Raw genomic sequence first — 57,671 nt, 5'->3', positions numbered from 1 at the left:
AATGCAGCCCATACGGCTTCATTTTATTATTTCCCTTAGTGGCCACTGAGGAGAATCCACAAAAAGTGAAACATACCAAACTTTTTGTCACACACTGATTTTGATGATAGGTACCTGATTCATGGACATTCAGTCATAGTAGATTAGAAGAATAATAACTTTTTTTGAAGGAGGAAAATAATTGGAAATATGGCAACAGGTGATGGAAACATATGCCTCGTTCTTTGATTGGGGGATGTGGGTTGAGGTATTATCCGATCCCGTTTCTTGGGGGTACATAGGTACTTTGGTCATTTTAGAAGGACTGCTATCAGCAGACAATGCCTTAGTTTTAGCCGTAATGGTGAAGCATCTTCCACCGCAGCAGCGTAAAAAGGCATTGACATACGGGCTATTTGGCGCCTATTTCTTCCGGTTTGTTTTTATCGGTCTTGGCATGCTGCTGATAAAATTCTGGTGGATAAAAGTACTTGGTGCCGCCTACTTGGCTTGGTTGGTAGTCAAACATTTTTGGCTGGGCGAAAAAGAGGGAGATGCCGAGGAAGTCAAGAAAGATGGTTGGCTCGTCCGGACTTTCGGAGTGTTTTGGGGTACGGTAATATCCGTTGAGTTAATGGATATTGCCTTCTCGGCAGATAGTATTTTAGCAGCATTTGCGGTTTCCGAGAAGGTTTGGATTCTCCTAATCGGCGGAATGCTGGGCATCCTGATGATGCGGACTGTCGCTAAGTTTTTCTTGGTGTTAATTGACAAAGTTCCTGAGTTGGAAAATACGGCATTCATATTGATTGCCATTATCGCAGTCAAAATGTTTGCCAGTGTATTTGGAATCCATATTGATCATATCGTCTTTTTCGGCCTATTAATTTTGGCGTTCCTTGCTACGTTCGTTGTCCATTATCGTAATGAAAAAAAGAAGCTTCATTCTGAAACAGCAACGGCAAAAGAAAAATAGTTCATTCTATGTAAAAAAGGCCTTATCCGGGTGTTGTAACCGGGTAAGGCTTTTTTGAACGATAAAATAAATGATTGACGTTGAGAATGGTCTAGCTCCAGTGCCTTAGTGCCTAGTGTGTCCGCCGTGCAAAATCGACAAATCGGAATTTATCGGGACGGTGTCGGGATTCGGTGTACTGAAACAGGCTGGCGTCATCCAGATAGACATGGCTTTTGATGACCACCACATTGTGGTAGCCTTCTAGGTCAAGCAAGGACCGGTCTTCGTCTGTCGGCTCCTCGACGACAATTTCTTTTTTAGCAAAGCTGATGGTCAAGTTTAACTCTTTTTCAAGATATTCGTAAATAGAGTTCTCGCTGATTTCCCGTGAGAGGAGCGGAACGTACTTTTTATTTAAAAAGTCTTTATCGAGAATAATTTTTTCCCCGCCAATTTCTCTTGTCCGCACACTTTTCCATACCTGATCTTTGGACGAGAGCTGAAGTTGCTCTTTGATAAAATGGTCGGGTTTCATTAAGGAAAGCTCGTTGACGATTGTACGATGGCGGCTGTTCAACTTATCCGCTAATTCCTTAAAGCTAACCAGCCCGGAAATAGGGAAGTCAAACTTATTGACGTCAATGACAATTGAACCTTTACCGCGGACCTTTTGGATAAAGCCATTCTGCGACAGTAAGTTTAACGCTTTTCGAATGGTTTCCCGTGACGTGTTAAACTGTTCCGCCAATTCATTTTCAGAAGGTAAAAGTGAATGGGGCACTAGTTGTCCGCCTTTAATTTTTTCCACTATGGTATTATAAATGGTTATATACTTATTGGTCATAAAAGGCATCTCCGTTATATACATAATCGATTCATGTGAACACGGCCGGATTAGGGACTGGTTATATCCTTTTAACTTGAGAGTAACATGTTCACTTCTATATCATCAAGAGAAAACTCGAATTGCTGCCTGTTGATGGATCCGAAGTAGAAAAGGAGGGAGACCGGCTCCCTCCTTATTGGAGTTTTTCACTATTTTTTAAAAGGCAGCTTTTTTAATCCTGTTTTTGCAAAAATGAGAGTCAAGATGAATGGGACTACAATGGCAATGGCCATGCAAATCGCAAACATTAACATATGCTGCGGTTGAATGGATAGGATACCAGGCAGACCGCCGACACCAATCGAGTTGGCCATAACGCCGCTGCCGACGGATACAACTGCTGCACACATCGAACCAATCATGGCTGCAAGGAACGGGAATCCATATTTTAAGTTGATACCAAACATCGCTGGTTCGGTTACCCCAAGGTAACAAGAAATGGCAGCAGGGATGGAAACTTGTTTCTCTTCTTCATCTTTGCGGTTGAGATAAATCATCGCAAGAACCGCTGAGCCTTGTGCGATATTTGAAAGAGCAATCATTGGCCAAAGGTTGGTACCATTGAGTTCACTCATCAATTGCAGGTCAATCGCATTGGTCATGTGGTGCAAGCCTGTAATAACCAATGGCGCGTATGCGAATCCAAAGATTGCGGCGAACAACCAGCCAAATGCAGAAGTTAAGCTGGAATAGACGACATGAGAGATCCCAGAACCGATTGCCCAGCCGATAGGGCCTAAAACGGTGTGAGCAATTAAAACAGTTGGAACTAACGCTAAGAACGGCACGACAATCATTGAAATTGAATTGGGAACAACTTTGCGTAATCTTGTTTCTAAAAATGCCAGTACGAGTCCTGCTAAAATCGCAGGAATAACTTGAGCTTGGTAACCGATCATTTCTATTTTAGCAAAACCGAAATCCCAAACCGGAATATCTTTGGCACCGGCAACAGCATAAGCGTTCAGCAATTGCGGTGATACTAGCGTAATACCTAGCACGATACCGAGAATTTGCGATGCACCCATCTTTTTCGCAACCGACCAAGTGATGCCGACTGGAAGGAAGTGGAACACAGCTTCACCTATCAACCATAGGAATGAGTGGACGCCGGCCCAGAATTGTGACACTTCAATAATCGTTTTGGTTCCGTCGTCAAGAAGCTTAATATCACCGATGATATTCCTGAAGCCGAGAATCAAACCTCCGACCACAAGTGCCGGAATCAATGGGGTAAAGATATCGGCGAGGTGGGCCATAACTCGTTGCAGCCAATTCATATTTTGTTTTGCCGCTACTTTGGCACTTTCCTTGGTAGTCCCGTCCACACCTGCAAGTTTGATAAAGTCATTGTAGAAGCTTGCCACTTCATTTCCAATAATCACCTGGAATTGGCCTGCTTGGGTGAATGTCCCTTTTACAAGCTTCATTCCTTCTATTCTTTCAATATTTGCTTTTTTAGGGTCGTTTAGAACAAAGCGCATTCTTGTGGAACAATGCGTTACCGCCGCAATATTATCATTGCCGCCGATATGTTCTAGTAATTCCTTTGCTGGATCTGTGTATTTCGACATGTTTTTTCCCCCTTTAATAGTGCAAGATGCCATTTTTCATTATTTGTTTTTATCTCCACTTTATACAGCGTTTTCATTTATCATACCTGTATATACAAGTTTTGATTACGTTTTCATTCTAACTTGTATATACAGGTATGTCAACAGGATTATTCAATTATATTAAAAGGAAATTTCAGCCAATATTAATGGCATTTTTCCTATTCTTTAAGACTTTGGATGCGTTTTTTCTTTATTGCGTTAAATCGTTGAAAGAATATTTAGAAAATGGTAAAATAATCTTGTTTAAATTCTTCTGAGTTTAGACCTCCTAATTTGAGATTTTGCCAAATTGGTAAAGTCTTGTTTGGGCCCTTGACATGTTGTTCAAGGGCTCCTTTTTTTGTTTTGAGCTTATATGCTATGATATAGGGGAAATTCACATTGTGGGGGATTATAAAGTTGGAGTTCAGAACTTTTGATGGTTGGAACCGAGAAATCTGGGAAAAGGTCAGTCACATTTATCAACAAGCATTTGCCACTAAAGGCGGAAAACCAGAAAAGGTGATCCGTAACATGCTAATGAAGGAACTTTGCACCTTACATATTGTTTATATGGAGGACCGTGCTGTCGGGATGGCTTTAACTGGAAGATTAAAGGGACATTCAGCCTTAATCATTGATTACTTGGCCGTAGACCAAGCTTTACGAAACCAAGGGATTGGGCGTAGGCTGGTCCACTACATAATCAATTGGGCTTCAACGTCAGGACGATTTGACAGGATTATCATCGAGGTCGAGGCTGAAGCATCCGAACAAAATAACGGCCGTAAACACTTTTGGCAGGAATGCGGTTTTACTCCAACAGACTATTTTCACCAATACATATGGGTACCAGAACCTTATCAGGCTATGTACCTGCATTTAGACCCGGATTCTGCGGACCGTGAAGATGGGAAAGAGCTGTTTCGCTATATTGGTAAGTTCCACAAGGAAAGTTTTAAGGGAATGAAATAATGCTTAACAACGCATAAACTAGGAGGAGTATAAATGAGAGGACAAGCAACACCTTACTTCATGTTTACTGGAAATTGCCGGGAGGCTTTGGAGTTTTATCAAAGTATATTTGGCGGGGAAGTTTCCGATTTGCAAACCTATGAGCAAGCGGGATATAAGGTGCCAGGGGCAGAAAATTTACTAATTCATGCCCGCTTCCGTAAAGATGATTTGTTCATTATGGCTTCAGATGCCTCACCAGGTTCCTCCATTGTTGTAGGAAATAATATTTCATTGGCATTGGATTTTGAAAGTGAAGAAGAAATTCAGAGAGTATATGATGCACTCCGTAAAAATGGCACGATTCACATGGAATTACAGGATACTTACTGGGGGGCCAAGTACGGAAAAGTCAAGGATGCCTACGGAATCAGTTGGGACTTGAACTATCAGAAATGACAGTTGCAATGCCATCCAATCCACTGCAACAATCAATATGACCCGATTAACACCCGATCGGGGTTATTTTACCAGAGAACGGTCGTTAATAAGCAGGATTAACGCCGGTTCGCGGTCGTTTTATCAGAGAACGGTCGTTAATAAGCCAGATTAACGCCGGTTCGCGGTCATTTTATTAGAGAACGGTCGTTAATAAAGCAGGATTAACGACCGACCGGAGTTAATTTAACAGACAACGGTCGTTAATATATTAGGGGGATGATTAAAGGTTCTTCAATCCAAGAACCGTGTTTTCCATTCAGGCAGTGGGAGCATGCAGCTTTCATTTTTGCCAAACCATTTATAACGGTTGCGGGCAACAAACTGATAGAATCCGTCCCGAAAGGGTGTAGGAATGACGAATAAGATGGTAAGTAACTTCCAGCCGCCTTTCAATTGGCGGCATACTCTAAGGGCAGCAGTAGATTTCATATATACAGTATCATCTTCTATTAAAATAAAGCTGCCCATGTTAGGGGGGAGGTTGAACTTTCTTATCAGCTCTTGCCCTGCTTTGCCTTGGAGCGAAGCAAAATGATGCAATCCCTTTGGGTCTCTTTGTAAAATAAATTGGACGCTGCGGTTGCAAAGATTACATACCCCGTCGAATAGAATAATCCTCTTCATTTTTTTCACCAACCCACTTTCCGTATAGTATGAGTGTATCATATGTTCTTCTAAGATGGTTGATATCACAAGATTTAGAAGTGTTGTTAATCCAAATGGAGCCTGATATAGCGGAATTAGAGATATGGGATGGGGGAGAGGGAAGTGGATTTTGACCAAGGTTTTCAGCTGTTTAATTTTATGAGAATGTTAGGATAAGTTAACGGGAATCCTCCTTTTTTAAAAAAGGAGATGGTAGTCAGCCCTCCGTCCTTGTACAAAAATTCAGATTATGATGCTCTATCGTTAAGAACATTTGTTCTGTGATAACTGAATCATAAGGGGGATGTGACAAGGAAACAGTTACCACGTAAAATGATTCCTGTACGTGTAGGAATAACCTACAAACTTGGATTTTCTACGGCTGGAACGGCCGGAAGTCACGCTCGTGGAGAGTGAGGCATGAGTCGCTCAATGAAACGAAAAGCTCTTCATTTGAATGAAGAATAGTTCACTCCCAATCATTATATTGATCATATTTGGAAGTATTGTTTTTCATTGTTTCGTAGTATAAAACAGTGGAGCTCAAATAATAAACAACCCGGTTTAAAAGTTTCAGCCGCTGTGGTTTCCAAACGCACCAAAGTAAGGGGAGGGGGACCTAACCAGCGCGCATCCACTAGTTATTTTGTCACTTTTCAATATGAAAGCGGTAACAGAACGGAGTTCAGAATCAATGGACGGGAATACGGACAATTAGCTGAGGGGGATGAGGGTGAACTATCCTTCCAGGGGACAAGATATCTTGGATTTAGGATAAGTTAACGGGAAATCCTCCTTTATTAAAAAAAGGAGATGGTAGTCAGCCCTCCGTCCTTGTACAAAAATTCAGATTATGATACTTTATCATTAAGAACATTCGTTCTGTGATAACTGAATCATAAGGGGGGGTGTGACAAGGAAACAGTTGCCACGTAAAATGATTCCTGTACGTGTAGGAATAACCTACAAACTTGGATTTTCTACAGCTGGAACGGCCGGAAGTCACGCTCGTGGAGAGTGAGGTATGAGTCGTTCAATGAAACGAGAAGCTCTTCATTTGAATGAAGAGTAGTTCACTCGCAGTCAAACCGGGGCATAAAAAGAAGAAACCTAAGAGCCATGCGCTGCTTAGGTTTTCTCTTTTTCATGTCTGAAGGTATTGGGGTTTCGCCATTCCCTCTAACTTAATTCTTCCCCAACATCCTCAAAGCCTTGGGTTTTCTTGAAATTCATTTTGTGCTGAAAGTTGGACAATGAGTCAGATGGGTCCAATTGGGCAAAATTGAGCCGGTTCATCGTAAGACGGTCGTATTTAACAGATAAAATCGTGAGTTTTTCCATGTGACCGGTGGCTGCATTAATCCGGTCCTCGTATGCATGGACAAAAACATTCGTAATCGGAAGCAATGCCAGCATGTCCCTGGCAATTCTTAAGGCGCAGCTGCATACATAATCTTGGTAGATATCATAATAAGCCGTCTTCGTTAGGTTCTTCTCTGATAATTTTCCTGTTTTGGTAAGAGTAAGAGCTTTGTTGGGAATCACGGTTTCTGCATTCACGTCAAACGATACATGAATTTCATATGGGTTATCCGTGCCGAATTCAAAGCCGCTGCCAAACTCGACAAGATCATCGAGGGGAGCCATTTCTTGAATGACTTCATAATAAGCCTCAATATCGCGATATAGCACCCGTTCCGCCAGATCATGCATTTGCTTCCAACCATTTAACAAATCCATATCCTGTACCCTTGCCGTTTCAATGGCTTTTTGGAGCTGCCTTACTTTTGTCTCATCCCGGTTAAACAGCCGATCCATCAAGCCAGGCTGATAAGATTCAAGTTGCTGGCGGGCCGCTAGGGTATTGGGGCCTTCCTGGCCAGGTTGGAAGGGAGGCAGGCGCCGGAGAATTTCCCGCCAATCGATAGAATCGTCACATTCATGGTGGATGGAGCGAATCTGTTCCAGCCGGTTTTCATATAAATCCACCTGAAGCCTTGCGTAATCCATTTCCTCTAGCTTCTGCTGCTCCCTTTGGAGTCTTGCCAGTTCGTTTCGTCTTTGATAGGCAGGGGTTTTATAGGATTTTCCTCCCGTGGTTGTGGAATAAGATAAGCCCGATCCCGGAATCCCCACGGTTGTTGTCCTTCTTCCACTGCTGTGAATCGAATATCTTAACCCCGGTCCACCAAAACTAACGCCAACCCCGGTTTTACCCAAATTCATTCTGATCCCCGGAGCAATTTTAAAGCTCTTGCGAAACCTTAAGCCCATTGTCTTTCCTTCTTTCAAAAAACGTTGTTTATAAAAATTATCACATTGCGATGGGAAAATTACAATACGAAGCACCATCTGGACCCGCTTTGTTAGGACCTTGACCATTTGCAGTTCTGTAGGATGAAGTTACAAAGATAAATATACGACATACAATGAAATGATTAGAATCTGGTTTATTTTTCAATTAACTAAAAGGTGTTTTTATTTTTTTGTGGGAGCGAAAGAGCTGTGACATTGACTAAACAAGAAGAGCTCATACAGCAAATAATGAATATTTATTTTCATATGAAACAGGTCTGCGAACCAACCATTGGGAAGTATCCTTTAAAAGAGGGCGCAGCGAATCGTGATAATTTACTAGCTTACTTAGCCATGCTAGAAAAATTTGATCTATTAATCGAGCAGGAGCTAATGAAAAGCGGATTAGCATCACTTAAACAGTCCCATCGTCACATGGTGTTTAGCTTTATCCAAATTTTAAACCGATTAGGAATTCAGGAACTGCCTCCATCCCAGATTTCCATCGTCACTCCTGCAGAATCAGAAGCCATTTTGCGGAAACGCACCGAGGATTTATTCGGAAAAAGGGAAAGCACACTACCAACATCTGTGATGGTGACATTAGATGAATCTATGATTTACCGGCCGCAAATCATGGAAAATCTATTGATCAATGGCATGCACATTGCACGAATCAATTGTGCCCACCATGATGAGAACATTTGGAGAAAATTCATCATCACGCTCCGTGAAACAGAGCAAAAGTTATGGGAAGAGGGCAAGAATTTTGGCAGATGTAAAGTGTTTATGGATTTAGCAGGTCCTAAGCTGCGCATTGGAAGATTGAAATCCAACGGTATTTTAGTAGTTAAAGGAGATTTACTTCGTTTATACCTAAATCCGGACCGAATTGGCCACCCGGCAACCGAAGCAGAGCCTGCTGGTGTTCCTGTGACCAACGAAAAAGCATTTCGCAATGTCCGGGTAGGGGATCCGGCTTTTATTGATGATGGGAAAATTCAGGGCAAGATTCAAAAAATCACGGCAGAGTATATCCAGTTGGAAATTATTTCACCAGCGGTCCGGCCGCAAAAAGTCAAAGAACAGAAGGGACTTAACTTGCCGGATTCTCTTATCTCCCTGAATGTCCCGGCACTCACTGAAAAAGATCTTCGTGACCTGCCTTTTGTAACAAAGTATGCCGATATAGTGGGCATCTCTTTTGTTCACTCTCCACTTGATTTGAAAAAACTAAGGGATGAAGTAGAACGGCACGGTGCGCCCAACCTGGCAGTAGTGGCCAAAATTGAAACAAAAGATGCCATCCATCATTTAGCGCGCATCATTCTGGAAGGGTTACATTTCGAAAAGTTCGGAATCATGATCGCTCGAGGGGATCTGGCGGTAGAGGTGGGGTTAGAAAACATGTCTTATGTCCAAGAAGAAATTCTAACGATTTGTTCAGCCGCATTCATTCCGGTCATCTGGGCTACAGGGGTGTTGGAAAGAATGACCAAAAAGGGCATTCCGGCCCGCTCTGAAATGACGGATGCTGTTCAAGGTCTGCGGGCAGAATGTATTATGCTGAATAAAGGGCCTTATATTGTGGAGTCAGTCAAGCTGTTGAACAAGCTAATTAGAATAGGAAACCACCCCAACATACGTAAACAAGCACCTAGCAGTAAGCATGTTGACCAATATGGGATCTTTTAAAGTCTCGTGAACTATTACGCATTTCAATAGTTCTAATACCTACCGCAGCGCATTTCCTATTTTGTAATACCTTTCCATCTCGAGCTTTGGAACCATGCTCCCGCCCGTTGCCCAAACAATATGGGTACCCTTGTTTATTTTGTTCAACAAATTGCCGCTTTGTAAGTACCCGCCCTGATCTTGATTTAATAAAATGGGGCCTTTCATTCCGGCTAAGGCAGACGGTTCTAAATAAAAATTTTCAGAGTCTGCAAGGATTTTAAGCAGCTTAAATAGCTCTTCATCGCGAATCGTATAGCACCCGCTTAATATTGGATCCATAACCTTGCTAACAAATCCGGAAGGTCTGCCAACAGCGAGGCCGTCCGCTTCTGTGTGATTATCCAGTCCTATATCTTGTACGGAAATTTGATCATATAGGCCAGTCATTAAACCGAGCAGCATACAGGGGGAATGAGTAGGTTCCGCAAAAAAGCAGTGAACATGTTCCTGAAACATGAGCTTTAAGCCGAACGCAATACCACCTGGTCCACCGCCAACTCCACACGGCAAATATACAAATAGCGGGTGTTCGTCATCAACCTGAATATGTAAACTGTCTAACTGTGTCTTGAAGCGGACTGCAGCGGTGGCATAGCCTAGAAATAAGTCTTGGGAATTCTCATCGTCAACAAAATGGGATAAAGGGTCTGCCTGTGATTGAAGTCTTCCTGATTCAACAGCTTTGCTATAATCGGCTTCATACTCCACCACTTTGACATTCTTGCTTCGGAGCAAGTCTTTTTTCCATTGTTTCGCATCAACTGACATATGGACGGTGACGTTAAAGCCGAGTCTTGCACTGATAATTCCGATACTCAAGCCCAGATTTCCGGTCGAACCCACAGCAATGGAGTACTGGGAGAAAAAGGTGCGAAACCTTTCACTGTCCAAAATGGAATAATCATCATCAAAAGTTAATAAGTTATGTTCGATTGCCAGCTTCTCGGCGTGTTTTAAAACCTCATAAATCCCGCCACGGGCTTTGATTGACCCTGAGATTGGCAGGTGGCTATCGCATTTTAACCATAACTCGCCTTTTATCGCTTGACCGTACACCTGTTCTAATTGTTTCTTCATCTTCGGAATTTTAACTAGCGGAGATTCAATGATTCCGTTTGAAGACTGTGTTTCAGGAAATACCTTGGCAATGTATGGGGCAAATCGAGTTAAGCGTTCGTTTGCTTCGCTTACATCTGAAAAATTAATCGGAGTTTGTTTGATGGCCGCTTCGCCCTTTTTTCGATTCGGATTAAGCCAGAAAACTTCTTCGGCGGACATCAACCTTTCAAGTAACGGGAAGGATTCAGCATTTATTTTCACTTGGTCCGGACCTCCTTTTCGTTCAGTTTATCATAAAAAATCGGCCAATTTTGGAAATTGGCCGATCTTTTTTAGTCGATCATTTTAGACCTATGCCTTAATAATATAAGTAGCTAGTACCTACAATGATCAGAAGAATAAAGAGAACAACAATTAAAGCAAAGCCTGCTCCCATACCTTGACCGCTCATACTTTCACCTCCTAAGTCATAGTTCAATACAGCATATGTAAGAATGGAATTTCACGTATAGACAAACATGCCAATTGTGAACATAATCATTTTTAAAATTTTTCTTACAGTCTAAAATTTGACAGAAAGCGGAGTTCTCCTTTACAATTGTCTCGATTTCGAGATATACGATTCCTTTTTGATTTTGTCTTTCTTAGAGTGTTAATGTTTATTTAAAGTGTCCATTCACGTAAGAAAGGGATGATTTTCTTGTTATCCATCGACCCATCTATCCAAACAGAAAGAGATAATTATAAATTGTTAATCGGAAGTATTATTCCAAGACCGATAGCATTTGTAACTTCCCTGTCAAATGAAGGGATCATTAATGGGGCTCCGTTTAGTTATTTCAACGTGGTTTCATCCAATCCGCCACTGATTTCCTTATCAATTGGCCGTTCCAAGGGCCGACTAAAAGATACAGCCAGAAACATTGTAAACAAGAAAGAATTTGTGATTCATATCGTCGATGAAATCAATGTGGAAAAAGTAAACCAAACGGCTGCAAGCCTTCCGCCTGATGAAAGTGAAGTGGATCTCGCAGGCTTTACTCCGATTCCCAGCCTGAAGATCTCCGTTCCAGGAATAAAAGAAGCCAAATTTCGAATGGAGTGTATCTTAGAAAAATCACTAGAATTGGGCGACAGGGAGTCAACAAGCTGCGATTTTATGATTGGAAGAGTGGTTCAATTTCACATAGACGAGGCGATTTATCAAAGTGGAAGGGTGGACCCTCGGGGGTTGGCTGCAGTTGGACGATTGGCAGGTCATGATTATGCGAAAATCGGAGAAATATTTTCAATAGAAAGGCCAAAATAGGTTTAGGATAGTTAGAAACAGTAACCTTTAAATGGGAAAGGGGATTAATAAATGAAACATATCTTCCAAAAAGGGAAAGATTCGTCACGGCCAACCTTGCTTCTGCTCCACGGAACGGGTGGTAACGAATTGGATTTACTTCCACTCGCGGGAATGATTGATGACCAAGCTTCTGTCTTGAGTGTTCGTGGGAACGTGTTAGAGAATGGCATGCCACGTTTTTTCCGGCGTCTCGCAGAAGGGGTTTTTGATATCGAGGACTTGATTTTTCGAACAAAAGAATTGAATGATTTTCTTGATGAAGCAGCCCAGAAATATGAATTTGATCGGAATGCAATATTGGCCATCGGCTATTCTAATGGGGCCAATATTGCCGCCAGTTTATTATTCCATTACCAAAACGCGTTAAGCGGGGCAATACTCCATCACCCCATGGTGCCAAGAAGAGGAATAGAGCTTCCTGATTTGTCAGGAAAATCGGTGTTTATCTCGGCTGGAACCAATGACCCCATTTGTCCGCAGGAAGAATCGATTGAACTGGAATCGTTAGTAACCAGTGCGAATGCACAGGTGGAAATGCATTGGGAAAACCGTGGCCATCAATTGACCATCGATGAGGTACATGCGGCTGCGGCTTGGTACAAAGAAACCTATTTAGGGGGCAAATAGGATGGAATTATTAGGGCTGCACCATGTCTCCATTTTGACCGGCAAAGCGGAAAGAAATTACGAATTTTATACAAAAGTCCTTGGCATGCGCTTGGTTAAAAAGACTGTTAATCAAGACAACACCGAATCGTATCATCTCTTTTATGCGGATGCGGAAGGAACACCGGGAACGGAAGTCACTTTTTTCGACATTCCCGGATTGGGCCATACGTATCACGGGACTTCCGATATTTCCACCGTTTCATTACGCGTGAAAAACACGGACTCTTTGCAATTCTGGAAAGACCGATTTGACAGTTTTCGTATTGGTCATGGTGACATTGAACAACGGGCCAATCGTGACACCCTGGATTTTCAAGATTTTGAAGGAACTTCTTTAAGATTGGTTGCGGATAATGGTGAACAAGGCGTGCGGGCAGGGGTACCTTGGAAGCGGGACGATATTCCGCCCGAACACGCGATTATTGGTTTAGGGCCGGTTACATTAACTGTCTCTATGAGTGAACCCACCATTGGCGTGTTAACCGAGGTGATGGGTTTTCGCTTTGTGGGGTCCTATCCTTCTGGTACCGGGATTCACCAGGATATTAGGGTTTATGCGACAGGCGAAGGGGGAAGCGGAGCAGAGGTCCATATTGAAACACGGCCGGATCTTCCGAAGGCTCGTTTAGGCCGCGGCGGGGTTCATCATGTCGCCTTCCGAGTCCCAAATGAAGCAGAATACGACCAGTGGGCGGAGCGGTTAAAAGAACACCGTCTCCCGAATTCAGGAAAAGTGGAAAGATATTATTTTAAGGCATTGTATTTTAGGGAGCCGAATGGTATCTTGTTTGAATTGTCTACGGATACACCTGGGTTTGCGACGGATGAGCCAATGGAAACAATGGGCCAGTCACTTGCATTGCCGCCATTTTTAGAACCGCGCCGTAATAAGATTGAAGAGAAATTGCGCCCTTTACATTTGGATTAATATGCACATTTGGTAAAAGGCAGCTTTTTCAGCTGCCTTTTTTAATAACCCTCGTTTAATATCAACATTATTCTAACGTGATATAATGGTATATTGGATAGTCATTTCATTAAGCATTGTTAAGAAAGGTCGTTGTAGAAATGGATTCATCAAACAGCAGAGATTTATTGTTGCAGCAAGGAAAGAATGTATTGACCAGCATGAAGGATTTATTGCATGCCGCTGACAAAAAAGGCAAGGCACGTTCTGACCTATATGAAAAATTTTGTGCCAATTTGCATTCGTTTAATGTTTATACATATATGGATCCTTCCATTGAACAAATGAAAGAAGTCCAAATATGGATACAAAAATTGGAGTCGTTCAGTGCTATCTTTGCGGAGGTAAGTACTGACTTCGAGGTAAAAATAGATGTAAAGTCTGTTGAAACAACCTATCAAGACATTTTGACTGAATTTAACAAGTTGGATAAAGTTCTAGGATTCTAAGAACTCAAGGGAAATGCCTGGCCATGAGTTAAAAAGGGTAAAGTAAATGGTGCCCAAATGGCCCAAGCTGGGCTAAAAAGTGATTAGGGTAAAAAGGGAGCGTTCCAATCGCCCGAGACGAGTCAAAAAGGTTGAAAAGGGTAAAAAGGGAGCGTCCCAAAGTCTTAAGCTGCCTTGTTAGTTTTTCTATGGTTTGTCAGGAATAAATGTCTTGATTTCATCAGCCAGAATTGAGGTATCCCAAGGGTGCCAAAAATAGGTTTGGCCGTCAAACTGTAAATCATATTTATAGGCAATCGGTCCGTCCGTATATAAAACCGTTTCATAGTAGAGGGGATCTCCTTGGCTGGTATCAGGTTGGAAATTGGGGTTCTCTTGACTGTCCTGTAATAGTTGAAGAAATTTTTGCCGCTCTTCTGGTTGAGTGATTTCTGCTATCTTTTGAGTTCCTTGATCTGTATAGGGGTGATAAATTTCAATTCGGGTAACTTTGTCGCTTGGCATATCCTTATAATGCCATTGGTACTCCATTTCATCGTTCGAATAATACACTCGATATCCATTCAAATCGGTTGAAGATTTGATTGCGAGTAAATTCGGATTGTCTTTAATTGAGTAGATTTCTGTCCCTTTAGGGTGAAAGGCCGCGTCTCCGTCTTTAGTTTTATAGCTGGGATTGTCGACATTGTCCGCTACTTGGAACTTGACAGCCCCTATTTTTTCCCCGAGATATTTTTCATCGGATAAAGTCCCTTCATAAATCCCCTGATACTCTTTTCCATTCCATTTGACAAAATCAACCCAATCAATAATCGTACGGCTTTCATAAGGTGTGGAACGGCAGGCGGTAAGAAAGAATAGTCCCACAATCAAAACAAATAGCCCTAGTTTTTTCAATAAGATCCCTCCTTTATTTTAATGGACGAAATGTATGGTTATTTATTTCACTTTCTTTAATGTCAACGGAAGATAGCCATATTTTACCATTAAAATTTAACGGTTGACTAAAAATTAAAAGAGTTTTAAAATTATCTTGAATTAAAGATATATTAAATCGAAATATATTGATATGAAAACAGGGGCAAAATACGGTTATACGTTGTTATGGGAGGGGATTTTATGAGTAAGAAAACGCGAGGCATACACCATATTACAGCTATTGTGGGTCATCCCCAGGAAAATGTAGACTTTTATGCTGGGGTATTGGGTTTGAGATTAGTTAAAACTACCGTCAATTTCGATGATCCCGGGACCTATCATTTTTATTTCGGGAATGAAGAGGGCAAACCGGGCACCATTATCACATTTTTTCCATGGCCGGATGCATATAGGGGAAGGATTGGCGACGGCCAGGTGGGCGTGACCACCTACGTAATTCCAAAAGGATCGATGGATTTCTGGGAAGAAAGGCTGAACAAATTTAACGTACCAATCACAAAATTGGAACGTTTTGATGAACAGTATCTAGAATTTGATGATCCTCACGGGCTTCACTTGGAGCTAGTCGAAAGAGAAGAAGGGGAAGCCAATACTTGGGTGTTTGGCGGAGTCACTCCTGAGGTTGCCATTAAAGGCTTTGGCGGGGCAGTCTTATTATCGTCTCAGCCAGAAAAGACCATGGACCTATTGGAAAAATTGATGGGACTCGACTTTGTTGGAAAAGAAGAAGATTTCGTCCGTTACCGCGCTGCCGGGGAAATAGGCAATATTATTGATGTAAAATTAACTCCGGTTGGCCGTGGATCCATGGGCGTGGGTACAGTTCACCATATTGCCATGCGGGCTGACAATGATGAGGATCAATTGGATTGGAAGAGGTACCTGCAGGCAAATGGGTACGGCGTGACCCCAGTGAAGGACAGAAACTATTTCAATTCCGTTTATTTTAGAGAACATGGGGAAATTTTGTTTGAGATTGCCACCGACCCGCCAGGTTTCGTTATTGATGAACCGAAAGAAAGTTTGGGAGAAAAATTGATGCTGCCGACCCAATTTGAGCCGCATCGGGACCAAATTGATCGTGTGTTGCTTCCTATTGAGGTTAGGGAGCTGGATTAGACCCAGGACTCAGTCCTGGTTTTTTTTTTTGTAACCATTCCAACCGCCGGTAACAGCATTAAATTTGACACCGGAATCCTTTGGAAGACACTCATTATACAACAGATAAAGAGCGCTCCATATAGGAGCGCTCCAGGTTTGATAGGACTTGATGGGATTTTAACCCATAAGATGCACATATCACACAGGTGAGTGCGATACAGCTGCTCTAAACATTGAGCTACAAGTCCTGTTATTAGTATAGAATAAATGGATGGATTTATTCCTGCATCGTCCATTTATCTTAAAAAAATCATTTCTGCTGAAATGTTTTTTCATATGTACTCCGGTTTGTTAACCAATGACAAAACATATACATAAGGGCATAAATGGGAACAGAATAGTAGTATTCCCAGCCGGTCAGCACATAAAAACCGGACCATGAGAAGATTGGTTCACCAACAAAACTGGTTAACAAACCGTGAAAGATCCCTTTTTTCCATGGGGCAATATGAGGTTTTGTTTGTATCAAAAACATAATCGAAACAGGCAGCATACAAAAATTAAACGGCAGCCAGGCGGGGAAAGATGGAGTCAATTTTCCCGAATAGTACCACAACCCAAGCGCGGTGCCCACGTAATCCAAACAAACGGAAATCAAGATGGCAAAAATACCAGCATACAAAAGGCGCTGGGTACTGTCTTTTTTTCGATAAAAGATCCAAAATGCCCATGATCCGGCGGACAATGCAAAGGCAATCCACCAGTCCCAATGAAATAACGTTTCTTCCAGCCACAACCTTCCAAAATCTTGATGAAGTTCATGAAACCTGTAAAAAAGTTCTCCAACCTGTTTGATTTTTTCTTCTTTATTCATCACTGCACCCCATATGGCACAACATTCAAATCTGCAGATAGTTTTCGCTCTTAGTCATCATGTTATTCTGAAAGACATTTTCACCAAATGTTCATCAATTCTATGAAAAATAATCAATTCAAGGTGTAAGCGACAAGCAGGAAATACCTTATAATGAGGTAAATACTATCAGTTTGTTGAAAAAGTGAGGGAGCCAGCGATGAAACACGTGGTCATTACAGGGAGTACGAGGGGAATTGGATACGGACTGGCACAAGAATTTTTAAAAGCGGGATGTAAAGTAACGATTAATGGCAGAAGTGATGCAAGTGTTGACCATGCATTAACTGTACTTGGGGAATCTTATCAAGAATCCGTTTGCGGTTTTGCAGGCAGCTCAGAAGACCGAAATTCAATGGAAAGGCTCTGGAATCAGGCTGAAGACCATTTTGGCAAAATTGATATCTGGATTAATAACGCCGGTATCGACCAGGCAAGAAAGTATTTTTGGGAAATGGACGCATCGGACTATGATCAGGTCCTGCGGACAAATCTATTGGGAGTCATGAATGGATGCCATGTAGCATTCCAACACATGTTGAAACAAGGGGAGGGACAAATTTATAACATGGAGGGTTTCGGCAGCAATGGCATGATGCGGGAAAAGATGACCATCTACGGAACTTCTAAAAGTGCGATTACCTATTTTACACGCTCATTGGCTATAGAAGCAAAGGATACCCATATCAAAGTTGGAAGGCTGAGCCCTGGCATGGTGGCCACAGATTTTTTAAGAAAATCACTGGATGAACACAACCAAAAAATCTTCAACATTTTAGGGGACAAGGTGGAACCGGTTACGAAATTTCTTGTGGCAAAGATTCTCGAGAACCACAAGAACAACGCGAACATTAAATGGCTGACCAACCCAAAAGTCATGTGGCGTTTTACCAAATCCCTCTTTGTAAAAAGAGATATCTTTCATTAAAAAAAGCACAAATAGATTATTAACCAACCTTTTGATAGTATAGAAGATATGGAAAATTAAAAATAGCTAGATAAAGGTGATCAGGAATGAAACAATTATGGCACGGCGGAAAAATCTACACCATGGAGAAGGAACTGGATACCGTAGAGGCAGTTCTCACGGATGATGATAAAATTCTCGCGGTGGGCAGCTATCAGGAACTCAGTCCCCAAGCAGAAGAGGAAATCGACCTGCAGGGTGCTGCGATGTACCCTGGGTTCGTCGATAGTCACCTGCATATCATATATCAAGGCGAAAAGCTGATTAGGCTTGACTTAACGAAGGCCAAGTCAGCGGAGGAAATGCTTCAGATAGTGAAGGATGCAGCAGAGTCCACTCCTCCGGACCAATGGTTGTTTGGTGAAGGGTGGAATGATAACCTATTTCCGGATAAACGCATTCCAACAATGAACGAGCTTGACGCCATTCGAAAACAACCCATTTTGTTAACAAGGGTTTGCCACCATGTTGTGTTAGCCAACTCAGCGGCCCTGGCAGCCGGGGGCATAACCGAAACAAGCCAGCCTCCTGCAGGTGGGGAATTTGGCAGGGATGAACAAGGAAAATTAAATGGCCTTTTATATGACCAGGCGGCCAATGCGGTAACGAATGCGATTCCAAAGGAAGGGGATGCGTATATCGATTACTTAACCGAAACAGTTAATCTAGCGATTGAGGACATGCTTTCTTATGGTTTAACCGGCGGCCATACGGAGGATATGAATTATTTTGGGAGGTTTACCAATCCGCTCACCGCTTTCCGTCGAGTTGTCGGTGAGAAACACCATTTTAGAATCAATTTGCTGCGACATCATGCGGTCTTTAAGGAAATGATGGAAGCGAATGCCCCATATGACGAGCCATTCATCGAACCGGGCGCAATGAAAATTTTTGCGGATGGTGCGTTAGGCGGTGCAACTGCCGCATTATCCAAGCCCTATTCGGACAGACCCAATCAGAAGGGCTTGCTCATTCAAACCGATGAAGAGTTGGAATCTTTGGTGAAGCTGGCGCGTGAATACGATGAAGCGGTTGCTGTGCATATCATTGGTGATTCGGCAGCAGAACAGATTCTGAATGCTATTGAAAAATACCCGCTGACCAACGGTAAACGCGACCGTTTGATCCATTGCTGTGTATTGCGGGAAGACTTGGTGGAAAGAATGGAAAAGCTGCCGGTGGTTCTCGATCTTCAGCCTGCTTTTGTCCCGTCCGATTTTCCGTGGGTGATGGAGCGGCTCGGTACGGACCGGCTGGAATGGGCATATGCGTGGAAGAAATTAACCGACCGTGGATTTATGTGTGCGGCAGGAACGGATGCCCCTATTGAAGACATTAATCCGCTTGTCTCGATTTATGCAGCCGTTGAACGCAAAAAACCGGGTGATTCCCATGATGGTTACCAGCCCGAAGAAAAGCTGTCCCGGTTTCAAGCGATTCAGATGTACACGGTTGGCAGTGCCCAGGCTATTTGCAAAGAACATGAACGGGGTCTAATCAAACCCGGCTATTTGGCCGATTTTTCAATTTTTGACCGAGATTTATTGGATGGAACTTCTGAAGATATGCTTAAAGCAAAAGCTTTGAAAACTGTGGTAGCCGGACGGATCGTATTTGATAGACAAAATTATTAAGAATAATACTAAGTAGAGGCACTATAAGTAGTGTCTCTTTTTTTTTGTGCATGAATAGGGAGGAACACTTTCGGTAAACTATGAAAAGGAAGTATTTAACAAACAAGGAGGAGCTATGGAATTAGACTCTAAACTGGTGGTTTCTTTAAAGAAATATAATGCAAATAAGAAAATCAGAGAGATGCTTACCACCATTAATCCTATGTTGGTCAAGAAAGAAACCAATATTCGTGTTCACTTAGAGGCGCTTATTGACGATTTCATTACACAGGAAGAGTTCAAAGTAATTGAAATGAAAATGAAACTGGGAGAACTATGCTTGGATTTGGAAAAACATATACCGGATAGCTATGTGACGATGTTATTTTATTGCCCAGAGGAAAACAAAATCTATCATGGTGCTGGACCGCAATTTCCTGTAGCATTTTTTGATTTCTTTTTTGAAATTAATAAGTTAAATGCTTTTGACAGCCAGTGCGGTTCTTGTGGTTCCGCTGTCCATCAGCGTAAAGTGGTGATTACCGATATTTTATCCGATCCGCTATGGGGGCCATTCCGTGAGCATTTTTCCCAGCATGGATTTCAAACTGGGTGGTCCATTCCTTTTTTTAGAAATCAAGCGGTTATTGGCACATTTGCCATTTATCATAAGTTCCAGAAGAAGGTCAGCAAAAAGGAAATCCAACTGGTACAACAAAAAGTCTCCGAGTATCAAGATGTTATTTATTTTATGTCTGAACAATATCTGGCTAAAGAGGCATAATGAAACATAAGGATGGTTATGAAAATGTTTGGCGAACGCCTTAAAGAACTAAGACTAGAACAGGGTTTAACGATGGAGGAGGCGGGGAGGAGACTGGGAATAAAAAAGTCCACCTATGCGTCTTATGAATCGGAATACCGGCAGCCTCCCTTAGAAAAATTAAAAGGATTCTCCAAACTATTTGGAGTATCCGTCGATTATATTTTGGGGCTCACAGATGAGCGGAACACGGAGGAGTCACTACAATACAAATTGAAGGATGCGTGCATAAAGAGAGGTTTTCATTGGGATGGCAAGGATCTTCCAGAAGATGTTTTGCTTTTAATCAGTCAAGTGGTAGAAGAACGTTCACAACAACAATGGAAACAATACAAGGAAAGCTAAAATGGTTTTTAAGCGGGTATATAAAAGTCTCCAATTTATGCAGTGCATAGGCTGGAGACTTTTTTTTGTAAAGTAAAACTTCAACTGACCCTTTGCAGTTGTTATTATGAGTTTTCTTCATGTATTTAGGCTAATTTCTGTCTACTTAACGCATACTACCATCAGTGTTTACTTTCCGTGACCCTTAAGGTAAAGGGGGAACTTTTTTTCATAAGCGAATGAATTTTTATGAAAAGAGGATCGATATGAATACTCCGATTGATCGAGTTTTTCGCACCATGTTAGAGGATTCCATGGCTGGTTCCTATATCTGGCAGGATAACAAATTGGTTTACGTTAATCCAATATTAGCGGAAATACTGGGTTTTGAGCCCAAGGAAATATGTGGCCAAGAGGCCATCCTGCACTACGTATTGGCTCCTGCCGAATTAGAAAAAATCCGTAAAAAGGCGGCAAAAACTTTGACCGGGGAACAGGCAGATGACATCTTTCAAATACAAATCAACAACCATCAGGGTAACAGGCTGGTGCTTGACATTTACTCCAAAATGACGACGTATCAAAACAGGCCCGCCATTGTGGGCATTGTGATTGATGTGACCAAACAAAATAGCCTTTATTGTCAAAATGCAGAAAGAGATATGGAAAAAGAATTATTGAAAGCATTAGAACGTCAAGAGTTTTTTCTGCACTATCAGCCAAAAATTAATGCCCGTTCGGGAATGGTGGTGGGAACAGAGGCATTACTTCGGTGGAGAAACCCCTCCTTGGGCTTGGTTCCCCCTGGTGATTTCATCCCCCTTGCCGAAGATCTCGGTGATATTGTCTCCATTGGGGAATGGGTACTAACAGAGGCTTGCCGGCAAAATAAACAATGGCAAAGTGACGGGTTTCGGCCCATCCGTGTAGCGGTTAACGTATCTGCCCATCAATTTTATCAAAGCAATTTTGCGGAAACCATCCACAAGGTGTTACATCAAACCGGACTACAAGCAAGGTGGCTGGAAATTGAATTAACCGAGGGAACCCTGATACAAGATGGGGAAACGGTGATTGAGAGCCTAAAAACCATCAAGGATATGGGAGTATATATCAGTATTGATGATTTTGGAACAGGATACAGTTCCCTTAGTTATCTGAAACGCCTGCCCATTCATTCCTTAAAAATTGACCGTACCTTTATAAAAGAAATTAACAAAAATGAAGATAATAAGAAAATTACCGAAGCGATTATTCGCCTAGCACATAGCTTAAACATGAAGACTGTTTGTGAAGGAGTAGAAACCTTGGGTGAATATCAAACCATAAAGTCCTTACATGCTGATGAAATACAGGGCTATTATATTAGTAAACCAATTTCGGTTAAAGAACATGTTCCGTTTTTTTCGAAAAAGATATTGTGAAATAATCGTTTTGTATTAGAATAAAGGAGGATGAAAAAAGAGAAAGAAGGAGCAACATGTGGATCGCAGCTGCTTTTGTCACCATGTTTTGTTTTGGTGTGAATAATATTGTTTTTAAATGGAGTACCGGGAAAGGCGTTTCTAAAGTACATATTCAGTTTTTCTTTTATCTTGCTGCTTTTCTGCTTTCAATCGGTTATGGAATGTTAGTTGGCATTACACGATTTAGCCTTATTTCCGTTGTACTTGGGGCTATGATTGGGATCCTCAATGCGAATGGGAATATTCAAATGTCCAAAGCGTTTGAAAATGGTCCGGCCAGCCTTACCTCACCGTTAATTGGTATGAACACAATTATTCCGATTATAAGTGCTGCTTTAATTTTTCACGAGCATATTTCGTTAATTCAATGGATGGGCATCATGTTAATGCTTGGTTCAGCTGTCATCATTCAATATTCGCCATCCGTTGCGGCCAATACTCATTATTTGCCTTGGTTAACACGGATTTTGCTGGCGATTTTTTCGTTCGGAATACTGGGAATTCTTATGAAAACAACCTCTTATTTAAACATTAACTCGTTAAATACCTTAATTTCCATGTATGGCGGCGGGTGTGTATACCTGGCTATCAATAGTTTCGTAAGGAGAGAAAAATGGCTTGGATACGAAGCCAAAACTGGGACCATTGTAGGCTTGATAAGCGTAATCGGCTATGCCAGCTACTTTTTTGCGTTAAATACGGGTACCGCCAGCATTGTGTTTCCAATCGTTAGCTTAAATTGTTTAGTCGTCGTCCTCGGCGGGTGCTGGCTTTTTAAAGAAAGGTTAAAAACGTATCAAATGATTGGGGTTCTTTCGGCTTTGTTAGGAATATTATTTACGAAAATATAGATGGGCCTGATGACAAATCCCATCAAACGAACTCTTGAAATTAGAAAAAACAGACGATCATTCTCGTCTGTTTTTATTTTTAGCTTTTTACTCCATTGAAGGTTTTCTGTTGCATCACGCCATTATGGCCTCATAAATTCTTTTTATTTTCTCGTAAAAAAGATCCATGTGAACGATCCGCGCTTCCCGCAATAGTTCTTTTCCTTCAGCAAATAATAATAGGACTGGGACAGTGAATATTTGAAAATAACCTGCTAGTTCGGTTACCTCACCAGCATCTATCATTCCACATTGAATGGCCGGAAAATCCTTTAAAACTTCCTCAACCTGAGGAAGTAGTGCATGGCACACGCTTCAATTTTGTTTTAAAACATACAGAAAACTAAGTTGGTGATGGTTGATAAAATGTTCCACTTGTTCCATTGAACGCAATTCTTTCACTCATTCTCAACTCCAGTAACATGTAAGGTTATTCATATGTTACCTCAAGATACCGGTTTTATTTGGAACATATCGGCTATCTGTTATTTTTAACGTTTTTCAATATAGTTAACAACATCGCCGACTGTTTGAAGTGTCGCGGCCACTTTGTCGCTAATTTCAATAGCAAATTCGTCTTCGATTTCCATTGTCATGTTCACCATATCAAGCGAATCCGCTTCGAAGTCTTCCTTGAATGATGAATCCATTCGGATATTCTCCATTTTGACACCCAATTGGTCTGCAATAATAGGCCTTAACTTTTCGAAAGTAGTCATTGTGTCATCCTCCTAACAATTCATAACTACCATTATAACAACCAGATTAACAAGGTAAAACATAAAAGTATTGCCAATGAATGGTTATAAAGGGAAACTTCTGTTATCTATAAAGGGAAGTAGGAAATAAAGTACAGATTGAAATAGAGAAAATGGCAGCAAGGTACTAGAGGTGGCGTTATATATGATTCTTTCCGTGTTATGTGTTCTCTTCAGGGGAAGATTAATCAAGAAAAAGTCCATTTTGTGAAAGAAGGTGATCCCATGCCGACAAATAAGAAACCCAATAGATTAATCGCTGAAAAATCCCCTTATTTATTACAGCATGCCCATAACCCGGTGGACTGGTTTCCCTGGGGAGAAGAAGCATTTGTAAAAGCGAAACGTGAAAACAAGCCTGTTTTCGTATCTATTGGGTATAGCTAATGTTGGTATAAAGCACATGTCATTGGTGTCATGTCATGGAACGTGAAAGTTTTGAAGATGAAGAAGTGGCTGCCTTAATAAATGAACGGTTCGTATCGATTAAAGTGGACCGGGAGGAACGGCCGGACCTTGATTCTATATATATGACCGTTTGTCAGATGATGACGGGTCACGGCGGCTGGCCGATGAGTGTTTTTATGACTCCGGACAAGGTCCCGTTTTACGCCGGTACCTACTTTCCAAAGGAGCCCCGGTACGGTCAGCCGGGATTTAAACAACTTATCGCAGGATTATCTGCCAAATATCAACAGGACCCCGGACATATCGAGGAAGTCACAAACAGTGTATTGGAAGCCTTGCACCCCAAGAACCAGGGAGAGGCCTCGTACCGGTTATCCAAAAATGTGATAGACCAATGTTACGAACAATTTGTGGAGTCGTTTGACGGCAAATACGGCGGATTTGGGGAGGCCCCTAAGTTCCCTATGCCGCATTCGCTGATGTTCCTGCTCCGTTATTATAAATATAGCGGTGATGAGCATGCCCTGGATATGGTGACAAGGACACTGGACGGTCTAGCAGCGGGCGGCATTTATGACCATATCGGTTTTGGTTTTTCCCGTTACTCCACGGACGAAATGTTCCTTGTACCGCATTTTGAAAAAATGATTTATGATAATGCTCTCCTTGCTATGGCTTATACGGAAGCCTTCCAAATTACAAAGGATGAACGTTTCAAGAAAATAGCCGATCAAATCCTGACCTATGTGCTACGGGATATGCAGCATTCCGAGGGAGGTTTTTACTCCGCAGAGGACGCGGATTCTGAAGGAGTGGAAGGAAAGTTTTATGTTTGGTCACCGGAAGAGGTCATTTCCCTACTCGGGGAAGAACTAGGAGGGGTATATTGCCAAGTATACGATATCACCAAACAGGGGAATTTTGAGGGTACAAATATTCCCAATCTGATTGGTATGGATGTCCGGCAATTTGCCCTCCAACACGGACAGGATGCGGACACCATAATGGGGCAATTGGAGCAAGCGAGGAACCAGCTGTTTCACCATCGGGAACAGCGCGTCCATCCTTATAGAGATGATAAAATTTTAACCTCTTGGAATGGATTGATGGTTGCAGCATTGGCAAGGGCGGGAAGAGTGTTTGCCAGGAAAGACTATCAGGATGCTGCGGAAAAAGCAATGCGCTTCATTGAGGAAAAATTGGTCATCGATGGTCGGCTCATGGTTCGCTATTGTGACGGAGAAGTGAAAAATAAGGGATTTATTGATGAGTATGCCTTCCTCCTGTGGGCTTTCATCGAATTGTATGAAAGCACATTAAACCTGGACCATTTGCAAAAGGCAAAAACCTTAACCGGAAATATGCTGGATTTGTTCTGGGATGAGCAAGAAGGCGGTTTCTTCTTTACCGGAAATGACAATGAGGAATTGCTTGTCCGCCAAAAGGAGGCCTATGACGGGGCGATTCCATCGGGAAATAGCGTGGCCGCCCTGCAAATACTCAGACTTTCGAGGCTGACGGGTGATTTTGAATTGGAGGAAAAAGTGCAGCGCATTTTCCAAGCGTTTGACGAAGATTTAACCCTGTATCCCACCGGCCATACTTTCCTTCTGCAGAGCTATTTACTCACGCAAATGGGCATGAAGGAAGTAGTGGTGTTAAATGCCTCCGGTGCGGGGGCATTGGTATCAGCCCTGCAACAAGACTTTTATCCGGAGATTACGTTTTTGATTGGCGATGAACAGGAAAAACTGGCGGCCATTGCCCCATTCACGAAAGACTATCACCCGATTGATGTCCTTCCCACCGTATACGTTTGTGAAAACTTTGTCTGCAGCCAGCCGTTGACGGACGTGGCCAAGGCATTGGATTTGATAAATAAAGACCGCTGAATAAATCAGCGGTCTTTATCCTTGCTATAGTCCCAATATTTCAATGTATCTTCTTTACCCGTTGGCTCGTTGCTGATGATTTTTCCATCCTTGTCCCGAACAATTTCATATTCTTCGTAGGTCTCGATCATGTACCCGTCTTTCTTTTCTGTTTTCTCCAATTTTTCCACGACCTCCGTCTCATCCTCAGATGGCTGTACATCGACAGGCTGCACCCTTATCGGCTGATCGGCGGTATATGAATGATTGATATTGATAATGGAAAAAGGCGAATCCAGATAAGCGGCGAGACCAAGTGTAACGACAAGCAGACTAACATACATAATGGGTTTTTTCTTCATGATCAGGTCTCCTTCGATCACTAAATCTCCTACCTCATTTTATGCATGTCCTGTCCCAACATATTCCACTAAGATTCGTAAGGAAGATTAGGCCTGCTGCTCTGCGGCCGGAAAACAAGAAACAGTAGAAACGCTACTGCAGTAATGATCATTCCCGATATATAAGGAAGGCCCGCCCCCAGCAGATATAGCCAGCCGCCCAAGGTAGGCCCGATAATCCTGCCGAGAGAATCAAAGGATGACAATAGTCCTGTCGTACTGCCATGATTGCTGGACATTTTGGTCAGCAGGGAAGAGACACTCGGGCGAATGACGCCATTTCCGAGTCCGAAAATGGTTAAGTAAATCGCGGCTGTCGTAAAGCTATGGACCAATAGAATCAATCCAAACCCGATGGCGGAAACAATCATCCCGCCTAGAATGACGGTATTTTCACCATACTTTTTCGTTAATTTCCCCACTAAACCGCCTTGAACAAAGGCACTGCCCAATCCCATAATCATAAATATGTAGCCTAACTGAGTGGCATCCAAGCCGGCCTTTTTATCGGCAAAGTAGGCAAAAGTCGCTTCCAGCCCTGCTAAGGACAATGATATCAACAATTGCACCAGAAACAGAATGGAATTGGCAGCTTGAAATGACTTCCATAGGGATTGCTGCTTTGCCTGTTGGGAACCGTCCTTTTGTTTGGACTCTTTTAACAGAAGAAACACAAGGAGCACCGTAATGAGGGAAGAGGCACTCGCGATGTAAAACGGCATGTTTAAGCTGAATTTGGAGAAAATCCCCCCGATTGCCGGCCCGAACACGAATCCCAAACCGGTAGCGGCCCCAACAATTCCCATGCCTTTTCCGCGGTTTTCTTCGGTTGTAATATCAGCCACGTAGGCCATGGCAGTCGGCATATTGGCTGATGAAAGAATCCCGCCGATGATCCGCGCTACAAACAGCATCCATAAGTGGGTGGAAATCGCCTGAATAAAGAAGGAAAGGGCGAGTCCGGCAATTCCCACCATCATGACCGGTTTTCGGCCAATCCGATCAGAAACTTGTCCCCAAATGGGCGCAAAAATAAATTGCATCAACGAATAAACGGACATCAACAGGCCTAATTGTGTCGAGTTTGCCCCGATTTCTTCTGCATAAAAGGGTAAAACCGGAATTATGATCCCGAAGCCAACCATTACCAAGAACATCACGATAAACAAAATCGGTAACGCCGTCTTTGTTTGCAAAACTTTCTTCACTCCTCTCTAGTCGTGCATGGCTTCTCTATGATAGATAATGAGGTTCATACACCATTATGCACTGGCAATGTCTTCCTATGCAACAAATTCAAAACTTTCCGTTCGGTTCCTTACAAAAATGTAAGGAAAAGAAGAAAAAACGTAAGGATTTGTTATGGTAAAGATATCCTTATTTTTTTATGATAAAGATAAGAAATTTAACAAAAAAAGGATGAGAATAGCATGGAAACCATTTTAGAAGCAAAGGGAGTCAATAAGGTATACGGTTCAAGGAAATCGCCATATTCTGCCATTCGCGATATTGATATTACGATAGTAAAGGGTGAATTTGTCGGGGTGATGGGTCCATCTGGTGCAGGGAAGTCTACCTTGCTTAATGTTTTGTCGACGATTGAACCGGCAACCTCCGGGATGATTCAAATTAACGGTACCAATTTGACTAAAATGAAGGAAAAAGATTTAACCGATTTCAGAAGGGAAGAGATGGGGTTTATTTTTCAGGATTATAACTTATTGGATACCTTGACGGTGGAAGAAAATATTTTGCTGCCGCTGACTTTTTCCAATTTATCCGCTGCGCAAATGAAATCAAGGGTATCGGATTTGTCCAAGCGTTTCGGGATTCTTGAAATTTTAGAAAAATATCCGTATGAAATATCAGGCGGGCAGCAGCAGAGGACCGCCGTTTGCCGGGCCATTGCCTGTGAGCCTAGTATTCTCTTTGCGGATGAACCAACGGGCGCACTTGATACGAAATCCGCCTTTCAATTACTGCAGACACTATCTTCGTTAAATCAGGTTCAGCAGGCGACAATCATGATGGTCACTCATGATCCCTATGCGGCAAGTTTTTGCTCGAGGATATTGTTTATTAAGGATGGAGCCTTGTTTACCGAAATCCGCAAAGGAGAACAAAGCAGGGAACAAATCTACCAACGAATCTTGGATATTCTTGCAACGATAGGGGGCGGACAATATGACGCTGTATAAGCTGGCGGGCAAAAATATCCGCCTGAACATTAGAAAGTATTTGCTATATCTGTATTCGATGGTTTTTAGCGTGGCGATTTATTTTACATTCGTCTCGCTGCAATATAATCAACAATTGGTCAACCAAACTGTGACACTGGGAAAAGTGGAATCGGCTTTTTTTGCGGCATCCATCGTGCTGGTGATATTTTCGGGGATATTCGTTTGGTATTCGAATTCTTTTTTCACCAGAACCCGGAAAAAAGAAGTAGGATTGTATGCCTTGTTTGGCATGAACCGGAAAAAAATCGGCTGGCTGCTGTTTTATGAGAATATGATCATCGGCTTGCTTGCCTTGGTTATGGGGGTGGGTGCCGGGCTTTTGTTTTCAAAACTATTTGTCATGATGATTTTTAAACTAATGGGCTTCCGAATCGATATTGTCCTGACCATTTCGAGGACCGCTTTCATACAGACCATCCTTGTCTTTTTGGTGATCATCACGATCACCTCGATACATAGTTATCGGCTAATCTATCGTTTTTCTCTGTCAGAGCTGTTTAAGGGAGAACGGAAGGGAGAGCGAATTTCCAAAGGAAACCCAATCGTCGGGATTATGGGGTTAGTGTTCCTCGGCTTTGCCTATCTGCTCATCATGAATCCTGAGGGAATAACGATGATCCACAACACAGGTACCCGGCTCATCACCGCCACGATCGTCTTAATAATCGGATCTTACTTTTTTATGAGTTCATTTTCCGTTTACTTGTTAAATCGATTGAAGCGGGTGATGCCTGTCTATTTCAAAGCGAGGAATCTTTTAAGCATTAGCCAGATTGTTTATCGAATAAAAGGCAATGTGTTGGTCCTGACGGTGATTTCCTTGCTGACAAGCATGACCTTGCTGGTTTGCTCGTTTGTGTTTGGGCTTTACTATCAGGTTGATTCGATAACAAACCGGGACCTTCCTTATAGCTATGTGTTTAATTTAAAAAATGACCAAGCGAATCAACAGCTCCGCGACCTTATTGAAAAAGATTCAAGAAACCATCTTGATTATCGCGCTGAAATTGAATATATACCCGTTAAATCGGACCCGGCTAATTCCCAGCTTGTCCCAGAGGTTTTTCAAATGATGTTGATACCGGAAACAGAATTTTATAAGCTCTTGAAGCAAAGGGGCCAGTCAGAGACGATATCAATTGGCAATGATGAAGCGCTCTCGTTTTTCGATGGCAGCTTGGATGTGAAAGCCGATAAGTATACGGGGAAACAGTTAACCGTTGCAAACGGCAAGAAGTTGACCATAGCGGAATACAAATCCTACAGCTTGCTTAATCAGGGCGAATTGCTGGCGCCATTTGTCATTAGTGATGGACTTTACGATCAGTTGAAAAAAGAGCAAGCTGCGGAAAAACTCTATCTCTATAAGATTTCCAATCAGAAATCCCTTAACTCTCTTGATCTTAATTTACGTAAAATCGTGGAGCCGCTGATGGCCGGACAGGAGGAACCGATTTATTCCAGTTTTTATGAGAACTATCACCGTGCCCTTGAAACCTATGGCCTGATGATCTTTATCGGGGGATTCCTCGGTCTTGTGTTCCTAATTGCCACCGGCAGCATGATCTATTTTAAACAGTTAATGGAGGCTTCCGCGGATAAAGGCCGCTATCGAATTTTAAGGAAAATCGGTGTCCCTGATACGGAAATCAAGAAAACGGTTCAGCGCCAGGTGGGGTTCGTGTTTGCCCTCCCGCTGCTGTTGGCCGTCGCGACAAGCGGCATCAATACGTTTGTCATTGCTGACTTTTTACAGTTTCCTTTGCAGGTTCCATATATCTTGGTTCTTACCGCCTATCTCGTGATTTACTCTATTTATTTCCAAATGACAAGTTACGGTTATTTAAGACATATAAAAACAATCTCCTGAACAGGTAACGTGATTGGTTTTTAGGTATAAAATTACATTTTAAAAAGGGGAAAACTTATGAAGAAGATCTTAATCACTTTGATTGTATTCATTGCCCTAGTTGCAGGTGGTTATATGGTTATGGGGCAATTCAGCAATAAACCACCAATACCAACAATTAGCGTTGGAGAAAAAAAGGTAGAAGTTGCGCGCGGTTCGTATTGCTGGAAAGGGTTCATACATGTTGTTTGTGCCGATACCATTTCTCCCCCGGGTCTTATTAAAAGTCAAAATCTCAAGCCGGTTGTGGTAGCACCAGAATCTAAATTGCAAATTGAATACAGAAAAGAGCCTATACAAAATACGTTAGTTGTAAATAGATGGCTTGCAAATGAAAACACAGAAACTGTACAAATGAAAGATCATGTGGTGGTTTTGCCAGAAGAAAAAGGGATATATGTGTACGAAGTATCGGGAAGATGGAAAAAAGGCGATTCAAGATATGCTTGTGTGATTGAGGTTCGGTAGTGAAAATAAAATGAAATCAGTTAAATAGGGGCTGTCCATTAAGGGGTCTGACTCCACGCCTAGACCAATATATAGAACGGTATTTTTAAAAATATCCCCATATATTGTGGAGTGGTTTCTGACCCCTTTGCTTTTTGGACAGCCCCTTTCTTGTGCCATAAACACTGTTAAAGAGGGCTCGACTTTTATGTGAATTTATTTAAAAAACGAATCCGTCCCTTAAAGGGAGCTTATAGTTGATGATAAGGATCCGACATTTCAGGAAAATCCAAAATGACTTGTGTTCCTTTGCCGACGGAAGAATCAATCGATAATGGATGTCCAAGCTTTTCTGCCGTTTTCTTCGCCAAATAAAGGCCCATACCGGTGGAACGCTGATGGGTTCTGCCGTTTATTCCGGTAAAGCCTTTATCAAACACTCGGGGAAGATCTTCTGGCGGGATACCGATGCCCGTGTCAAGAATCACAAGCTCACGGGATTCGGGATTTAGTTGAATCGTAATTTTTCCTCGCTCGTTAGTATACTTAAGCGAGTTAGATAGTATCTGGCGGATGATATAGGTCAAACCTTTTTTATCACTTAAAATTGCCATGGGAGCAAGTTCAAGCTGGATGGCGATTTTTCGTGAAATAAACGAATTTGACTCTTGCTTAATGATCTCTTTTATCAGCTTTTCCAATTCAATTTCTTGTATCAGATAATCTTTATTAAATTCATGGAGTCTTGAAAAATAAAGTGCTTGTTCTACAAACCCCTCGATTTTATTGAGTTCTTCCTGCAGACTTGGAGAATCGATTTGTGTTTGCAGCAATAATTGGCTCACCGCGATCGGTGTTTTGATTTCATGAAACCATAGGGTCATAAACTCCAGCTGTTCTTTAGAACCCATATTACGGTCGTGTATTTGTTTTAGGTAATTTTCTTCCACCTGCTTAAAGGAATCGAAGTAGATTTGCTGTTCATGGCTAACCTTAGTGGGAAGGGTCACCAGATTAAGGTTTTTCCATTTCTCCAATTGTTGTTTTTTAGCAAAATAGGAGATGGTAAAATATATATTAAAAATCAGCACAGAATTCCCAACCAGATAGAAGTAATTGTTTGCGGTAATCCTTAAGGAAGGTTCTACGGTAATCAAAATAGAAATAAATAATAGGATGAAATAAAACGTCAAAAGCAGCCATTTTTGGTCGGAACAATACTGCCTATAAGTCATGGCACGATATACCCTTGGCGTTTTTTCGTTTCGATCAAATAGGGGAGTCCCATGTCTTCCAGTTTCCGGCGCAATCTTGCAATATTAACGGTCAGGGTATTATCATCAATGAAATTCTCGCTCTCCCAAAGGACCTGCATGATTTCATCACGCGAAACAATGGAATTCTTCTTTTTCATAAGCAGATAAAGGATTTGATATTCGTTTTTGGTAAGGTCCAGTTCTTCGCCTTGATAGGAAATGCTTCCCTTTAGAATATTAAGGATAAGCCCATTGTGCTCGATGTATTCTTGTTCGGCGTTTTGATAGGTATAAGTTCTTCTTAATAAGGCGTTTATTTTTGCCATCAGCACCTCAAGGGAAAATGGCTTTTGGATAAAGTCATCCCCACCCATGTTCATGGCCATGACAATGTCCATGTTTTGGGTCCGGGAGGAGATGAAGATAATCGGCACATTGGATTGCCCGCGGAACTTACTGCACCAATAGAAGCCGTCATAGACCGGGAGATTAATATCCAATAAGACTAAATGAGGCATGGTGTCTGCAAATTGCTTGTCCAAAGTATCAAAGTCCGTTATATTAATAGGATCAAATTTCCACTTTTTTAAATAATCATAAATGATCGAACTAATCTTGGGGTCATCCTCGACAATCATTACTTTATACATACCATGACACCTGCTTCTATGTATTTGTTTTCATTATACTAAGAAAAGAAAGATTGGTAAATATTTTCAAAAACTAGGAAAATAGTCCGATTTTGATATTCCTAATATTGGGTAAATTTGGTATGATTACCTTAAGGTGAGGTAAGAATCTATCAATTTAGGGATGATATCATGAAAAAAAAATGGGAGAAAGTAATCGACCCGAATAACAAGTATGGCGGTGCGTTCATTTTAGGGGATAAGGATATAGAATTGCCGCCAGATGCCGTTGTTTCAGTGACCAGAGGTGAGCAATTTAATATTCCCCGTCTGGTGATCAATGGATTTTTAAATCAAATGATCATGAAGGCAATGAGCAAGAATGAGAATTTGCTATATGCAGAACTGAAGGGACAATTGGAGGGCGGCATTGGCCAGACCATGACAGTATGGAAAGCAGGAAGAGAAATGAATTCCTTCCGGACGAGCGGTGTTCATAACGTCGCAAGGAAGTTTTTTAGCTGGGTCTTCTACAGTGGCAAGGTTCAATCCTATTTTCTGACATGGAAAGCAATAGGACACATCCCGACCTATGAAGAAGCCTCAGAAATTGTCACCACCTACGGGAGACATTTTGATGGAGGAAGGCTCGTTCGTAAAGCTTCGCAACCGCCTAGAATAGATAAAAAGCCAAGCTGATTGTCATAAAACAAAACGGCCACATACGAAACAATGTGGTCGTTTTTTCTGATTAAATAGCTTTTCTGCAAGTGATTATACGGTTAATTGTGACCATTCTTCTACATTCCAAACCTTAGATGACCCAATCCTTATAAACTTTTTAAATGAATATACCATCGTGGAAAAAGGGTACATTAAATTAAAAAAGGAACGGAATATGATTGGACTTATATTGGCCATTATTGTATTTAACTTTTTTGCCTTTACCGGCAAGAAATCTCTAACTGGAAATCAAATGCTGCACATTTGGACCTTTACTGTGGCATTTCAGACCTTGTTTGATTTATTTATTGAATTTAAATATCATGCTTATTGGTATTTTGACAAGGAGGTGGATTGGGCAGGGATATTGCCCCACTTGTTCATCGTTCCCCAAGCCAACTTTCTTTTCCTGAAATGGTTTCCTTATGGTGCGGAACGAATAAAAAAAGTATTATTTATAATCGGTTTTGTTATTTTTATCCTCCTATATGAGATAGTAACCCTCCTTCCCGAGCCATGGGGCTATTTCCATTATGGTTGGTGGACCATTTGGCATGCGGTCATTATTGATCCCATTCTGTTGATCATCTTATTGGGGTATTATAAATGGGTATGCAAACTCGAAGAACGGGCTGTCCGTAAATATTAATGAGAAAAATAAGGAATGAGTCCCTGATGAAATGGCATAAGCAACTTTAGAACTTGTACATATATTATTGGTGTGATGAGGAGGGGAATCTTTTGGCCGCAAATCTCGATGGGGTTTCAATCGGCACCGTTTCCGGAGGAATTGTGAACTTCGGAGGGGCGATTTATATTTCTCCTGTTTCGATTACGAATAGCACTACCGGTTCGGGTTCTGAGAATACCGGACAAGCTGTGGCAACGAAATCAGGGGGTGGAGGAACGGGTACCGGCACAGGAATTTCCAATCAGGGGCTACACCCAGGACTCCAGCAAGGTGTCGCAAGTTTAATGGAAGTAATAAGACGGAGCCTAGTCTGACTCCGTCTTGTTTTTTATTGGTATTTATGAAATTTTTAACTCTTTACTGGTTTGGGTTTGCTTGATTGGCTTCTTCACAACATTAAATATAATATTAAGAATAATCGCCGTTAAGCTGCCGGCCACAATCCCGCTGTTGGAAAGGATTTTGATGGTCTCAGGGAGCTTAGCAAACAGGTCCGGAACGGTGGTTACACCAAGGCCGACCCCAACTGAACAAGCGATGATGAGCAGGTTTTCTTGGGAAGCAAAATCGACCTTGCTCAGCATTTTAATGCCGGACGCAATGACCATTCCAAACATCGCAATCATGGCACCGCCAAGAACGGAAGTAGGGATGACAGTGGTTAAAGCCGCTACTTTTGGTAAAAATCCTAAGAATACCATGATTCCGCCGACCGTATAAATAACCCGCTTATCTTTCACTCCTGAGAATTGGACAAGCCCGACATTTTGCGAAAAAGTGGTATAAGGGAAGGAATTGAACAAGGAACCAATCACGCTTGCCAAGCCTTCAGCCCGATAGCCTTTCACTAGGTCGTCTTCGGTTAATTTTCTGCCGGTAATATCACTTAAAGCAAAATAGACACCAGAGGATTCCACTAGACTTACAATCGCGACCAATGTCATTGTGATAATCGGGGCGATTTCAAAGGATGGTGCAGCAAAATGCAATGGCCTTACCATATGGAACCATGAAGCATCGCCTACCGCTGCAAAATCAACCTTTCCCATAATGGCAGCGGCAATGGTTCCGCCGATTAATCCCAACAAAATCGAAATGGCACGAATAAATCCTGTAGTGAATCGGTAGAGGATAATAATAAAAATAAGTGTTCCAAACGCCAGCGCAATATTGGAAATCGAACCAAAATCGGGGCTTCCTTGTCCGCCTCCCACATTATTCATGGCAACAGGGATTAAAGTTGTTCCAATAATCGTTACTACAGAACCCGTCACAACAGGTGGGAAGAAGCGGACTAGCTTTCCGAAATATCTTGCAATGAGCATAACGACGATTCCGGACACCAAAATGGATCCGTAAACGGCTGAAAGTCCATATTTTCCGCCAATGGCAATAATCGGGCCAACTGCCGTAAAAGTACAGCCTAAAACAATCGGAAGGCCAATGCCAAAGTATCGGTTTTGCCACACTTGAAGCAATGTCGCAATACCACTCGTTAAGATATCTAAAGAAACCAAGTAGGCAAGTTGTTCATTGGATAAACCAAGTGCTCCGCCAATAATCAACGGAACAATAACTGCTCCGGCATACATTGCTAACACATGCTGTATTCCTAATGAGGCAATTTTCATTGGGTGCAGTTTCATCTCACGTATTCCTCCACTTTTTCATTTATAAAAGTTACGTTTCCGTTTTCCAGGGACTGAATACGGGCTAACGATTCCACGCGAATTCCCATTTCTTTCAGTTTCTCTGACCCTTGCTGGAATGACTTTTCGATAACAATCCCTATACCGGCCACATTGGCGCCCGCTTGCTGCACCAATTGAATCAGGCCTAAAGCAGCTTGGCCATTGGCTAAAAAGTCATCGATAATCAGTACCCGATCTAGTCCGGATAAATATTTTTTCGAAAGGGAAATTTCGTTGGTCTCGTTTTTTGTAAAAGAATGGACCGTAGCCGATAATAAATCCTCTGTCAGCGTCAGTGGTTTTCTTTTTCTAGCAAAGACAACCGGAACATTCAGATATAATCCGGCCATGATGGCAGGAGCAATGCCAGAGGATTCAATCGTGACAATTTTGGTAATTCCATCTTCGGAAAATAGGCTAGCAAACTCTTTGCCGATTTCCTGCATGAGGACGGGATCCATTTGGTGATTTAAAAAGGAATCCACCTTTAACACATGTTCTGATAGGACTACGCCATCTTTCTTAATTCTGTCTTCTAATAACTTCATAAAACAGCCTCCTTAAACAATAAAAAGCCCAAAGGTTATCGCTCACGGTTTGAGTGAGGCAATGACCTTTGGGCTTGACGTCCATAAGGAATAAAGTAGAAGACCGCAATAGTGAAAAGCGGAATCCCTCATTACCCACTCATAGTCAGATTGTTTACGGCAATCCGGTAGAAACTTGCGGGCCCTATTCCCGCGATTATATGAGTGATACCTTTTTAACTTAACCAAATTATATCATGAAGACAAAGTAATTCAAGTCTTTTTTATTAAAATCCGAATGAAATAAAAAATTTTTTTAATATCGTTCGGATATGGAAACCTTTCCAAAAGGAATTTTTTCAATGGAACTAGATGCCTAATCCTACCCATAAAATATAAAAATAATGTCCACGGGACATGAACACATTAGATAATTTATGATACAGTATATTATAAGTAATGTTTGTATAATACGGTTGGCTACGGTTGCAAGTGTCTTCCTCAAGGAGACAATTGTGTTTTCTGAACGTAAAACATTTGAAGCTTAATTAGGGGGGAATCCAAGTGTCCAGTAAAATGCTTGAGCAATTTTTAAATGAAAACCTCGAAGACCTGAAGGGGAAAGGTCTCTATAATGTTATCGATCCGCTTGAAAGTCCTAACGGTCCCATCATCAGAATCAATGGTAAGGAACTAATCAATCTATCCTCTAATAATTATCTAGGTTTGGCAACCGATGGGCGGTTGAAAGAAGCTGCCGCGGAGGCTATTCAGAAGTATGGCGTTGGGGCGGGAGCTGTACGGACCATCAATGGCACGCTTAAGCTGCATGTGGAATTAGAAAAAAAATTGGCGGAGTTTAAACATACCGAGGCGGCTATTGCTTACCAATCCGGGTTCAATTGCAATATGGCGGCGATTTCAGCTGTTATGGACCAAAACGATGCGATTTTATCGGATGAATTAAACCACGCCTCGATTATCGACGGATGCCGGCTTTCACGAGCTAAAATTATCCGCTTCAACCACTCGGATATGAACCACCTAAGGGCTAAGGCAAAGGAAGTGACCGAGTCTGGCCAATACAATAAGGTAATGGTGATTACCGATGGTGTGTTTTCCATGGATGGGGATATTGCCTTGCTGCCTGAAATCGTTAAAATTGCCGAAGAATTCGACCTGATTACATATGTCGATGATGCCCATGGCTCCGGTGTGCTGGGAGATGGAGCAGGAACGGTAAAACACTTCGGCCTTTCGGATAAAATTGATTTTCAAATCGGGACATTATCAAAAGCCATCGGTGTAGTCGGCGGCTATGTGGCCGGAAAGCAAAACTTGATTGACTGGCTGAAAGTACGAAGCCGCCCATTCCTGTTTTCAACATCGTTAACACCGGCTGATGTGGCCGCATGTATCCGATCGATTGAAGTTTTAATGGAGAGCACGGAATTAAATGAGCGGCTTTGGGAAAACGGAACCTATCTGAAACAAGGATTAAAGAAATTACGATTTAATATAGGGAACAGCCAAACGCCAATCACTCCGTGCCTAATCGGGGAAGAAACACTATCACAGCAATTCAGCAAGCGCTTAATTGAAGAAGGGGTCTACGCGAAAGCGATTGTGTTCCCGACCGTCCCGCGCGGTACAGGAAGGGTGCGCAACATGCCAACTGCCGCCCATACGAAAGAAATGCTTGATAAAGCCATTTCTATTTATGAAAAAATCGGCAAGGAAATGGGTGTTATTTAATATAAGAGGGGGGAGGTAACGATGAAACGTATTTTAGTTACGGGGGCTCTTGGCCAAATCGGTTCCGAACTTACTCTAAAGCTGAGAGACATCTATGGTTCTTCTAACATAATTGCTACAGATATTAAAAAGAACGACAGTAATGTTGTCCAAAGTGGTCCATTTGAAATCGTGGATGTGACCGATTTTAAGCAGCTTCTAGAAACGGCATCGAAGCATAAAGCAGACTGCATAATGCATTTGGCGGCGATTTTATCTGCATCGGCAGAAGCCATGCCGGTGTTTGCTTGGAATCTGAATATGGGCGGTTTGTTAAACGCGCTGGAAACGGCAAAAGAATTGAAAGCCCAATTTTTCACTCCCAGCTCCATTGGCGCCTTTGGCCCGTCCACTCCTAAGGATAATACCCCGCAGGATACGATTATGCGGCCAACGACCATGTATGGGGTCAATAAGGTAGCGGGTGAGCTTTTAGCAGATTACTATTTTTATAAGTATGGTGTGGATACACGAGGATTGAGGTTCCCTGGATTAATCTCCTATGTCACGGAGCCTGGGGGAGGCACCACTGATTATGCAGTGGACATCTATTATAAAGCGGTTCAGGCGAAAAAATATACCTCCTATATTGCGAAAGGGACCTTCATGGATATGATGTATATGCCGGATGCCTTGACCGCGATTATCGATTTAATGGAAGCGGATCCGTCCCGTCTGGTTCATCGCAATTCGTTTAATGTGACAGCGATGAGTTTGGATCCAGAAGGAATTGCGGTAAGTATCAGGAAGCATATTCCTGATTTCGAACTGGATTATGAGGTGGACTCTTGCCGCCAACAGATAGCAGAAAGTTGGCCCAATTCGATTGATGCTTCGGCTGCTATGCAGGAGTGGGGGTTTCGTTATCAGTTTGATTTAGATAAGATGACGGAGGATATGATCATCAAACTACGGCAAAAGCTTAATTTAGAGATTCCCAAGCCATAATGGCTTGGGATTTTTCCATTATCAGTATAAATAAGGGTGCCTATTAGTGCCCCTGAGACGGGAGAAAGGGGAGGGTGCGGTCTCTGATTAGGACCCTCGGTGACGGAAGATCCACAAGAATAGAGTTGCCGGTCACTGAACGTTAACCTAAAGAAGAAACATTCATGAGGACAAAAACTTAAAGTATTACTTGCTTTTTGTCCTCATAAGGCAGTCATGAAGACAGAACATTAAAGGATTGCTTACTTTTTGTCTTCATGAAGCCGCGATGAGGACAAATTCTTTAAGATTTGGTTGCTTCTTGTCCTCATTAAGGGCGATGAACAAGTGCAAACATTAAAAAAACAGCGAAGCTGCAATTCGCTCCGCTGTTATCTTGTGACATATATCAGTTTGTCTTTTTTCTCGGTTACCCGGCCAATGATGGATGCAACAGATATACCCCTTGAATGCAATGCTTCAACACAACTGTTTGCTTCCTCTTCACTGATCGAGACCAATAGGCCTCCGGACGTAACCGCGTCGCAAAGCACAAGCTGTTCCTCGGGAAGGATATCTCCATAAACGACATCTTCGCTCAGCCATTTATGATTTGATTTAGAACCGCCAGGAACCACGCCAGCTTTCGCTAAATCTACCGCACCATCAAGAATCGGTACTTGAGAAAGGGAAATATCAAAACTAACTTCACTGCCGCGGGCCATTTCACTTCCGTGTCCCAGTAAACCAAATCCAGTCACATCGGTAACAGAATGTGGTTGGTAGTTGGTTAGCACCTCAGCGGCCGTTTTATTTAGCATAGCCATCGTTTCGGTTACAATTCTTTCCTGTTCGGCTGTAACCGCACCGCGCTTGATCCCGGTGGTCATAATTCCCACGCCGATCGGTTTCGTTAAAATCAGAACATCACCTGGTTTGGCGCCGACATTTTTCCAAACTTTATCAGGATGGACCAGCCCGGTTACCGATAACCCAAACTTTGGTTCCTGGTCATCAACTGAATGGCCGCCAACTGTAATGGCGCCCGCTTCTTTTACTTTATCGGCCGCACCGCGCATGATATCTCCAAGCACCTGTGCCCCCAATTTTTTAATCGGAAAGCCGACAATATTCATGACAGTTTTGGGCTCACCGCCCATTGCGTAGACATCACTTAAAGAATTTGCCGCCGCAATTTGGCCAAACATATATGGGTCGTCCACAATGGGAGTAAAATAATCGACCGTTTGAATCAGGGCGATTGAATCGGTTAATTTATAAACACCTGCATCGTCACTCGTTTCGTTTCCTACAATCAACTCTGGCACAGGATCTTGTTTTGGTACAAGACGCAAAACTTGCGTCAGGTCTTCAGGACCAATTTTGCAGCCTCAGCCGGCTTTAGTGGACATCGAAGTCAAGCGGATTTTTTCTTGTTCACTCACTATGCTCACCTCCATTTCACTAGTATACCTCTTTCCATTTGAAACCGCACGATAAGTGCAAAAGATTTGCGGAATACTATTAGTCCGGGTAAAATATTTCTACTACCTAAATATTTCAACAATAGGGGGACCAAAATGAAAAACTATCATATTGTCGTTGAATTTTGCATGCAATGAAACTATGCGCCAAAAGCCGCGAGTTTCGCGGAAGAATTGTTTACCCATTTTAGACGGGATATTGCCAAAATGGAACTAATCCCAGTTTCAGGTGGTGCATTCGAAGTAACCTTAAACGGTGAAAAAATTTATTCCAAACTGGATACAGGTGTATTTCCTGATACTGAAGACGTCATCCAAGTCATATCCCAAAAATAAGAACTACACCCTCGTACCAATCGGTATGAGGCCTTTTTATTATCAATAATATTATTATGTAAACTAACAAAATAAAAAAAGCGCTAAGGCAAAGTAATATATCGGTTTTTTCCTGGTCCAGCCTCCGATTTAGATATAAATATTTCCAGTATGCCATTTTGAAACGCCGCTGTTACACAATTGTAGATGATCGGAAAGGGGAAATCAATCGTTCGGGTAAGCAGTGGAAACGGCGATGGTTTTCTGTAAGAATGTTTTTGGGCGTTGATAGTCAATCGGTTATTCACTATCCTTACCGTTATTTCCGAGCTCAATAATTCGTTCATGGAAGCTTCCACAATCCAATCTGTGTCTGTTTCATATATATCGATTCTAAACTGATGATGATCAGCCAGTGAGGTGGAAGGGTCCAGAAAATAGTCTTTTAGAAATTGTTCCATCTGCTGCTCAGTATTAACAGACAGATGGGGCTGAAGTTTTTTCTTTTTCATATCCGTTTTCCCCCTTGCTTGTATCATTCTATTCAGGCGGTAAAAAAAGGTGTAAAAAGTGATATAATAGGCCTATTCAAGGATATGTGAAGGAGTTTTAAATGTGAAAAAAAGTTTGCGTGCGATACCCCCCATCCATGTGCTTCAACATCATGGACAATTTTTATCACTTTTGGAGGAAACCGAGTTAGAGGCCGCCTCATTAACGAAACAACTTAAAGAAGTGATCGATAACATTAGAACCTCCATCATGAAAAATGAGTGGGAAGGGGCCATCCCCGGAACTGCCAAATTTACGGATGAAATTTTTCAACACTTAAAAACCCGAGTCAATAAACAGTTTTCCTATACATTGAAACGAGTCATAAACGCAACAGGCACCATTTTGCACACCAATCTAGGCCGGGCGCGGTTAAGTGAAACCGCTATCCAACATGTTGTCGAGACGGCACGAAATTATTCCAATCTTGAGTATCAATTATCGGAAGGTGAAAGGGGATCACGCCATAGCCACATCGAAGGCCTTCTTAAAGAAATTACAGGTGCGGAAGCGGTCATGGTGGTGAATAATAACGCTGCCGCTGTTTACCTTGTACTAAGGGCATTGGCGGAAAATAAAGAAGTCATTGTGTCCAGGGGCCAGTTGGTTGAAATCGGGGGCTCTTTCCGAATTTCTTCCATAATGGAAGAAAGCGGCGCTCAACTGGTTGAGGTTGGCACAACAAATAAAACTCATTTGTATGATTACGAAAAAGCCCTGTCCCCTGAAACAGGAATCATCATGAAAGTCCATACCAGTAATTTCAAGGTGATTGGTTTTACCGAAACGGTTGCAACGGAGGAGCTTATACAGCTGACACGAAGCCAGGAAGGTCTAATTTTCTATGAGGACCTCGGCAGCGGTGCGTTGTTCGATTTCCGAAAACACGGTATTGGCGAGGAGCCGGTGGTAAAAGAGGTGCTTGATATGGGGGCCGATGTTGTTACCTTTAGCGGCGATAAACTGCTGGGTGGTCCTCAAGCGGGGATCATCGCCGGAAAGAAAACGATTATCGACCGTTTAAAGAAACACCAATTGGCCAGGGTCGTGCGGGTAGATAAAATGACTCTTGCTGCACTGGAGGGTACATTAATAGATTATGCCCGCGGCGGGAAGGCCATACATAATATCCCCACCGTACGTGATTTATTGATTGCTCCTACAGAATTAGACGGTAGAGCCAAAAGGTTTGTTACAAAATTATTACAAATGTCAGACCGTTATCAAGCATCCATTTTTCACGATAAAAGCCAGGTTGGCGGAGGGACGATGCCGGACGTGGAACTTCCTTCTGTCGTTATTGCCTTGACACATCGTACATTATCTGCAGAGCAGCTGGGGAGAAAATTACGAACCGAAAATGATCCAGCCATTGTCGGTAGAATTCAAAAAGATGTATTTATTATTGATTTAAGAACCGTTTCAGCAGACGAAGAATTAATCTTGTTGTCCGCTTTAGTTACGATTGAATAATAGGATAAAGAGGCTGGCCCTAATGGAGCCAGCCCTTTTCTTTACATATCATGATGAGATTTGCTTTTTTGGCGGGTGTGGTTACGGTTTTTCACTTTGTGGGAACCACTTAACGGCTCGGGTTGGCCGGATTGTTTTGGAGCGTTTTTGCGCATATCCGCCCCATCGTTTTTGTTGGTCATTTGTATCCCTCCTCATTGCTTAGGATGGAATCATTATGTCATTTTATGCTGAATATTTTTTTGGGGTCTCGAGCAATTTAAAGGGTAACAACACGAAGGGAGAAGCAACAATGCAAAGAAATCCATATAATAAAAATAAACAAGAGGCTTTTCAAGCAGCCCAGCAAGGATATGAAAACGCACAGGGCTTATATGAAACCATCGTCAGCGACAGCGCCAATTACGGGCATCAGCTAAAACATCTAAAAGACGAGGTAAATGAGGCTTATCAGCAAATCGAGAATGCGCTTGAAGTGGCTTCCGAAACCCAAAGAGCTCAGCTAGAAAGGTTCCAGAGTGATCTGCAGAATATCGTGGCTGAAGTCAATATGGATGAATAATGGAAAACATGTTTGAAAAAAGCGGAAAACCCGCTTTTTTCTTTTGTTTTTTTCTATTGATTTTTCTTCCGTTTTTTATTGTTCCGTTTTTCCATTTCTGTCAAAGGTTCCATACCCATTTCTTCATTAAAACCAGCGCCTTTGCCTTGGGCCTTGGCCGCATTCATCCCAGGACGTACATGATTCGCCTTCCCTTTTGCCATTCCATTCACCTCCTAATATTTTTACTATTTCCATTCATGCGAAATAAATGACAAATAGAAGTTTTTTTGCCATAATAATAGAGAATATCCCCAGGGCAAATCAAACTCACAGAATCCCAGAAGTTTATTGTGTTTTCTAAATATTCCGAACAAATTACATAAATTGAATAAGAAAAACTTATCAAACACAATAACTTTCTTGTTATTTACTTATGTAATCGCTTGTATTAAGATATGAGTTGTGAGAAAAGTTTTGCCGAATGGGAATTTTCAAACTTTTCATTTTAGTTTATGTATGCGAATAAGGGGGAAAGAACATGGTGAAAAATGATGTGTTTAATGCGCGTGCTTCATTTGAAGCAAACGGCAAGCGTTACAACTACTACCGTTTAAGTGCATTGGAAGAGGCCGGAGTTGGTCAAGTGTCTAAATTGCCCTACTCTGTTAAGGTATTGCTTGAATCCGTGCTGCGCCAATATGATGGCCGTGTTATTGCGAAAGAGCATGTTGAAAACTTAGCAAAATGGGGTACAGACGAGCTGAAAGAAGTGGATGTTCCATTCAAGCCATCTCGTGTTATTCTTCAAGACTTCACAGGGGTGCCTGTAGTTGTTGACCTTGCTAGTTTAAGAAAAGCAATGTCAGACTTAGGCGGAGATCCGGATAAAATCAATCCTGAAAAAACAGTAGACTTGGTCATCGACCACTCTGTACAGGTTGATGCCTATGGATCAGCAGACTCTTTGAGAGTAAACATGGATCTTGAATTTGAACGGAATGCTGAGCGCTATCAGTTTTTAAACTGGGCACAAAAAGCATTTAACAACTATCGTGCTGTTCCGCCGGCAACAGGTATCGTTCACCAGGTAAACCTTGAGTTCTTGGCTGATGTTGTACATGTTGAAGAGGTTGATGGAGAACTAGAAACGTTTCCTGATTCATTAGTTGGAACTGACTCCCATACGACAATGGTGAATGGGCTTGGCGTACTTGGCTGGGGCGTTGGCGGTATCGAAGCAGAAGCAGGAATGCTTGGACAGCCATCCTATTTCCCAGTGCCGGAAGTAGTGGGGGTTAAGTTAACGGGTGAACTTCCAAATGGAGCAACTGCTACCGACCTTGCATTAAAAGTAACCCAAGTTCTTCGTAAACATGGTGTAGTAGGAAAATTTGTTGAATATTTCGGTCCTGGTGTGCCTTCACTGCCGCTTGCAGACCGTGCAACGATTGCCAATATGGCGCCTGAATACGGTGCAACTTGCGGATTCTTCGCGATTGATGATGAATCCTTAAACTACTTGCGTTTAACAGGACGCGACGAAGAGCAAGTGAACGTCGTTGAAGCTTATTGCAAAGCTAACGGATTGTTCTTTGACCCTTCTTTTGAGCCTGTTTACACAGATGTCATTGAAATTGACCTTGCAGAAATCGAAGCTAACCTTTCTGGTCCTAAACGGCCTCAAGACTTAATTCCTCTTTCCAAAATGAAAGAAGAATTCGTGAAAGCTGTTTCTGCTCCACAAGGAAATCAAGGCTTCGGTTTACAAGCGGATGAGCTTGAAAAGTCTGCAGTGGTTAAATTTAATAATGGTGATGAAACTACCATTAAAACGGGTGCCGTTGCCATTGCTTCGATTACAAGCTGTACGAATACATCTAACCCATATGTTCTAGTTGGTGCAGGACTTGTTGCGAAAAAAGCAGTTGAATTAGGAATGGAAGTTCCTAAATTCGTAAAAACTTCTTTAGCTCCTGGTTCTAAGGTGGTAACTGGATACCTTCGTGATTCTGGTTTGCTGCCATACCTTGAGCAAATTGGCTTCAACTTAGTTGGTTATGGTTGTACAACTTGTATCGGTAACTCTGGTCCATTAAAAGAAGAAATTGAAAAAACAATTGCGGAAAACGATCTTTTAGTTACATCTGTTCTTTCCGGTAACCGTAACTTTGAAGGACGTATTCATCCGCTTGTAAAAGCTAACTACCTAGCTTCACCACCATTAGTTGTTGCTTACGCCCTCGCGGGAACTGTAAACATCGACTTTGCTGCTGAAGCAATCGGTAAAGATAAAGATGGCAACGATGTATTCTTCAAAGATATCTGGCCATCAACGGCTGAAGTAAACGATGTTGTAAAACGCACCGTTACACCAGAATTGTTCCGTAGAGAATACGAAAACGTGTTCGCTGACAACGAGCGTTGGAACGAAATCAAAACTAGCAATGAGCCATTATATGCATGGGATGAAGATTCTACCTACATTGCGAACCCGCCATTCTTTGAAGGCTTATCACCTGAACCAGGTACTGTAGAACCATTAACAGGCCTTCGTGTAGTTGGTAAGTTTGGCGATTCTGTTACAACTGACCATATCTCACCTGCAGGAGCAATCGGTAAAAATACTCCAGCTGGTAAGTATTTATTAGAAAAAGGCGTACAGCCTCGCGACTTTAACTCTTATGGTTCTCGCCGTGGTAACCATGAAGTCATGATGCGCGGAACATTTGCAAACATTCGTATCCGTAACCAAATCGCCCCTGGCACAGAAGGCGGCTTCACCACTTACTGGCCAACAGGCGAAGTGACTTCCATCTACGATGCTTGCATGAAGTACAAAGCAGATGGCACTGGTTTAATGGTCGTTGCTGGTAAGGATTACGGAATGGGATCTTCACGTGACTGGGCAGCTAAGGGTACAAACCTTCTTGGCATTAAGACTGTCCTTGCTGAAAGCTTTGAGCGGATTCACCGTTCTAATCTCGTGTTAATGGGTGTGCTTCCACTTCAATTCAAAGAAGGCGACAGCGCTGAAACACTTGGTTTAACGGGTAAAGAAACTTTCGAAGTACAAGTAGATGAAAATGTAAAACCTCGTGACCTTGTAAAAGTTACTGCTACTGACGAAGCTGGCAGCAAGAAAGAGTTTGAAGTTCTTGTTCGTTTTGACTCCGAAGTGGAAATTGATTACTACCGTCACGGCGGAATCCTGCAAATGGTTCTTCGTGAGAAATTACAAGCTTAATAGCTTAAAAGACACCATGTCCTTTTAGGGCATGGTGTTTTTCTTTTCACAGGAAACCCATTGACAATATGTATTGATTTTCTTTACTATAGAAGTATCTTAACGAAAAGGAATGAACAAAGGGCCAATGAAATTATAATCTTTATTTTTCAGAACAGATTCGAAATGGACGAAAATGTGAACCTGAAGAATAGGATTAGTATGTCCTTTTATATGTCCCTATCGTTATAAATCATTTCTTATAAATCTTTATGGTTTATTTGCTGATGCTTTTATATAGGATATTATGACATAACTCTCTTCAGGTGACTTGAAGGGGTTTTTTTATGCTTACAAAAACAATCATAAATGTTAAAGATTTAGTAAAAGGCTTTGAGTTAAATAAAGTGATCGACCATATCGAATTCGAAATTAAAACCGGTGAGCGGATTGGTCTGGTCGGATACAACGGAACCGGAAAAACAACACTTGCCAATATTCTGTTTGGAAAAATCGTTCCGGATAAGGGGACGATTGAGAAATCAGACCAATTGAAAATCGGCTATTTGTCCCAATCGATTGATTATGAGGTCAATGATTTTGAAAAATCACTGACGGTTGCTCCCAATCACGAAATGTACCAAATTGCCAGTCAATTGGGCCTTAGTAAGGTAAAAGAGTGGGAGGAGCAAAGGCTGGCTCACTTAAGCGGCGGTGAAAAGCTGAAACTCGCCTTATCGATGGTGTGGGCATCTAAGCCAGACTTCCTTATCTTGGACGAACCAACGAATCACATGGATTATCAAGGACTGCAGTGGCTGGTAAAGGAATTGAAGAAATTTAACGGCCCGGTTTTGATCATCTCACATGACCGCCATTTTCTTGATCAGACAGTGAATCGCATCTTCGAACTGGAGAACGGTAAAATGAAATTTTTTAACGGAAATTACAGCAAATATAAGGAAGAAAAACAGAAACAAATCGAAAGCCAATCACATCAATACCAGGTACAACAGCGGCAAATTGATAAAATTGAAAAGCAAATGCAACAGCTAAAGTCTTGGTCAGAAAAAGCCCATCGTGACTCAACCAAAAAGGGCAGTGGCCCAACCAAACGACCGGAAGGCTTTAAAGAATACCATCGTGTGAAAGCCAAAAAGTTAGATAACCAAGTGAAATCAAAAATGAAACGGCTAGAAAACGAGTTAACAAAAAATAAAATTGAAAAGCCGGGAGATGAAGTAAAGGTAAGATTTGAATTTGAAAACCATGGAAAAAGAGGAAAACGAATTTTGGAAGCTAGTCAGCTTTCAAAGAGCTTTCCCGGCAGGCCGCTATTTCAATCTTCCAACTTTTATGTGAATCATGGTGAACGGATCGGTTTATTGGGTGAGAATGGCTGCGGTAAAACCACACTTATTAAAATGATCCTCGGTGAAGAAGTTCCTTCTGATGGTACCCTATGGCGGAGTGAAACGTTAAAAATCGCTTATTTAAGCCAGGATGTTAAAGATTTGCCTGCCGATAAAAATGCCCTTGAGACAATAGGATTAACCGACAGGGAAAGTCTGTTTAAGGCAAGAACCATCTTAGCTAATCTGGGCCTAAAGGAACCGAAAATAATAAAGCCAATCGAAAGGTTAAGTCTTGGTGAACGAACACGGGTCAAACTAGCTGACATTCTCATGAAAGACTATGATGTACTTATACTGGACGAACCAACGAATCATCTTGATTTGCCCAGCAGGGAACAGCTTGAAACTACTTTGGCTGAATACAATGGAACGATTATCACGGTTTCCCACGATTATTACTTTTTAACAAAACTCTGCAACCGATTGCTGGTATTTGAACAGCAGCAAATTAAACGTCTCGAAATGACCGCGGAAGAGTATTATACTAAGAGTGATACTCCAACTAAAGATGAAAAAAAAGAATCGTTAATGATTATTGAAAACCGGATTGCAGCAATATTAGGCGAGCTATCACTTATGGACCCCAGTGACCCGAAATACATTACCCTTGATTCTGAATTTAACCAGCTCCTAAAGCAGAAAAAATTGATCATCGGTTGAGTCAGGGGAGCAGGTATATGGCCTGCTCTCAATTATTATTCACAAAATAGGCAACAATCAAGCTTTATTCTGATAGAGATAATAGTGTAAAATTCTATATAGCGGAAAAAGAGTGAAGGAGTGATTCGGGATGATGAAAAAAGTGATTGCCGCAGTTCTTTTGATTGGTTTACTGACGGTGGCAATTGTACAAGCTGTGAATAAAGATACAAAAACACCCGAAACCGCGAGTACAGCGACAGCTGCTGAAGAAGGTTTGGCCATTAAAGATAAAGCGCCTGATTTTGAATTAAAGACGTTGACTGGTGAAACGGTTAAACTTTCCGATTTAAAAGGGAAAAAAGTCATGATTAACTTTTGGGCGACATGGTGCCCTCCTTGTAAAGCGGAAATGCCAGATATGGAAAAATTCCATCAAGAGGTGGGTGATGACATCACGATTTTAGCCATCAACATTGACCCTCAGTACGATGTTCAAGGTTTTGTGGATGAAAATAAACTTACATTTCCCATTCTTCTCGATACGGAAGACACTGTAAACGGTAAGTACAAGGTATTATCCATTCCGACAAGCTACTTTATTGATAGCAAAGGAATTATTCAAAATAAATTCTCCGGTGCCATGACGTTAGAACAAATGAGGGCATTTGCGGGTAAATTAAAATAATCTAGGAAAGACGTTGGATATTCAACGTCTTTTTCTGTGTAAAAAGAACTAAAAAACGCTTAAATTTTCAAAAAGTTGTAATAATTGAAAGGGTTTCCGGACATAATTACTGTTACAATGGTCAATAAGGATGGTGAATACAAATGAGAAAGCCAAGAAAACGTTCTTTTGCAGAACTCGTTTCTGAAAATAAATCTGCACTTTTAAAAGACAGTGCGGCGTTGGAAAAAATTGAACAACGCATTGAAGCCAAGCGACTCGGCAAGGCGGAGTAACATAAAAGTTTTCCAATCATGGTTCCCGGCCAACAGGGTAAAATGTAAGTAAGGGGGGATCATGATGAGTAATCCAAAACGAGATTCTAAGCACCACGTGCCTGAACATTTGGGAACCCAGCCACGCGGGTTCTCCGGAAATAAAGGAAAGAAAATGAACGATACGTCAGGTGACCACGCGCAAGTCATCCAAACAAAAGGTGAATAATTTGGCAAAAAGACCTGCTGGCATATAGGCTGGCTGGTCTTTTTTGGTTCTTTGCCTCTAAAATGGTGTAATATTTTCATTCTGCCGTTACAAACTATATCTGTACCAAACACACCACTAAAGGAGGACTACCAATGACCTACAACAATAAACCTAATCCCGATGATCGTAGTGACAACGTCGAAAAGCTCCAGGCTATGGTTCATAATACGATTGAGAATATGGAGGCGGCTGAAGAATCCCTTCGCTTTACTGACAGCGAAACACAGCGTCAAGAGATTCAAGCAAAAAATGAGCGCAGACGGGAAAGCATTGCGTCATTCCGCTCCGAAATTAAAGACGAAGCCCACGATTCACAGCAATAATACTTTTGAAGGACCAATTCCAAGAGGAGTGGTCCTTTTTTCTGCCTTTAAAGCCTCTTATTTTTTTAAACTTGGGGTCCTATGGTAAGATAGGGGAGAAACTTTAATGTAGAGATGTGATGAATTTGAATGCAAATCGGCAAAAAAACCAAATGGATGAGTATAAGCAGCAACTAAACAGCTGGGAAAAGGAACTTGCCCAAACCGGTGTTATTCAAGAAGAGAGTGCACTAATAGCAGCTGTCAGTCAGGAAACAGACCCAGTTCTCTTATCCCAGTTTTTAACCTTAGCTGCCCGTTCTAGACTAGGCCGTAATAAAGAAGACACTTTAGCTGGAGCCTTAGTGGAAAAATCGTTAAAGCTTAATCCCGCTAACCAATGGGCCATGGAGTTCACGATTGGCGTGGAATGGAAAAAGCTCAAAGATGTAATGAGCCAGCTGTCTTTCCCGCCAATTAGGGAAACGGACAATCGTTCGGCCAAAAAGAAAGTGGCGGAGCAGTATATCGAAATCTGCCAAAGCTTTTTATCTGAGGCCGATGAACGGTTTTCTGACCTGCAGCATAAACGCGACATGGCGTCCGGTATGATTGGGAAAGATGTTTTCCAGCAATATCAACAACTATATGAGTTGCTCGCTACTGCCATTGAAGAAACAGGAAAATTATTAAAGGCCTCCGAGGATTATGAGGAATCGATTATTGGGGTGTTTCATACAGCTGCATATGTGGAGGATTTAAAACAGCATTTAGCGAAAGTAGAAGAAATAAGAAACAAATGGGAACAATTATTCCTTCAAGAAGAAGAGCCCGCTCCTTCGGCCCAAAACGCACTGGAACAGTTGCACGAGTTGATTGGGATCGAGTCGGTTAAAAAACGGGTAAACGATTATTATCGCTTTTTAAAATACCAAAAGCATCGAAAAAAGATGGGCCTCAAGAATAAAGATGAGCTCAGCCTCAACATGGTTTTGACCGGTAATCCCGGTACCGGAAAAACGACACTGGCCCGGCTGCTCGCGAAAATTTATCATGAATTGGGCGTTTTGCCGCGGGAGGAGGTCGTTGAGACAAACCGGGCCCAGCTGGTCGGTTCGTTTATGGGACAAACGGAAGAAAATGTTCGGAGTATTGTAGAACGATCTATCGGCGGCGTTTTGTTCATTGATGAAGCCTACAGTTTAAAGCGAGAGGGCCAAACGGGCAACGATTATGGACAAGCAGCCATTGATACGCTTGTTTCCTTAATGACCGGTAAAGAGTATGGCGGAAAGTTTGCTGTAATTTTAGCAGGGTACCCTGAGGAAATGCGGTCGTTTCTCGATGCTAACCCTGGTTTGCGCAGCCGGTTTCCCCAATCAAACTTGATCCATTTACCCAACTATTCTAATGAAGAATTAATCCTGATCGCTGAAAAAGCCGCAGCCGAGAATGATTATTTTTTAACGGACGCGGCGAAAAAAGAGCTCGTCCATCGGATTGAGCAGGAGCGGGTAGACGAAACATTCGGCAATGCCAGGACCGTTCGCAATATTGTGTTGGATGCCATCTTTAAGAAAGGCTCTGACCATCAGGACGAGGATGATATTTTAAAATTCATGGTCTTGGATCATGATGATTTTGTTCAAGAGCTGGAGAAAAAAGAAATGAGTCCGCATGAACAGCTTGACCGTTTAATTGGGCTGGAATCTTTGAAAGCGGAAATGCGGTCGTTGTTTTCATTCGTGAAAATGCAGCAGTTTAGAAGAAATAAAGGTCTGCCAGCCGTGCCGATTCAGCTTCATTCTGTTTTTACCGGAAGGCCTGGAACCGGAAAAACCACCGTTGCGAAAATCTATGCGGAGCTATTAAAAGAATGCGGGATTTTAAAACGGGGGCATTTGATTGTTTCGAGCAGGGCTGATTTCGTGGCAGGCTATGTGGGCCAAACGGCGGGAAAAACGAAACAAAAAATAAAGGAAGCGCTGGGTGGCGTTTTGTTTATTGACGAAGCGTATTCCTTGTTAAGCCATAGTGCAGGTGATTACGGTAAAGAAGTCATCGACACGCTTGTCGATGAAATGACCAAGCATAATGAAAACTTGGTGGTGATATTGGCTGGATATCCTAATGAAATGGACCAGCTGTTGGAAAGCAATCCAGGTCTACGCTCCCGATTTAAAAAGTTTTTCTATTTTCCGGATTATTCGCCTGAAGAAATGCTTGCGATTATAGAATCCTATGCTGGGCGTTTCCAGTACAGCCTGACAGAAGGTGCCAAGCAACTGCTTCTTGATATGTTAAAACAAGATGAACCAACGGGAAATGGCCGGTTCGCCACCAACATGGTGGATGAGATGATTCAGGCACAAGCGACAAGATTAATGAACCAAGACGTCTCGGAGCACTTGGATGAGAGTGCCGTTATACTGGAAGAAGCGGATGTACAGGCTGTAATCAACAAAATGTAATTTTCATAAACAGGATGGAGAGGAAGGTTGGAGTGGAAGAATATTACGTTTCAACGAGAGAAATCTTACTTTACTATGCGGATACCGATATGATGGGTGTGATCTATCATGCCAATTACTTGAAGTTTTTTGAATTGGGCCGAACCGGATTGATTGAGGATTTGGGATATAAATATGTGGAAATGGAAGAGAGCGGCTACTATGCACCGGTTTATGATGTTCAAGCAACTTATAAAAAGCCGTTGCGATATGGTGACCAAGCAATCGTAAAGACTTGGGTTGAGCACAATGATGGGATTAAAACCGTCTATGGCTATGACGTCATCAATGGGGATGGAGAGGTATGCGTGGAAGGTAAAACCACCCATATTATTGTGAAGAAGGATAATTTCAGACCAACTTCGTTCAAGAAGGCTTTTCCGGAGTGGTTCAAAAAATATGAAGAAATTAAGAAAAAATAGTGCCTCCCTTTATAAAATGGAATGTTGAATGAGGTGAAAAGGTTGGCGTTTGGCATCAAAAGACGTGATGTGACAGAATGGAAGCGGAAAATAGACCAAGGTGAAATTGCCTTTTTAACCCATTATTGGCTTGATCAACGCTTCCCAGGATATAAGACCGTGACCAAGGTCGGCTGCAATGATTTGAAAATGCTGGCGGAATGGGGAAAACAATACGGACTCAAGGAAGAATGGATTGACCATCGGAAAGACGGATATTCCCACTTCGACTTAATTGGCGAAATACAGGAAGAAATATTGCGGCAAGAAGGACTTTTAGAACATATTTGGAAAAACAGTAAACAAGGCTGACACGGATGTGTGAGCCTTGTTTACTTTCCTGTGAAGGGCCAAGTCAGTATGGCTGCTATCAGTGCAGCCATTGGGACATGTGTTGTTGAATTTCGTCGTATTTTGCTTCGGCATTCTTCAAGCCATGTCCACCTGCTTGTTCCAGTGGCACAACACGAAAATCTTTGTATCTTTGGCTTGTGACATATGTCGGATAAAAAGCCGGACTGGAGAGTTCAATTGCACTTCCTTGAGACGAAACACGCTTTGTGATATCGACGGTAGCTAGTCCTCCGATATCTTTGTAATTCCCATATTGGGCTGAGATAAAATTGCCCAACGAATAAATGACAAACGTTTTTCGACCGTCAGCGGTATTAATCCATTCCATTGGCTGGAGGACGTGGGGATGCGAACCGAAAAGGATATCCACCCCTTCATTGGCAAGAAACTGGGCTAACTCTTTTTGGTCCGCGGACGGAACCCGTTGGTACTCCAGTCCCCAATGGATGCTCATAACGACGACATCCGCGGCAGCTTTGGCGCGGTGTATTTCTTCTTTCATTTTGTCCCTGTCTATCAAATTGACCAGGTAGTCTTTTCCTTTAGGAACTGGGATGCCATTTGTTCCATATGTATAAGACAAAAAGGCAAGTTTAATGCCGTTTTTTTCAATGATCCGTAAATGCTGTTGATCCTGTTGATCCTGAAAACTCCCGACATGGGGGAGACCGATGCTTTCTAAGTAAGCGGTTTCTGACAGGACCCCCCTTTCCCCTTTATCCAACGTATGGTTGTTCGCAGTGGAAACGATATCGACACCGGTGTGGACGAGAGCATCCGCTACTTCATGCGGACTATTAAAGGCCGGATATCCAGAGAGCCCGAGTTCCAATCCTCCGATTGTGCTTTCCTGATTAGCTGTCAGCAGGTCAGGTTTTTCCAGGAGGGGTTTAACGTCCGAGAACATTTGGTCAAATTCATATTGCGACCCATTGAAGGCGTCTTGGTAAACCGGGCTGTGAATAAGGATGTCCCCGATTGCTCCGACGGTGATTTTTTCGGTGGTGACAGGATTCGTTTTTTGAATTGGCCGGTGCTTTGTAACCTCAGCAGAGTACACTTTTGGAAGCGGTTTCGATTTAGTCCATTGTTGAGTAAGTAAGGCATAGGCCAGCAGGCTGCATCCAAGTACTATTGCGATTGAGGTAATAATCGATTTTCTCATAATACCTTCTCCCTAGTGCTTGTTTTAAGCAAATTATTTTTATTGCCTTTGTCCATACTATAATATATTTATGTGGAAATTTGTACCCTCTCATTCGACAAATTTTTGGAAATGGGGTGTAGCGCTTGTTTAAACTGACTGAACCTGCCTTACATATCTTGCAGGATATTATGGAGCGGGAGAAAGCTTCTGATGAAGAAAAACTGTTTTTGCGGTTAAGTATGGGAATTGGCTGAGGTGCTCCCAAATTAAATCTGTCTCTGGAGGAGCGGATCATACAAGGGGACCTTACCTATGAGTTCGGGGATTTGACGGTCCTGATTCATGAAAAAGACTTAGTATACTTTGACAATACAAAGTTGGATTATGTGAAAGATGGATCAGGAAAAGGAACTTTTCAATTATTAAAAATCTAAAAAAAGGGAGCCGCCGGATTTTCCGGGAGCTCCTTTTTTATAGCCACTTTATCTTTGGTTCTGTTTTATTCATAATTCGTTTAATGTTGGCCCGGTGCCGGTAGATGACAAAGGATGCCAAAAGGAATACCGCTATTAATAAGGGAATATTCCATGAAGCGAACAAACCAGAGAATACGACATAAAGGATGGCGATAATACCGGCAATCATGGATGACAATGAAACGTATTTGGTTATGTAAAGACTAATAAAAAAGCCGATCAATACGGATAAAAATAAATAGGGCGAGCACCATAACAGCACACCGCCGGATGTGGCAACGGCTTTGCCGCCTCGGAAACCGGCAAAAATCGGATACGTGTGTCCTAAAACGGCCAGTAGACCTGGAATCAGTGGGTTAATATCCACGGAAAAAATAATTGGCAGGGCTGCTGCCAATGTCCCTTTCAGGATATCGGCCAAGGTCACAGCTAGTCCAGCTTTGACACCTAATGTCCGGAAAGTATTGGTTCCTCCTAAGTTTCCGCTTCCATGCTCCCGGATATCGATTTTATAGAATGCTTTGCCCACAATTAAACCGGAGGGGATGGAACCAAGAAGATAAGCCAGGACCAAGATCAAAATCAATTGAACCATATTACAATTCTCCTTCAAAATAAAATCCAGTGTTTCTATTTTACCATGTATTGGTCAAAAAACGCCATTTACTTTTTAAACCATATCATCTTGACATATCATTTTACACAAAAATGTGAATTTACCCTTTCCAATTCGTTGTTGATATCTTACGATAGTAACGGGGAGGAACGAAATGACATGGCAAGTATTGAAATCAAACATCGAAAAAAGTCAAAAATGTGGGTAATAGGTGGGCTTATTGGCGGCATTCTACTGACCGTATCCGCCGTTTTCTTGTTATTGTATCCTTTTGCATCCAAGGAAAAACAGTCTTATTTTAACGGGGAACATCCGATTGTTTTTAACGGGAAGCAGCGGGGGAATGCCGAGGTGCAGGGCGAATCCATCTATTTGCCGCTTCAATTCATTCAAGACAATCTCGATTCGTCTATCCGTTATGATGAAAAGTCAAACTCCGTTATCATTACGACGAAGGATAAAGTGGTTCAAATGCCAACCGACTCACTGACCTATTTTATCAACGAAGAGCCGGTCTCCTTACAATTGTCCCCTACCATTAGTAAAAATGGTCAGGTCTTCATTGCTATTGATTCCATACTATCGTTATATCCAATTCAATTTACAAGATTGCAAAAGTCTGATGCTATATTGATAGAAAAAGATGGTGAATCATTTATCCATGGCAAAGTAATAAACAAAGAGATCAATGAAGAAAAATTAAGACTCCGGACCAAGCCCCACTGGCAGTCCCCTTACACGGCGCAGCTGAAGAAAAATGAATCGGTAAGGATTGAAGGGGAAAAACAAGACTTTTATTTGGTTCGTAATTCCAAAGGCATCAGCGGGTATGTCAAAAAGAATTATGTAACCCCAGGCAAAAAAACTGAAATTACCATCGACCAGCCTGCGAAAACCTTTGCCTTGCCAACTGTAAACGGTCCAATCAATTTAACGTGGGAAGCAGTTTACACGAAATATCCCGATATGTCACAAATACCCGTAATGTCTGGCGTAAACGTTGTTTCCCCTACTTGGTTTTCTTTGGCAGGTGCGGATGGATCCATTAAAAACCTAGCATCACTAGAATACAGCCAGTGGGCGCAAACGAGGGGTTACCAAGTATGGGGCGTGTTTTCCAATGCCTTTGACCCGGATTTGACCCACCAAGCTTTTAAAGACTATGAAACCAGGAAAAACATGATCCGGCAACTGCTATATTTAAGTCAGATGTATCAATTGCAAGGAATCAATTTTGATATTGAGAATGTTTACCCCGAAGATGGCCAGTTGATCACACAATTTATGAGGGAAGCAGCGCCATACCTGCACGAAGCGGGACTCATGGTCTCGATGGATATCAATTTCGCGGCAGGCGAAAATAACAATTGGTCATCCTTTTATGAAAGACCCAAGCTCGCCGACATTGCCGACTATCTCATTGTGATGGCGTATGACGAACACAACGCAAGCTCAGCTGAGGCCGGGAGTGTGGCCAGTCTGCCTTGGGTTGAAAAAAATCTGCAACAGTTATTATCTGAGGTTCCCAATGGAAAGTTAATTCTAGGCGTCCCGCTATATTCCAGGCTTTGGAAAGAACAAACTAACAGTGACG

General features: G+C 42.1%; 59 protein-coding genes, 1 tRNA gene, 2 pseudogenes and 1 riboswitch (1 of these 63 only partly in view). Of the genes and pseudogenes, 39 read left to right on the top strand and 23 right to left on the bottom strand.

Going from position 1 to position 57,671, the window contains the following annotated elements; all coding sequences use genetic code 11:
• Positions 1-181 precede the first annotated feature (181 nt).
• Positions 182-955, top strand: a complete 774-nt coding sequence (locus tag ACY8D0_RS26825) for a TerC family protein (protein ID WP_462413510.1) — start codon at positions 182-184, stop codon at positions 953-955.
• A gap of 112 nt (positions 956-1,067) precedes the next feature.
• Here the strand turns inward: ACY8D0_RS26825 and treR are convergent, their stop codons facing one another.
• Together treR and treP are read right to left on the bottom strand one after the other, a co-directional pair.
• Entirely contained in the window at positions 1,068-1,781 is a 714-nt protein-coding gene (gene treR / locus ACY8D0_RS26820) for a trehalose operon repressor (protein WP_462413509.1), read from the bottom strand.
• A gap of 191 nt (positions 1,782-1,972) precedes the next feature.
• Positions 1,973-3,397: a PTS system trehalose-specific EIIBC component gene (gene treP / locus ACY8D0_RS26815; RefSeq protein ID WP_462413508.1), complete on the bottom strand. Its 1,425-nt coding sequence runs from the start codon at positions 3,395-3,397 to the stop codon at positions 1,973-1,975.
• Between the two features lie 441 nt (positions 3,398-3,838).
• On the opposite strand from treP, the gene ACY8D0_RS26810 reads away from it, so the two are divergent.
• Both ACY8D0_RS26810 and ACY8D0_RS26805 read left to right on the top strand, forming a co-directional pair.
• A complete protein-coding gene (locus ACY8D0_RS26810; protein WP_462413507.1) occupies positions 3,839-4,393 on the top strand; it encodes a GNAT family N-acetyltransferase in 555 nt (184 codons plus the stop codon).
• 33 nt (positions 4,394-4,426) lie between these two features.
• Positions 4,427-4,831 carry a VOC family protein gene (locus tag ACY8D0_RS26805; RefSeq protein WP_462413506.1) on the top strand — a complete coding sequence of 135 codons (405 nt, stop codon included), beginning with the start codon at positions 4,427-4,429 and terminating at the stop codon, positions 4,829-4,831.
• 273 nt (positions 4,832-5,104) lie between these two features.
• Here the strand turns inward: ACY8D0_RS26805 and ACY8D0_RS26800 are convergent, their stop codons facing one another.
• On the bottom strand, positions 5,105-5,497 hold the full coding sequence (locus ACY8D0_RS26800; RefSeq protein ID WP_462413505.1) for a thiol-disulfide oxidoreductase DCC family protein: 393 nt from the start codon (positions 5,495-5,497) through the stop codon (positions 5,105-5,107).
• Positions 5,498-6,034: 537 nt separating this feature from the next.
• Between ACY8D0_RS26800 and ACY8D0_RS26795 the strand changes: the two genes are divergently transcribed.
• Positions 6,035-6,301 (top strand): DUF2500 domain-containing protein, encoded by a 267-nt coding sequence (locus ACY8D0_RS26795; protein WP_462413504.1) that lies wholly within the window; start codon positions 6,035-6,037, stop codon positions 6,299-6,301.
• A gap of 396 nt (positions 6,302-6,697) precedes the next feature.
• On the opposite strand, the gene ACY8D0_RS26790 is transcribed toward ACY8D0_RS26795, so the two are convergent.
• Positions 6,698-7,792: a DUF4236 domain-containing protein gene (locus ACY8D0_RS26790; protein ID WP_462413503.1), complete on the bottom strand. Its 1,095-nt coding sequence runs from the start codon at positions 7,790-7,792 to the stop codon at positions 6,698-6,700.
• Positions 7,793-8,023: 231 nt separating this feature from the next.
• Between ACY8D0_RS26790 and ACY8D0_RS26785 the strand changes: the two genes are divergently transcribed.
• Entirely contained in the window at positions 8,024-9,508 is a 1,485-nt protein-coding gene (locus ACY8D0_RS26785) for a pyruvate kinase (RefSeq protein ID WP_462413502.1), read from the top strand.
• Positions 9,509-9,547: 39 nt separating this feature from the next.
• On the opposite strand, the gene ACY8D0_RS26780 is transcribed toward ACY8D0_RS26785, so the two are convergent.
• Together ACY8D0_RS26780 and ACY8D0_RS26775 are read right to left on the bottom strand one after the other, a co-directional pair.
• A complete protein-coding gene (locus ACY8D0_RS26780; RefSeq protein WP_462413501.1) occupies positions 9,548-10,870 on the bottom strand; it encodes a D-serine ammonia-lyase in 1,323 nt (440 codons plus the stop codon).
• A gap of 97 nt (positions 10,871-10,967) precedes the next feature.
• Entirely contained in the window at positions 10,968-11,060 is a 93-nt protein-coding gene (locus ACY8D0_RS26775) for a YjcZ family sporulation protein (RefSeq protein WP_462413500.1), read from the bottom strand.
• 249 nt (positions 11,061-11,309) lie between these two features.
• Between ACY8D0_RS26775 and ACY8D0_RS26770 the strand changes: the two genes are divergently transcribed.
• From ACY8D0_RS26770 to ACY8D0_RS26755, 4 genes are all read left to right on the top strand, one after another.
• Complete coding sequence (locus ACY8D0_RS26770) at positions 11,310-11,918, top strand: flavin reductase family protein (protein WP_462413499.1); 609 nt, start codon at positions 11,310-11,312, stop codon at positions 11,916-11,918.
• Positions 11,919-11,969: 51 nt separating this feature from the next.
• Positions 11,970-12,587 (top strand): alpha/beta hydrolase, encoded by a 618-nt coding sequence (locus ACY8D0_RS26765; RefSeq protein WP_462413498.1) that lies wholly within the window; start codon positions 11,970-11,972, stop codon positions 12,585-12,587.
• A gap of 1 nt (position 12,588) precedes the next feature.
• Positions 12,589-13,557, top strand: a complete 969-nt coding sequence (locus ACY8D0_RS26760; protein ID WP_462413497.1) for a ring-cleaving dioxygenase — start codon at positions 12,589-12,591, stop codon at positions 13,555-13,557.
• Between the two features lie 140 nt (positions 13,558-13,697).
• Positions 13,698-14,045 carry a hypothetical protein gene (locus tag ACY8D0_RS26755; RefSeq protein ID WP_462413496.1) on the top strand — a complete coding sequence of 116 codons (348 nt, stop codon included), beginning with the start codon at positions 13,698-13,700 and terminating at the stop codon, positions 14,043-14,045.
• 186 nt (positions 14,046-14,231) lie between these two features.
• Here ACY8D0_RS26755 and ACY8D0_RS26750 read toward each other — a convergent pair whose 3' ends face one another.
• Positions 14,232-14,942: a hypothetical protein gene (locus tag ACY8D0_RS26750; RefSeq protein WP_462413495.1), complete on the bottom strand. Its 711-nt coding sequence runs from the start codon at positions 14,940-14,942 to the stop codon at positions 14,232-14,234.
• A gap of 222 nt (positions 14,943-15,164) precedes the next feature.
• Here ACY8D0_RS26750 and ACY8D0_RS26745 point away from each other — a divergent pair, with 222 nt between their 5' ends.
• The gene (locus ACY8D0_RS26745) at positions 15,165-16,103 is read left to right on the top strand and encodes a ring-cleaving dioxygenase (RefSeq protein ID WP_462413494.1); all 939 of its coding nucleotides are present in this window, start codon (positions 15,165-15,167) and stop codon (positions 16,101-16,103) included.
• Positions 16,104-16,246: 143 nt separating this feature from the next.
• Here ACY8D0_RS26745 and ACY8D0_RS26740 read toward each other — a convergent pair.
• Together ACY8D0_RS26740 and ACY8D0_RS26735 are read right to left on the bottom strand one after the other, a co-directional pair.
• Positions 16,247-16,333 (bottom strand) — tRNA-Ala (locus tag ACY8D0_RS26740).
• Between the two features lie 62 nt (positions 16,334-16,395).
• Positions 16,396-16,959, bottom strand: coding sequence for a CBO0543 family protein (locus ACY8D0_RS26735; RefSeq protein WP_462413493.1), 564 nt, complete (start codon positions 16,957-16,959; stop codon positions 16,396-16,398).
• A gap of 199 nt (positions 16,960-17,158) precedes the next feature.
• Between ACY8D0_RS26735 and ACY8D0_RS26730 the strand changes: the two genes are divergently transcribed.
• The 6 genes from ACY8D0_RS26730 (at position 17,159) to ACY8D0_RS26705 (ending at position 23,042) form a co-directional block, all read left to right on the top strand.
• Positions 17,159-17,926 (top strand): SDR family oxidoreductase, encoded by a 768-nt coding sequence (locus tag ACY8D0_RS26730; RefSeq protein ID WP_462413492.1) that lies wholly within the window; start codon positions 17,159-17,161, stop codon positions 17,924-17,926.
• An 86-nt stretch (positions 17,927-18,012) separates the two neighbouring features.
• Positions 18,013-19,599, top strand: a complete 1,587-nt coding sequence (locus ACY8D0_RS26725; protein WP_462413491.1) for an amidohydrolase — start codon at positions 18,013-18,015, stop codon at positions 19,597-19,599.
• Between the two features lie 115 nt (positions 19,600-19,714).
• Positions 19,715-20,362, top strand: coding sequence for a GAF domain-containing protein (locus ACY8D0_RS26720; RefSeq protein WP_462413490.1), 648 nt, complete (start codon positions 19,715-19,717; stop codon positions 20,360-20,362).
• Positions 20,363-20,386: 24 nt separating this feature from the next.
• A complete protein-coding gene (locus tag ACY8D0_RS26715; protein WP_462413489.1) occupies positions 20,387-20,746 on the top strand; it encodes a helix-turn-helix domain-containing protein in 360 nt (119 codons plus the stop codon).
• 245 nt (positions 20,747-20,991) lie between these two features.
• Entirely contained in the window at positions 20,992-22,149 is a 1,158-nt protein-coding gene (locus ACY8D0_RS26710; protein ID WP_462413488.1) for a sensor domain-containing protein, read from the top strand.
• A 56-nt stretch (positions 22,150-22,205) separates the two neighbouring features.
• Entirely contained in the window at positions 22,206-23,042 is an 837-nt protein-coding gene (locus ACY8D0_RS26705) for an EamA family transporter (protein ID WP_462413487.1), read from the top strand.
• A 114-nt stretch (positions 23,043-23,156) separates the two neighbouring features.
• Here the strand turns inward: ACY8D0_RS26705 and ACY8D0_RS26700 are convergent.
• Both ACY8D0_RS26700 and acpP read right to left on the bottom strand, forming a co-directional pair.
• Positions 23,157-23,465: pseudogene (locus ACY8D0_RS26700) on the bottom strand (thioredoxin family protein).
• Positions 23,466-23,572: 107 nt separating this feature from the next.
• Positions 23,573-23,800, bottom strand: a complete 228-nt coding sequence (acpP, locus tag ACY8D0_RS26695) for an acyl carrier protein (protein ID WP_462413486.1) — start codon at positions 23,798-23,800, stop codon at positions 23,573-23,575.
• Positions 23,801-24,064: 264 nt separating this feature from the next.
• On the opposite strand from acpP, the gene ACY8D0_RS26690 reads away from it, so the two are divergent.
• Positions 24,065-24,226 (top strand): DUF255 domain-containing protein, encoded by a 162-nt coding sequence (locus ACY8D0_RS26690; RefSeq protein WP_462413485.1) that lies wholly within the window; start codon positions 24,065-24,067, stop codon positions 24,224-24,226.
• Positions 24,227-24,261: 35 nt separating this feature from the next.
• Positions 24,262-26,139 carry a thioredoxin domain-containing protein gene (locus ACY8D0_RS26685; RefSeq protein ID WP_462413484.1) on the top strand — a complete coding sequence of 626 codons (1,878 nt, stop codon included), beginning with the start codon at positions 24,262-24,264 and terminating at the stop codon, positions 26,137-26,139.
• Between the two features lie 5 nt (positions 26,140-26,144).
• On the opposite strand, the gene ACY8D0_RS26680 is transcribed toward ACY8D0_RS26685, so the two are convergent.
• Together ACY8D0_RS26680 and ACY8D0_RS26675 are read right to left on the bottom strand one after the other, a co-directional pair.
• Positions 26,145-26,480, bottom strand: coding sequence for a hypothetical protein (locus ACY8D0_RS26680; protein WP_462413483.1), 336 nt, complete (start codon positions 26,478-26,480; stop codon positions 26,145-26,147).
• Positions 26,481-26,548: 68 nt separating this feature from the next.
• A complete protein-coding gene (locus tag ACY8D0_RS26675) occupies positions 26,549-27,715 on the bottom strand; it encodes an MFS transporter (protein WP_462413482.1) in 1,167 nt (388 codons plus the stop codon).
• A gap of 234 nt (positions 27,716-27,949) precedes the next feature.
• Here ACY8D0_RS26675 and ACY8D0_RS26670 point away from each other — a divergent pair, with 234 nt between their 5' ends.
• The 3 genes from ACY8D0_RS26670 to ACY8D0_RS26660 are packed head-to-tail and all read left to right on the top strand — an operon-like array spanning position 27,950 to position 31,136.
• Positions 27,950-28,717, top strand: a complete 768-nt coding sequence (locus ACY8D0_RS26670) for an ABC transporter ATP-binding protein (RefSeq protein WP_462413481.1) — start codon at positions 27,950-27,952, stop codon at positions 28,715-28,717.
• The gene (locus tag ACY8D0_RS26665; RefSeq protein WP_462413480.1) at positions 28,704-30,629 is read left to right on the top strand and encodes an FtsX-like permease family protein; all 1,926 of its coding nucleotides are present in this window, start codon (positions 28,704-28,706) and stop codon (positions 30,627-30,629) included. Before ACY8D0_RS26670 ends, ACY8D0_RS26665 begins: the two co-directional genes overlap by 14 nt.
• A gap of 57 nt (positions 30,630-30,686) precedes the next feature.
• A complete protein-coding gene (locus ACY8D0_RS26660; protein WP_462413479.1) occupies positions 30,687-31,136 on the top strand; it encodes a hypothetical protein in 450 nt (149 codons plus the stop codon).
• Positions 31,137-31,366: 230 nt separating this feature from the next.
• Here ACY8D0_RS26660 and ACY8D0_RS26655 read toward each other — a convergent pair whose 3' ends face one another.
• Together ACY8D0_RS26655 and ACY8D0_RS26650 are read right to left on the bottom strand one after the other, a co-directional pair.
• Complete coding sequence (locus tag ACY8D0_RS26655) at positions 31,367-32,350, bottom strand: ATP-binding protein (RefSeq protein WP_462413478.1); 984 nt, start codon at positions 32,348-32,350, stop codon at positions 31,367-31,369.
• Complete coding sequence (locus tag ACY8D0_RS26650; RefSeq protein WP_462413477.1) at positions 32,347-33,021, bottom strand: response regulator transcription factor; 675 nt, start codon at positions 33,019-33,021, stop codon at positions 32,347-32,349. Before ACY8D0_RS26650 ends, ACY8D0_RS26655 begins: the two co-directional genes overlap by 4 nt.
• Before the next feature lie 171 nt (positions 33,022-33,192).
• Between ACY8D0_RS26650 and ACY8D0_RS26645 the strand changes: the two genes are divergently transcribed.
• The 3 genes from ACY8D0_RS26645 to ACY8D0_RS26635 all read left to right on the top strand — a co-directional run bounded on the left by ACY8D0_RS26645 (position 33,193) and on the right by ACY8D0_RS26635 (position 34,728).
• Positions 33,193-33,699: a hypothetical protein gene (locus tag ACY8D0_RS26645; protein ID WP_462413476.1), complete on the top strand. Its 507-nt coding sequence runs from the start codon at positions 33,193-33,195 to the stop codon at positions 33,697-33,699.
• A 199-nt stretch (positions 33,700-33,898) separates the two neighbouring features.
• Positions 33,899-34,372: a hypothetical protein gene (locus ACY8D0_RS26640; protein ID WP_462413475.1), complete on the top strand. Its 474-nt coding sequence runs from the start codon at positions 33,899-33,901 to the stop codon at positions 34,370-34,372.
• A gap of 92 nt (positions 34,373-34,464) precedes the next feature.
• Positions 34,465-34,728, top strand: a complete 264-nt coding sequence (locus ACY8D0_RS26635; RefSeq protein ID WP_462413474.1) for a spore germination protein — start codon at positions 34,465-34,467, stop codon at positions 34,726-34,728.
• A gap of 24 nt (positions 34,729-34,752) precedes the next feature.
• Here ACY8D0_RS26635 and ACY8D0_RS26630 read toward each other — a convergent pair whose 3' ends face one another.
• The gene (locus tag ACY8D0_RS26630; RefSeq protein ID WP_462413473.1) at positions 34,753-36,060 is read right to left on the bottom strand and encodes a nucleobase:cation symporter-2 family protein; all 1,308 of its coding nucleotides are present in this window, start codon (positions 36,058-36,060) and stop codon (positions 34,753-34,755) included.
• Positions 36,057-36,653, bottom strand: coding sequence for a xanthine phosphoribosyltransferase (locus tag ACY8D0_RS26625; protein WP_462413472.1), 597 nt, complete (start codon positions 36,651-36,653; stop codon positions 36,057-36,059). Before ACY8D0_RS26625 ends, ACY8D0_RS26630 begins: the two co-directional genes overlap by 4 nt.
• Before the next feature lie 122 nt (positions 36,654-36,775).
• Positions 36,776-36,877, bottom strand: a riboswitch (purine riboswitch).
• 319 nt (positions 36,878-37,196) lie between these two features.
• On the opposite strand from ACY8D0_RS26625, the gene ACY8D0_RS26620 reads away from it, so the two are divergent.
• Both ACY8D0_RS26620 and ACY8D0_RS26615 read left to right on the top strand, forming a co-directional pair.
• A complete protein-coding gene (locus ACY8D0_RS26620) occupies positions 37,197-38,387 on the top strand; it encodes a glycine C-acetyltransferase (protein WP_462413471.1) in 1,191 nt (396 codons plus the stop codon).
• 21 nt (positions 38,388-38,408) lie between these two features.
• Positions 38,409-39,374: an L-threonine 3-dehydrogenase gene (locus ACY8D0_RS26615; protein ID WP_462413470.1), complete on the top strand. Its 966-nt coding sequence runs from the start codon at positions 38,409-38,411 to the stop codon at positions 39,372-39,374.
• 371 nt (positions 39,375-39,745) lie between these two features.
• Here the strand turns inward: ACY8D0_RS26615 and selD are convergent, their stop codons facing one another.
• Complete coding sequence (gene selD / locus ACY8D0_RS26610; RefSeq protein WP_462413622.1) at positions 39,746-40,765, bottom strand: selenide, water dikinase SelD; 1,020 nt, start codon at positions 40,763-40,765, stop codon at positions 39,746-39,748.
• A gap of 222 nt (positions 40,766-40,987) precedes the next feature.
• Here selD and ACY8D0_RS26605 point away from each other — a divergent pair.
• Positions 40,988-41,173, top strand: a pseudogene (locus ACY8D0_RS26605) (Rdx family protein); the annotation flags it as partial.
• 83 nt (positions 41,174-41,256) lie between these two features.
• Here the strand turns inward: ACY8D0_RS26605 and ACY8D0_RS26600 are convergent.
• Entirely contained in the window at positions 41,257-41,664 is a 408-nt protein-coding gene (locus ACY8D0_RS26600; protein ID WP_462413469.1) for an Hsp20/alpha crystallin family protein, read from the bottom strand.
• Between the two features lie 103 nt (positions 41,665-41,767).
• Between ACY8D0_RS26600 and selA the strand changes: the two genes are divergently transcribed.
• Complete coding sequence (gene selA / locus ACY8D0_RS26595) at positions 41,768-43,177, top strand: L-seryl-tRNA(Sec) selenium transferase (RefSeq protein WP_462413468.1); 1,410 nt, start codon at positions 41,768-41,770, stop codon at positions 43,175-43,177.
• A gap of 41 nt (positions 43,178-43,218) precedes the next feature.
• Here selA and ACY8D0_RS26590 read toward each other — a convergent pair whose 3' ends face one another.
• Positions 43,219-43,359, bottom strand: coding sequence for a small acid-soluble spore protein P (locus tag ACY8D0_RS26590; protein ID WP_042456716.1), 141 nt, complete (start codon positions 43,357-43,359; stop codon positions 43,219-43,221).
• Between the two features lie 110 nt (positions 43,360-43,469).
• On the opposite strand from ACY8D0_RS26590, the gene ACY8D0_RS26585 reads away from it, so the two are divergent.
• Entirely contained in the window at positions 43,470-43,739 is a 270-nt protein-coding gene (locus tag ACY8D0_RS26585; protein WP_462413467.1) for a hypothetical protein, read from the top strand.
• 53 nt (positions 43,740-43,792) lie between these two features.
• Here ACY8D0_RS26585 and sspO read toward each other — a convergent pair whose 3' ends face one another.
• On the bottom strand, positions 43,793-43,942 hold the full coding sequence (gene sspO / locus ACY8D0_RS26580) for a small acid-soluble spore protein SspO (RefSeq protein ID WP_251550636.1): 150 nt from the start codon (positions 43,940-43,942) through the stop codon (positions 43,793-43,795).
• A 317-nt stretch (positions 43,943-44,259) separates the two neighbouring features.
• On the opposite strand from sspO, the gene acnA reads away from it, so the two are divergent.
• From acnA to ACY8D0_RS26535, 9 genes are all read left to right on the top strand, one after another.
• Positions 44,260-46,965, top strand: coding sequence for an aconitate hydratase AcnA (gene acnA / locus ACY8D0_RS26575; RefSeq protein WP_462413466.1), 2,706 nt, complete (start codon positions 44,260-44,262; stop codon positions 46,963-46,965).
• A gap of 326 nt (positions 46,966-47,291) precedes the next feature.
• Positions 47,292-49,019 (top strand): ribosomal protection-like ABC-F family protein, encoded by a 1,728-nt coding sequence (gene abc-f / locus ACY8D0_RS26570; RefSeq protein WP_462413465.1) that lies wholly within the window; start codon positions 47,292-47,294, stop codon positions 49,017-49,019.
• A gap of 130 nt (positions 49,020-49,149) precedes the next feature.
• On the top strand, positions 49,150-49,686 hold the full coding sequence (locus ACY8D0_RS26565) for a peroxiredoxin family protein (RefSeq protein ID WP_462413464.1): 537 nt from the start codon (positions 49,150-49,152) through the stop codon (positions 49,684-49,686).
• 143 nt (positions 49,687-49,829) lie between these two features.
• Entirely contained in the window at positions 49,830-49,961 is a 132-nt protein-coding gene (locus tag ACY8D0_RS26560) for an FbpB family small basic protein (protein WP_462413463.1), read from the top strand.
• A 64-nt stretch (positions 49,962-50,025) separates the two neighbouring features.
• The gene (locus tag ACY8D0_RS26555) at positions 50,026-50,169 is read left to right on the top strand and encodes an acid-soluble spore protein N (protein ID WP_042456732.1); all 144 of its coding nucleotides are present in this window, start codon (positions 50,026-50,028) and stop codon (positions 50,167-50,169) included.
• A 134-nt stretch (positions 50,170-50,303) separates the two neighbouring features.
• Positions 50,304-50,534, top strand: coding sequence for a small acid-soluble spore protein Tlp (gene tlp, locus ACY8D0_RS26550; protein ID WP_462413462.1), 231 nt, complete (start codon positions 50,304-50,306; stop codon positions 50,532-50,534).
• Positions 50,535-50,653: 119 nt separating this feature from the next.
• Positions 50,654-52,984, top strand: a complete 2,331-nt coding sequence (locus ACY8D0_RS26545) for an AAA family ATPase (protein WP_462413461.1) — start codon at positions 50,654-50,656, stop codon at positions 52,982-52,984.
• Positions 52,985-53,016: 32 nt separating this feature from the next.
• Positions 53,017-53,445: an acyl-CoA thioesterase gene (locus ACY8D0_RS26540; RefSeq protein ID WP_462413460.1), complete on the top strand. Its 429-nt coding sequence runs from the start codon at positions 53,017-53,019 to the stop codon at positions 53,443-53,445.
• 42 nt (positions 53,446-53,487) lie between these two features.
• Positions 53,488-53,796, top strand: coding sequence for a hypothetical protein (locus ACY8D0_RS26535; RefSeq protein WP_462413459.1), 309 nt, complete (start codon positions 53,488-53,490; stop codon positions 53,794-53,796).
• 58 nt (positions 53,797-53,854) lie between these two features.
• Here ACY8D0_RS26535 and ACY8D0_RS26530 read toward each other — a convergent pair whose 3' ends face one another.
• A complete protein-coding gene (locus ACY8D0_RS26530; RefSeq protein ID WP_462413458.1) occupies positions 53,855-55,003 on the bottom strand; it encodes a CapA family protein in 1,149 nt (382 codons plus the stop codon).
• Positions 55,004-55,456: 453 nt separating this feature from the next.
• Positions 55,457-56,056 carry a glycerol-3-phosphate 1-O-acyltransferase PlsY gene (plsY, locus tag ACY8D0_RS26525; RefSeq protein ID WP_462413457.1) on the bottom strand — a complete coding sequence of 200 codons (600 nt, stop codon included), beginning with the start codon at positions 56,054-56,056 and terminating at the stop codon, positions 55,457-55,459.
• A gap of 180 nt (positions 56,057-56,236) precedes the next feature.
• Between plsY and ACY8D0_RS26520 the strand changes: the two genes are divergently transcribed.
• Positions 56,237-57,671 carry the 5' portion of a glycosyl hydrolase family 18 protein gene (locus ACY8D0_RS26520; RefSeq protein ID WP_462413456.1) on the top strand. Its footprint extends 302 nt past the window's final position, so the window shows 1,435 of its 1,737 coding nt (coding positions 1-1,435); its start codon is at positions 56,237-56,239; the stop codon falls past the right edge of the window.

Source organism: Neobacillus camarae (assembly GCF_054950115.1).
This window is presented reverse-complemented; position numbering and strand designations above follow the sequence as displayed.

Bases quoted from the DNA above. Each gene is read 5' to 3' on its own strand.
- treR (WP_462413509.1), bottom strand. From the start codon at position 1,781: ATGACCAATAAGTATATAACCATTTATAATACCATAGTGGAAAAAATT.
- treP (WP_462413508.1), bottom strand. From the start codon at position 3,397: ATGTCGAAATACACAGATCCAGCAAAGGAATTACTAGAACATATCGGC.
- ACY8D0_RS26805 (WP_462413506.1), top strand. From the start codon at position 4,427: ATGAGAGGACAAGCAACACCTTACTTCATGTTTACTGGAAATTGCCGG.
- ACY8D0_RS26800 (WP_462413505.1), bottom strand. From the start codon at position 5,497: ATGAAGAGGATTATTCTATTCGACGGGGTATGTAATCTTTGCAACCGC.
- ACY8D0_RS26790 (WP_462413503.1), bottom strand. From the start codon at position 7,792: ATGGGCTTAAGGTTTCGCAAGAGCTTTAAAATTGCTCCGGGGATCAGA.
- ACY8D0_RS26775 (WP_462413500.1), bottom strand. From the start codon at position 11,060: ATGAGCGGTCAAGGTATGGGAGCAGGCTTTGCTTTAATTGTTGTTCTC.
- ACY8D0_RS26765 (WP_462413498.1), top strand. From the start codon at position 11,970: ATGAAACATATCTTCCAAAAAGGGAAAGATTCGTCACGGCCAACCTTG.
- ACY8D0_RS26760 (WP_462413497.1), top strand. From the start codon at position 12,589: ATGGAATTATTAGGGCTGCACCATGTCTCCATTTTGACCGGCAAAGCG.
- ACY8D0_RS26755 (WP_462413496.1), top strand. From the start codon at position 13,698: ATGGATTCATCAAACAGCAGAGATTTATTGTTGCAGCAAGGAAAGAAT.
- ACY8D0_RS26745 (WP_462413494.1), top strand. From the start codon at position 15,165: ATGAGTAAGAAAACGCGAGGCATACACCATATTACAGCTATTGTGGGT.
- ACY8D0_RS26735 (WP_462413493.1), bottom strand. From the start codon at position 16,959: ATGAATAAAGAAGAAAAAATCAAACAGGTTGGAGAACTTTTTTACAGG.
- ACY8D0_RS26730 (WP_462413492.1), top strand. From the start codon at position 17,159: ATGAAACACGTGGTCATTACAGGGAGTACGAGGGGAATTGGATACGGA.
- ACY8D0_RS26725 (WP_462413491.1), top strand. From the start codon at position 18,013: ATGAAACAATTATGGCACGGCGGAAAAATCTACACCATGGAGAAGGAA.
- ACY8D0_RS26720 (WP_462413490.1), top strand. From the start codon at position 19,715: ATGGAATTAGACTCTAAACTGGTGGTTTCTTTAAAGAAATATAATGCA.
- ACY8D0_RS26715 (WP_462413489.1), top strand. From the start codon at position 20,387: ATGTTTGGCGAACGCCTTAAAGAACTAAGACTAGAACAGGGTTTAACG.
- ACY8D0_RS26710 (WP_462413488.1), top strand. From the start codon at position 20,992: ATGAATACTCCGATTGATCGAGTTTTTCGCACCATGTTAGAGGATTCC.
- ACY8D0_RS26705 (WP_462413487.1), top strand. From the start codon at position 22,206: ATGTGGATCGCAGCTGCTTTTGTCACCATGTTTTGTTTTGGTGTGAAT.
- acpP (WP_462413486.1), bottom strand. From the start codon at position 23,800: ATGACTACTTTCGAAAAGTTAAGGCCTATTATTGCAGACCAATTGGGT.
- ACY8D0_RS26690 (WP_462413485.1), top strand. From the start codon at position 24,065: ATGCCGACAAATAAGAAACCCAATAGATTAATCGCTGAAAAATCCCCT.
- ACY8D0_RS26685 (WP_462413484.1), top strand. From the start codon at position 24,262: ATGGAACGTGAAAGTTTTGAAGATGAAGAAGTGGCTGCCTTAATAAAT.
- ACY8D0_RS26680 (WP_462413483.1), bottom strand. From the start codon at position 26,480: ATGAAGAAAAAACCCATTATGTATGTTAGTCTGCTTGTCGTTACACTT.
- ACY8D0_RS26670 (WP_462413481.1), top strand. From the start codon at position 27,950: ATGGAAACCATTTTAGAAGCAAAGGGAGTCAATAAGGTATACGGTTCA.
- ACY8D0_RS26665 (WP_462413480.1), top strand. From the start codon at position 28,704: ATGACGCTGTATAAGCTGGCGGGCAAAAATATCCGCCTGAACATTAGA.
- ACY8D0_RS26660 (WP_462413479.1), top strand. From the start codon at position 30,687: ATGAAGAAGATCTTAATCACTTTGATTGTATTCATTGCCCTAGTTGCA.
- ACY8D0_RS26655 (WP_462413478.1), bottom strand. From the start codon at position 32,350: ATGACTTATAGGCAGTATTGTTCCGACCAAAAATGGCTGCTTTTGACG.
- ACY8D0_RS26650 (WP_462413477.1), bottom strand. From the start codon at position 33,021: ATGTATAAAGTAATGATTGTCGAGGATGACCCCAAGATTAGTTCGATC.
- ACY8D0_RS26645 (WP_462413476.1), top strand. From the start codon at position 33,193: ATGAAAAAAAAATGGGAGAAAGTAATCGACCCGAATAACAAGTATGGC.
- ACY8D0_RS26640 (WP_462413475.1), top strand. From the start codon at position 33,899: ATGATTGGACTTATATTGGCCATTATTGTATTTAACTTTTTTGCCTTT.
- ACY8D0_RS26630 (WP_462413473.1), bottom strand. From the start codon at position 36,060: ATGAAACTGCACCCAATGAAAATTGCCTCATTAGGAATACAGCATGTG.
- ACY8D0_RS26625 (WP_462413472.1), bottom strand. From the start codon at position 36,653: ATGAAGTTATTAGAAGACAGAATTAAGAAAGATGGCGTAGTCCTATCA.
- ACY8D0_RS26615 (WP_462413470.1), top strand. From the start codon at position 38,409: ATGAAACGTATTTTAGTTACGGGGGCTCTTGGCCAAATCGGTTCCGAA.
- ACY8D0_RS26600 (WP_462413469.1), bottom strand. From the start codon at position 41,664: ATGAAAAAGAAAAAACTTCAGCCCCATCTGTCTGTTAATACTGAGCAG.
- ACY8D0_RS26590 (WP_042456716.1), bottom strand. From the start codon at position 43,359: ATGACCAACAAAAACGATGGGGCGGATATGCGCAAAAACGCTCCAAAA.
- ACY8D0_RS26585 (WP_462413467.1), top strand. From the start codon at position 43,470: ATGCAAAGAAATCCATATAATAAAAATAAACAAGAGGCTTTTCAAGCA.
- sspO (WP_251550636.1), bottom strand. From the start codon at position 43,942: ATGGCAAAAGGGAAGGCGAATCATGTACGTCCTGGGATGAATGCGGCC.
- acnA (WP_462413466.1), top strand. From the start codon at position 44,260: ATGGTGAAAAATGATGTGTTTAATGCGCGTGCTTCATTTGAAGCAAAC.
- abc-f (WP_462413465.1), top strand. From the start codon at position 47,292: ATGCTTACAAAAACAATCATAAATGTTAAAGATTTAGTAAAAGGCTTT.
- ACY8D0_RS26565 (WP_462413464.1), top strand. From the start codon at position 49,150: ATGATGAAAAAAGTGATTGCCGCAGTTCTTTTGATTGGTTTACTGACG.
- ACY8D0_RS26560 (WP_462413463.1), top strand. From the start codon at position 49,830: ATGAGAAAGCCAAGAAAACGTTCTTTTGCAGAACTCGTTTCTGAAAAT.
- ACY8D0_RS26555 (WP_042456732.1), top strand. From the start codon at position 50,026: ATGAGTAATCCAAAACGAGATTCTAAGCACCACGTGCCTGAACATTTG.
- tlp (WP_462413462.1), top strand. From the start codon at position 50,304: ATGACCTACAACAATAAACCTAATCCCGATGATCGTAGTGACAACGTC.
- ACY8D0_RS26545 (WP_462413461.1), top strand. From the start codon at position 50,654: ATGAATTTGAATGCAAATCGGCAAAAAAACCAAATGGATGAGTATAAG.
- ACY8D0_RS26530 (WP_462413458.1), bottom strand. From the start codon at position 55,003: ATGAGAAAATCGATTATTACCTCAATCGCAATAGTACTTGGATGCAGC.
- plsY (WP_462413457.1), bottom strand. From the start codon at position 56,056: ATGGTTCAATTGATTTTGATCTTGGTCCTGGCTTATCTTCTTGGTTCC.